Below are 55,261 nucleotides of genomic sequence, written 5' to 3' on the forward strand. Positions count from 1 at the left end.
CCTCCACCCCCACCGCCCGCCCTCCAGCCGCCCCGCCAGCGCCTCCAGCTCCCCCCGGGCCCGGGCCCCCAGGTCCAGCGCGAGCAGCCCGCCCGCGTCCACCGCGAGCCCCAGCTCCCCCAGCGCCTGCTCCAACTGCCGCCGCCGCGACGCCAGCGACGCCCCGCGCGCGGGCAGGGCGCGCAGCTGCTCCGCGTGGCCGGCGAAGGTGGCCAGCGCCGTTCGCAGGGCGTCGGCGCGCTCGCGCACGGGCCAGGGCGCGGCGTGCCGTTCCCTCGCCTCGTCGATGGGCGCCAGCCGCTCGTGCAGCTGCGCCTGCTGGGCCCGGTACGTCTTGCGCCGCTGGAGCACGTCCTCCAGCCGCGTCTCCCCGCCCGCGGGGAAGGCGTCCAGCGCCGGCAGCGTGGACAGCTCCGCCCGGTCGCGCGCGAGCACCGTCAGGTCGCCCAGCGCGGACTCCAGCCGCACCGCGCGGTCCAGCTCGCGCGCGGCGTCCTTCTGCGCCACCTCCAGCGCGTGGCCCTCCGCGATGCGCCCCGTCAGCCGCTCGCGCGTGGAGAAGTACAGCGCGGGCCGGTCCCCCGCCTCGCGCAGCGCCTGCTGCACGTCCTCCAGGTCCTTCATCACCCTGTTCAGCTCGGGCTTCTGCCCTCGCGGCGCGTACAGCCCTTCCGCGTCCTTGCGCAGGCGCTCCAGCGCCTCCGGCAGCCGCCGTGCGCCCTGCATGCCCGCGGCGAACAGCGCCTCGGACACGCCGCGCTGCTGCGCCAGCCGCTGGAAGGAGGACAGCTCGTCCAGGCGGAAGGCGAACACCTCGAAGAACAGGTCCCGGGGCACGTCCGCCAGCGCCTGCTCCAGCAGCGTGTGCGGCAGCTCCTGCCCCTCCGGCGTCCGCACCGTGAGCGTGCCCTCCGACGCGCGCTTGCCCACGCGGCGGCGCACCACCAGCGGGCCCGCGGCCGTGTCCAGCTCCAGCTCGCCGCCGAAGAGCGCGCCCTCGGGTTCGTAGCGCTCCGGCTGGCCGCGCTTCTCGAAGCCGAACAGCACGCCGCGCAGGAAGGCCAGCAGCGTGCTCTTGCCCGCTTCGTTCGGGCCGTACAGCAGCGTGAGCCCCGGGCCCGGCGCCCCGGAGTAGCCCAGGAAGTGCCCGAAGCCGTCCACCTGGAAGCGGTTGATGCGCAGTCCCGGCTTCATGACGTCTCCTCGTGGAGCTGCTCCACGCCGCGCTGCCCCGCCTGCGCCACCAGCTCCGGACGTGGCGCCTCCAGCGCGTCCACGCCCAGCCGCTTGAGGCGCTGGCCCAGCGTCGTCAGCTCCTCGTCGTCCCACAGCGCCGCGAGCGCCGCGTCGTCCTGGGACAGGGCCCGCGCCTCCTCCAGCAGCGTGCCCATGAAGCCGCCCCCGGCCCGCACCGCGTCCAGGTCCAGCTCCGGCCGGCTGCCGTCCCGCAGCGACTCCAGCAGCACCGGCGGGTGCGCGCGCGACAGCCGCTCCCGCAGGTCCGCCTCCAGCTGCGTCCGCGCCCCCGGCCTGGACAGCTCCCGGTGCAGCGGCCCGCGGCCGGCCAGCGTGAGGCGCACCGCGTGCCCGTCGAAGTCCTCCGCGCACCGCGCCTCCACCACCTCCGTGGCCAGCGCCTGGAGCGCGTCCAGCGACGCCACGCCCGCCAGCGGCACGTCCAGCCGGTGCCAGCGCACCCGGTCCACCGCCACGAACCGCCTGCGCGCGACGCCGTCCTCCACGTCCACCACCACGCAGCCGCGCTCGCCCGTCTCGTGGATGTGCCGCCCCTGCGGGTTGCCCGGGTACACGGCCACGCCGCCGCCGGGCAGCAGGTGCTCCGCGCGCGTGTGCACGTGGCCCAGGGCCCAGTAGTCCAGCCCGCGCGCCGCCAGGTCCGCCGCCGTGCAGGGGGCGTAGTTGGCGTGCCCCGCGTCGCCGCCCAGGTTCGCGTGCAGCAGGCCCACGCTGAAGTGCGCGCCGGTGCGGCGGTAGCGCGCGGACAGGTTCTCCCGCACCTCCACGTCCGGATAGGAGACGCCCTGCACGTGGCACAGGCGCCGGCCCTCGCGCAGCACCTCCACGTCCTCCCAGTCCGGACCGAACACCTTCACCGACGAGGGCAGCCCCAGCGTGCCGGTGTCCCCGCTGAGCGGGTCATGGTTGCCGTGGACGATGAACGTCTGGATGCCCGCGCGGTCCAGCCGGGACAGCTCCGCGCGCAAGGTCAGCCGCGCCCGCACGGAGCGGTCCTTCACGTCGAACAGGTCTCCGGCCAGCAGCAGGAACGTCACCTTCTCCCGCAGGCACACGTCCACGATGCGCGCGAGGGCCTGGAAGGTGGACTGCTGGAAGCGCTCCAGGAGGGGCCCGTGCGTGGCCACCCCCCGAAACGGTGTGTCCAGGTGCAGATCCGCGGCATGGACGAAGGAGAAGCGCATCGTGTGGGCAACGTACCCGAGTCTCCCCGCACGCCCACTTTCCCTCCCCGGAGGGTGATGCTCCGGTGGACACACGGGACGTCCTGGAGTGCCACGCAGCGTCCGACTTCGGAAACCCGCCACGTCTTCCCGGGCCCCGGGCCCCCACCGTCAAGCGTGGGAAGGGACGTGGGCCCGGCGGTCCTCCCCGCCGGCCCACGCCCCTCGTCCTTCAGGACGATGCGCTGTCGCTACCGCGTCGTCTCGTTGCCCGAGCCGCCCATGTCACCGCCCGTCCCGGTGGTGTTGTTGCCGCCGGACGTGTCCATGTCGTTGCCGGTGCCAGAGGTGCCGCCCGTGCCACTGCCGCCGGTGCTCCCGCCCGGGTCCATGCCGGTGTCGGTGCCGGTGCCGCCGGTGCTCCCGCCCGTGTCCATGCCGCTGCCGGAGCCGCCCGTGTCGTCCATCTGGCCGCCCGTGCTGCCGCCCGTGTCGTCCATCCCGGAGCCGCCGGTGCCCGCGTCCATCCCGGAGCCGCCGGTGCCCTCACCGCCAGTGCCTTCATCCATGACGGAGCCGGTGCCCGTGTCGGAGCCGGTGGCCGGCGTGGAGCCGGTGCCCTGGCTTTCGCCCGAGCCTCCCGTCCCCTCCTGGGGCGCCATGCCCTCCGAGGCCCTGTCGCGCTCCTTGCACCCGGTCAACGCCATCGTCCCCGCCACCGCGCCCACCGCCAGCCATCGCATGTAGTTCGTCATCTCAAACCTCCCTCGGATGTGACGAACCCAAGGCTGGGAGTGACGGGGCGCGGGAGCATCGTCCCGGCCGGCCGGGAGCTCCAGGTCGCTCTCCCTGGAGCCTGTCGGAGGGGGCCTCGCCGGGCCGTCCGCCACAGGGCAGGCGTCAGGCTTCGCGGCGGAGCACCAGCAGCGCGTACTCCAGGCCGCCATCCAGCAGCCCCTGCTGCAGCCACAGGTGGTCGCGCTGGGACTCCACCCGCACGGCGTTGAGCGCGGCGCGCAGGCTCCGCGCGTCCGCGGGGGCGTGCGCCATGTGCTCGTGGACGAGCAGCTCCGACGTCAGCGTCCAGAAGCCCACCGCGCGCGCGGACACGTCGTCGTGCACCTCCAGCTCCAGGCCCGCTTCCTGCGCGGCGGTGAGGAACCCGCTCACGCTGCCCAGGTGCGCGCGCCAGGCGTTCCGGGAGGGAGGCACCGCGCCGGGCCGCACCCAGAAGCAGTCCGCGAGCGCCAGCAGGCCGCCCGGCTTGAGCCAGCTTCGCGCGGCGCGCAGCCAGTCCGCGCGGGGGAGGGCGCAGGCGCTCTCCACGGCGATGATGGCGTCGAAGCACGCGCGGCCCCGCAGGTCCTCACGCGAGTACAGCCGGGCCCGCACGCGGTCGCCCATGCCCGCCTCGTGCGCGAAGGCGCGCACCTGCTCCTCGTGCGCGGGCACGTGCACCATCGCCGTCACCGACGCGCGGTGCTCCTGGGCCCAGTACAGCGCGCCGCCGCCCAGGCCGCCGCTCACGTCCATCACGTCGCCGCCGTCCGGGAAGCGGCCCATGGCGCGCGCCAGCTCCGCGAGCAGCGCCTCCTGCGAGGCCCGCAGCCGCTCGCGCAGCCCGGGCGCTGGCGTACCGGGCGGGGGCAGCCGGTCCACCAACCCCATGTGGCAGTGCACCCGGGGCCCCGGGCCGTAGCGGGCCAGTCCCCTGGCGGCCAGCGCTTCGTGATAGGCGCGCAGGTCGTTCGTGGGCACCCGCGTGCGCGCGCCGCCGCTGGCCGGAGGCGGTTCGCCGTCGTCGCTCCGGTCCGGTTCGAGCCCGGTGGCGGGCGTCTGGTGCAAGGCGCTCGAGGTCTTCATCGGTACTCCCGGGGCAGCAGGATGCGGAGCAGGGCGCCGCCGCCCGGTCCGTTGTGGCGGTGCAGCAGGCCCCCGCTGGCGCGCAGCAGGCACTCGCTGGTGTAGAGGCCCAGCCCCGTGCCCTGGGGCTTGGTCGTGTACAGCTCCTCCGCGGGCGCGGTGAGCCGCTCCGGAGGGAAGCCGGGGCCGTCGTCCTGGATTTCGACCTCCAGCCGTCCGCTGAGCCGCTCGGTGCGCGCGCGGATGAAGACCTGGGACGCCCCCTGTTCGCCATTGCCCTCGCAGGCGTTGACCACCAGGTTCTCCACCACCCGGCGCAGCGTGAGCGGCCCGCCGCGCAGGAGCGCGCGCTGGGGGCAAGGCGGCTCCAGCTCCAGCTCCACGTGGATGTCCACGTCCGGGAAGCGCAGCGCCACATGGGCCTGCACGGCCTCCAGCACGGGTCCCAGCTCCACGGCCTCCGGTTCGGTGCCCGCGAAGCGGCGGCCCTTGGCGCGCACCTCCTTCACCATCTCCTGGATCTGCCGCAGGCTGTCCTGGAGCTGGCGGGCCTGGTCCTCGAACTCGGAGCGAGCCAGGGCGCCGCGCTGCGCGGCGCCGAAGGCGGTCATCATGTCCGCCGCGCTGCCCGCGTGGAGCAGCGCCTGCTCCATGTCGTGGTGGTGGCGCAGCATCTCCGCCATGGCCTGGACGAGCTGGCCCACGTCGCGCTCCTGCTGCTCGATGAGCTGCGCGTGCACGGCGGCGCGGAGGCGCTCCGCGTCGGCGCGGGCCTGGTCGTAGCGCACGGCCAGCGCGCCCAGGTACAGCTGGGCGAAGAGGGCCGTGGGCAGCACGACGGCGAAGAGCACCGCGTGGTCGGGGCTGGCGCGCAGGGGCAGGGCACAGAGCACGCCCACGAGCGTGCCCACCGCGAGGAAGGGCTGGCGCCACGTGACGCGGTAGCGCCGGCCATGCGCCGCGGTGGTGAGGACGAGCAGCGCGCCGAACACGGTCGCCCCGGGCAGCGCCGAGAGCGCCATGAGGCTCGCGAGGAAGAAGTGGCGCAGGGCCATGGACGGCAGCCGCCACAGCCAGCCCCAGGTGGCCATCCGCTCCCTGCGCGCGTGCACCCCGGCGAAGGCCAGCCCGTTGATGACGGCGGGCAGGAAGCACGCGAACGCGGTGGAGAAGGGCACCGCGAAGAAGGTGCGCGCGCCGGGCGCCCACGCGATGACGGCGAGCAGCGCGGTGCCGGTGAGGGCGGCGCCCAGGCACACGCCCACGCGCTCGGAGGCGAGGATGCGGCCCGCGTCCTGGGCGTGCACCCAGCGGCGGAAGGCCCTGGCCAGCGCGGAGGTGGACGCGGGCGGGGTCCTCATGCGCGCGCATCCCCGGGCACACGGCCGCCGGCCCGCGACGCGGTGGCCCCTGCGCGGGGCCGGGCACGGACGTGCCCGGACGGATGGCTGCCTTCCCGATGCGGCCTCATGCTGGTCACCCCCCTGCACCAAGCACCGCCTGCTGCACCGTGAAGCAAAGGCGAACCGGACCTCCCGGTCAAACCGGAGGGCGGGGGACTGTTGCCCGGCCCGCGGCGTTACGCGCTTGGGCGCGCGTGCGGGGCGGGGTAGAGGGGGCGCCCATGCGTGACAGAATCCAGGCGGTGTTGCGGCAGCTGGCCCAGTCCTCCGAGCTGGAGGTGCGGTGGCTGCACACGTTGTCGCTGCTGGAGTTCATCGGGGCGCGGAAGATTTCGCGCACGGTGGCGGACCGGCACCCGACGCTGGAGGTGCTGGGGCACCTGGCGGACGAGACGCGCCACGCCTTCACCTTCAAGCGGCTGGCGTGTGAGGTGGCGGGCCGCGAGGACGTGACGGAGTTCCTGAGCGTGGGCGCGGCGTCCACGTGGTTCCAGTCGCTGGACCGAGAGCTGGCGACGTGGGCCATGCAGGCGACGGGACAGACGGACGTGCACCTGCACTACCTGCTCACCACGGCGGTGGTGGAGCGCCGGGCCATGGTGCTCTACCCGCTCTACAAGGCGGCGACGCGGCACGCGGTCGTGCGCGAGGAGCTGGGCCGCGTGGTGGTGGAGGAGCAGAACCACCGGCGCACCATCGAAGAGGCCTGCGAAGCGCGGCTGGCGACGGTGGGCGCGACGCTGGAGCCCGCGCTCGCGCTGGAGGCGCGCCTGTTCGAGGCGTTCCTGGGCGTGCTGGAGAAGGACGTGGCGGCGGCGCTCGAAGCGACCCGGGCGGCCTGAGGCCTCACGCGTCGTCCGGTGCGTCGTCCGGTGCGTCGTCCGGTGCGTCGTCCGGCGCCGGGCCCCCGCCCGCGCCGGGCAGCAGCACCAGCCGGGAGCCGTTCCACGAGGCCTGGAGGTTGCGGGCCCGGCGGGCGCGCTTGCGGCTCAACTCCACGCCCACCGCGTCCAGGCCCAGCGCGTTGGCCACCGCGAGCGCGGTGCCGTGGCCGCAGAAGGGATCCACCACCGTGCGCGTGCGCGTCTGCTCCAGGATGAAGCGGCACGCCACCAGGCACGCGGCCAGCCCCATGCCGCGCGTCCACGTCACCTCGCCGGCCTCCGGCAGCACGTCCGCGGTGGACTTCGCCGGGTCCGCCTTCAGCCCCCGGGAGAAGCACAGCAGGTGCGAGTACGCGGGCCGCCCGAACGTCACCGTGCCCGGCGTCCTGCGACACACCACCTTGTGCCAGAGCGTCTCGCAGCCCGCGGCCTCCGCCGCCCTGGACACCAGGTAGCCCTTGTCCACCCAGGCCCCGTCCTTCTTCACGTCGGACTGGTAGAACACCGCCACCCCGTCCTCCGGCACCCGCGACAGCACCCGCGCCGCCGCCCCCACGAACCAGTCCTTCCACTGGGGCAGCGTGAGGGAGGGGAACTCGGAGACGTCCGGCATGGACGCCACCACCGAGCACCCCTCCAGCACCGGGCGCGCGTCCAGCCACGCCAGCGCGTCCTCGCAGTACACCGTGCGCTTCGCTCCCGCCGTCCCCATCCGCGCGTCGTCCGTCATGACGCGGCGCAGTCTGCCAGAGCGCGCACCCGCTCCCACCCTTCATTCCGCCGAGCCCTACCCCCTGGGGAAGCCCGCTCCTTCCCGGAACAGGCAACCCCCGAGCATATGGACGCCCCTGCCTGGTCGTGGCTTGCTACAGTTTCCGTCTAACCCTGCTTGACCCACTCCCCCCGGAGTAAGGATTCCCCTCATGCCCACGACGATCGCGACGGATGGCACGCCACTGCATTACCGGGTGCTGGGAGATGGACCCCGCACCGTGGTGCTGGTGCATGGGTGGATGATGTCCGGCGCGGTGTGGGACGCGATGCTGGAGAAGCTGGACATGACGGGGCTCCGGATGGTGGTGCCGGACCACCGCGGCACCGGCGCGTCCGGGCGGCCCGCGTCCGGCTACTCGCTGGAGCAGTACGCGAAGGACGTGCTCGCGGTGGCGGACCACGCGGGGGCGAAGCGCTTCGCGCTGGTGGGCCACAGCATGGGCGGGCAGATCGCCAAGTGGGTGGCGTCCGAAGCGCCCGGGCGCGTGTCGGGGCTGGTGCTGCTCAACTCGGTGCCCGCGTCGGGGCTGCCGCTGCCTCCGGACGCGGCGGGCCTGTTCCGCACGTCCGCGGGAGACCGGCAGAAGCAGGCGACCATCCTGGGCCTGGCCTGCAAGCAGCTGTCGCCCGAGTCGCTGGAGGGGATGTTGAAGGACGCCGGGGGCGTGTCGAAGGAGGCCATCGAGCAGTGCTTCGACGCCTGGACGGCGGGAGGCTTCGCGGACCGGCTGGCGGCCATCACGGCGCCCACGCTGGTGGTGGCCACGGATGATCCGTTCCTGCCGCCCCTGTTCCTGAAGCAGGCGGTGGTGGCGCTCATCCAGAACGCGCGCCTGACGCACCTGCCGGGGCCGGGCCACTACCCCCAGGTGGAGCGCCCGGCGGAGACGGCGGCGTTGGTGGCGGCGTTCCTCGCGGGCAGCTCCGCCCAGGCTTGAAGCAGCATCCGCCAGTCGGTTGGAACGGGAAGCAGGAGCAAGCGTGATGGCCTGGAGCATGTCCTTCGTACACGACGCCGAGCACGACGTGGTCACGGCGAACTTCACCGACTGCATCCTCGCGTCGGACGAGGACGTGTACCGTTGGTGTCGCGAGGTGGAGGCCCAGTTCGCGAAGTTCAACGGCCGGGTGGACCTGCTCATCAACCTGGACGGGCTGGTGGTGCGCCACACCGCGGGGCGCACCTTCGGCAAGGAGCGCCGCGAGGTGCTGGAGCGCAACACGCACCGCTCGTTCCGCTACGGCGGCGATGAGATGACGCGCATGTTCATCTCCACCAGCGGCGTCATCAACGGCGCGGCGGTGAACCACTACGCCACGCGCGAGGAGGCCCTGGCCGCGCTGCTGGCGGAGCGGGACGCCCTGCGCCGGCGCGGCTTCACGCCCTTCATGTCCAACTACGGCAGCAGCAAGCTCTGAGCCTCCCGGCGCGCCTCACGCGGCGGGCCGGGGCCAGCGCTTCGTCTTGACGTATTCGCGCTTCAGCTCCGGCTTCGGGTCGGGCGCGTCCAGCGGCTCCTCCACGATTTCGAAGAGGCCGTGGTCGAAGGGCGTGCCGGGCGCGGGGGCCCTGGGCAGCAGCCGCTCCCGCACGCCTTCCGCGGCGCGGGCCTTCGCGCGGTAGTGGCAGTAGGGGTTGTTTCCCGGCCGGCCGAACAGGGCGTGCGCGGTGAAGCTGCACCCGGCCATGCACGTCTGGGCGAACGGGCACGTCCGGCAGAAGCCCCACAGGTCCTCCACCGTGCGCGTGCGCGTGAAGGCGAGCTGGGGCGCGTCGCTCCAGATGCGCTCCAGCGGCGCTTCGCGCAGGTTGCCTCCCACGTAGTGGGCGCTCTGGAGGGAGGGGCAGCCCTTCACGGCGCCGTTGGATTCGATGCCCAGCACGTACCTGCCCGCCTGACAGCCCTGCCAGTGGTCCCGCCCGTCCGCGTGCACGGAGCGCAGCCGCGCCTCCTCCGGCCCGAAGTAGCCCAGGTTGTTGCCCGGCATGACGGTGATGCGGTCCTGGCGGGCGTGCAGCTTCAGCCGGTCGATGCGCGGCATCAGGTCCACCAGGTCCCACGGTTGCAGCAGCAGGTCCGGGCGGTCCGCCGCGCGTCCCAGCGGCGCGGTGATCTGCACCTGCCACGCCCCGATGCCCTGCGTGCGCAGGTGCGCGTAGAGGCCCTCCAGGTCGCCCTGGTTGAGCCGGTTGAGGTTGGTGTTGGCGGCGGTGCGCACGCCCGCCGCCTTCAGGAAGCCGAGCGCCGCGGTCGCGGAAGCGAAGCTGCCCCGGGCCGCGCGCATGATGTCGTGCGTGGCCTCCAGCCCGTCGATGCTGACCGACGCCGCGTACAGCCCCGCCTCCGCCATCCGCGCGGCCAGCTCCGCGGTGATGCCGCGTCCCCCCGTCGTCAGGCCCGGCCGGATGCCCGCGGCCTTCAGCGCGCGGATGATGTCGAGGAAGCCGGGGTGCAGGTACGCCTCGCCGCCAATGAGCACCACCTCCCGGGAGCGCATCGCCGCCAGCTGCTTCACCACGTCCAGGGCCTCCTGCGTGCCCAGCTCCCCGGGCCGCGCGGTGCCCGCCCGCGAACCGCAGTGCGTGCAGGGTTGATCACACGCCAGCGTCAGCTCCCACACCACGTAGGCGGGGTGGTAGTCGGCACGGCCCACATCCAGGCGACGCTTCACCATGCGGCGCAGCCTAGCGGGACACCCCTGTCGGGTGCACCCGTGACATCCATGTCCTGACCGAGCGGCTTCCGGGACCGGTCTGCTGGGGACCCGCCATGGTAGGCCCTGGCACTTTGTTTGCTCTGAGCCGGCCGGCTTCAGCCCCCACTCCGACAAGGATGTCCTGCATGTCTTCGCTGTCCAGCTGCCCGTCCTGCCAGGGCTTCAATCCCGCCGCCGCCCGGGCGTGCCTCCACTGCCAGCGCCCGTTGGGCCCGGGGCGTCCTCCTCGGAGGGCTTCGTGGGTGGCCACGCTGTGGACGCTCACCGGGGCCAGCGCGACGGCGCTCACGCTCATGGCCTGCTACGGGATGCCGCCCTGCGAGGACGGGACCTTCGAGTGTGTCGAGCCGCCGGACGTGGGCAACTGCGACGTGCGGGCGGATGCGGATGGGGGTGACGCGGACGGGGGCGACGTGGACGCGGGGGACTGCGTGCCCGTGGAGACGGACGCTGGCGTGGAGATGGACGCTGGCGTGGAGGCCGACGCGGGGCCGTGAGCTACACCCCGGCGAACCACTCGTAGCCGCGGTCCTCCCAGGTGCCGCCGCTGGCCTCTGGGAGGAACCGCACGGTGGTGAGGTACTTCACCATCTTGTAGCCCAGCTTCACGGCCGAATAGAGCCGCAGGGGCGCGCCGTGGCCGGGCGTGAGCGGCTGGCCGTTCATGCCGTACGCGAGGAGCGTCTGGGCATGCAGGGCGCTGGGGGCGTCCCACGACGAGTAGTAGCCGCTGTCGAACGAGCGGAACTCCACGAAGCCCGCGCGAGGGTCGGCGCCCACGGCCCGCGCCAGGTCGCTCACGCGCACGCCGTGCCATGCCGCCACCGCGCTCCAGCCCTCCACGCAGTGGTGGCGGATCCGGTAGCCGGTGCGGGGCAGTCGCTGCAATTCCTCCAGCGAGAAGGAGCGCGGCCGGGACACGAGCCCGCCCACCTCCAGCCGCCAGCCCGCGGGGGCCACGGGCACGGTGTCGGAGATGAAGTAGTGGGGGAAGTCGCCGGGAGGCGTGAGCTGTTCGACGGGCTCTTCGGGCGCGAGCCGGGTGGGGCTGAAGAGGGCGGACTGCGCGCGCTGGTTGAAGCGCTCCATGACGCCGAGGAAGCCCTCGCGGGGGCGGCTGGAGTCACAGGCGCTGGTGGCGAGCGCGGCGGCGCCCAGCAGGACGCGACGTCGCGTGAGGACGCGGCGCCCGGACTCAGCCATGGGGCTTCCTCCCGCCGGTCACCATCGCCCCGAAGGTGCGCGGGTGCAGGGCGACGAGCACCACGTGGCCCACGGTGAAGACGGCGAGCAGCGCGAGCAGCAGCAGGTGCACCGCGCGCGCCGGGTCGTAGCCACCGAAGAGCGCGGTGAGCCAGCGGAGCTGCACGGGCTTGTAGAGGGCGAGGCCGGACAGGACGGACAGCGCGCCCAGGACGAGCGAGGACGTGTACGCCAGCCGCTGGAGCCCGTTGTAGAGGCCGACCTGCGCGGGCGCGGGGCGCAGCCGCAGGTAGTACGCGAGCGTGGCCACGGCATCGCGCGTGTCCCGGCGGGGGAGGAACAGGCGGCGGCGCCACTCGCCACTGAAGACGAGATAGAGCACGTACACGGCGCCGTTGAGGGCCAGGAACCAGCCGAAGGCGAAGTGCCAGTGCCGGGCGCCCGCGAGCCAGTCCCCCAGGCGCAGCCAGGACGGAGGCACGGCATCCTGGAAGGGATACAGCGCATACGGCCAGCCGCGAGGACCCAGGCGCGGATACGCGACGAGGATCTGCAAGCCACTGGCGGCGAGGATGGCGAGCAGCGGCACGTTGGCCCAGTGGGTGAGGCGGATGGGCCACGGCTGGGGACGGCGCTGCTCGGGCGGGCGCATGCGGTGGAGCACAGCACCGGGACGCGGTTCGCGGCGGTGCACGGCGTCAGGGGCTGCGGGGTGGAGAACGTCGTCGGCGTCCTTCGTCGGACAACGGATGGAGGGCTCGTTCGCGGGGGCGGGGCGATGGCGTCAGCGGTTCCCCCCCGCACCAGGGGATGGAAGCGAGCGAGCAGGCATGGACCGCGCCCACCCGAAGGTCGCGGACAAGTGGCGCACACTGGACGACATGCCACGCAAGCGTGCTCGGGGTCCCAGGTGAATTGGACCTGGGGGGCGACCCGGTATCGTCCCTTTCATCCCAACAGCCTTCCGAGGATGGTGCGACCATGCGACGACTCCATGCGGTGCATCTGGCGGGAGCCCTGCTGCTGACCACGTTCGGCTGCGTGCAGGAGGAGCCGGACTTCGAGGTGGCGCTGTCCGGCGGCGCGCGGCTGGTGGTCGCGCTGCCCCGCTCCCTGGCCGCGTCGAGCGTGGTGGAGGTGACGTCCACGGCGACGGCGGGTTCGGGGGCACAGGTGGCTTCGCCCCTGGTCCAGGATGAGGACCTGTGGGTCGGCTCGGTGGAGCCGGTGTCGGCGGTGGGCGAGGAGGTGGGCCTGCGCGTGGATGCCCGGGATGGTTCGGGCGCGGTGGTGGCCACGGTGACGGTGCCGACAGTGGAGCTGGCGAGCTACGGTGACGCGCTGGTGGTCGCGGTACCCCAGCCGGAGGTTGCTTCGGGAGGCGCCAGCGTGGCGCCGCGCATCGACGCGGTGGTGGCCTCCGCCGCCCAGGTGGTTCGGGGGCAGCGCGTGGAGCTGCGGGCGTGGGCGCGGGGCCAGGTGGAAGGGGAGGCGCTGCGCTACACCTGGAACTCCGCCCAAGACACGCTGGAGTGCCCGGAGGACGCCACGCTGCCCACCTGCGTCTGGACGGTCCCCGAGAACGCCACGGAGCCGGACGTGGTGCTGGGGGTGAGCGTCACGGATCCGCGAGGTGGCACCTCCGTGCTCACCTTCCGCTTCGCGTTGGACAGAAAGGGCGCCGTGGCCACACCCGAGGACGTCCGGTTCAACCGCGCCCCCGTGCTTGAGGCGGCCGTGGACGCCCAGACGGTGGGGGTGGGGGTGCCCATCCCGGTGGCGGCGAAGGCCACGGACGATGACGGGGATGCGCTGACGTACTCCTGGACCGCGACCTGCCAGGGCACCTTCGAGGGTGGCGACGCAGCCAGCGTGTCCTTCACCCCCACGGAGGAGCCCGCGGGGTGCGACTGCCAGGTGGAAGCCAGGGTGGAGGATTCCTTCGGTGGGTCGGACGCGGCGAGCATCGCGAAGCTGTGCGTGCGGCGAACCGAACCGCCGGTCATCGGGACCCCATCGCAGTCCGCCGTGAGCGCCCGTGCCGGTGAGCGCGTGACCTTCACCGCGACGGCGACGGACCCTCGGGGCGAGGCGCTGACCTTCACCTGGAAGACGAGCGCGGGCGCGGTGGGCACGGCGGTGCGGGACGGCGCGTCGAGCACGGTGGACTGGACGGAGCTGTCCTGCATGCCGACGGGCGTGACGCCCACGGTGGAGGTGACGGTGACGAACGTGTCAGGGGCGAGCGCCCGGCACACCTTCACGGTGGAGTGGGCGGACCGGCGCTGTGGCGCGCTGGCGGGCGCGTGCGCCTTCACCCTGGCGCCGGGGCAGGTGACGCTCTCCTCGGACTGCGTGACGCAGGGGCCCGTCTTCATCCCGGACGGCTTCACGTTCGACGGGGCGACGCACACGCTGACGGCGGTGGAGGACGCGGTGGCGGGTGAGCACTTCCAGGGCGCGGTGCTGCGCAACCGGGGGCCGGTGGCGAGCGTACGCAACGTGACGGTGACGGCGCGCGATTTGGCGGACGTGTGTGACGCGGACGCGGCCCGGCTGCGCGGCATCCTCCTGGAGGGCGCGAGCGGCGCGGTCGAGGACACGGTGGTTGCGGACCTGCACCAGGCGGACAATGCGAGTGGATGCCAGGAGGGCATCGCCATCGAGGTGCGCAATGACGCGAAAGGCGCTCCCTCCAGGACGATGGTGCTGCGGCGCAACCGGGTGACGGGCTACCAGAAGGGCGGCGTGGTGGTGGTGGGGAAGGTGGAGGCGACGGTGGAGGGCAACATCGTGCTGGGAGGCGGGACAGCGCCGCACATCGCGCGCAACGGCATCCAGCTCTCCTACGGCGTCTCGGGCCGGGTGGTGGACAACGCGGTGAAGGGCCACGCGTACACGGGCGGCGAAGACACCGGCGCCGGCATCCTGGTGGTGGGGGGCTCGTACTACGGCGCCGGGCGGGCGCTGTGCCACGACGTGCTCATCCAGGGCAACGAGGTGGAGGGGAACGACGTCGGCATCAACCTGATGCAGGCGGAAGGTGGCTTCAGCGCGCCCGCGACCCCCCAGAACCTCCAGGTGCTGGAGAACGAGGTGCACAATGGGGCGCTGACGAACCTGATCTACCAGGCGGGCATCTTCGACAACGGGCGTGCGAACCTCATCAGCCGAAACAAGATCAGCGGTAACGGGTACGACCCTGCCGCGCATCCGAACAAGGCATTCGATGTGAATGTGGCGACGGTGAGCGACGACCGACAGGTGGCCTTCGCCACGCCGGCACGGACGGTTGATGTGGGGACCTGCTCCGAAGCGCTGGTGGTGCAGGGGCAGGACGTCGCGGGCAACCTCGCCTCGCTGGTGGATCCGACGGTGGCGCTGGCGGCGTCGGAAGGCGGAGCGACGTTCCATCTGCAACCAGATTGCTCGGACGCGGCGGTGACGGCGGTGGGCCTCGTGGGCGCGCAGCGCGAAGCGGTCATCTACCTCAAGGCCGCGGCCCCAGGCGTGCTGACGGTCACGGTGACGGGGGATGGCGTGAGCGCGACGCAGGAGCAGACCGTCCACTGAACCAGGATGCGGACACGGGACGCCAGGTCCCGCGCCGTGCGGATCCGCCCCATGCTCCGGGTGTGCGTCGCTCGCTTCGGTGAGCGACCGGCGGTCCGGGTGCGCAGTGAGACCGCGCCGCATTTTCGCCTCGGAAGGCACGGTGCGGTACACGGGGCGCGTGCACGGACGGGCGGTCATCACCTGGGTGGGGCTCTGCCTCCTTCTTCTGCTTCCCTCCTGTTCACCGCGCGTCGTGAAGAAGGGCGCGCCCGGTGGACCGGAGGAGGTGGCCCTCGCGTACCTGGACGCGTGGGCACGCAATGATTTGGTGGCCCAGCGGCAGCTGCTCGTGCAGGTGCCCGCGGACTTCGACGCGCAGCACGCGCGGTGGAGACAGGGCCTGGGCGTCGCGGCCTCGCGCTTCGAGGGGCTCGACCTGGAGGCCCAGGACAACGGGACCGCCGTGGTCGTCTTTCGCGGCGTGCACACGCTGCGGGGGCTGGGGGACTGGGAGGTGGAGTCCCGGCTGCGCTTCGAGCGCCAGGGCTCGCGCTGGCGCCTGCGCTGGACGCCGGAGGTGTTCCATCCGGAGGCCCTCGCTGGAGACGGCTTCGGGCGCCTGCGGGCCTGGGGTCCGCGCGCCGCGCTGCTCGACGCGAGCGGAGCGCCGCTCACCGAGCCCGGAGAGGTCATCACCGTCGGGGCGTACCCGGGCCGCGTGAGGGACGGCGCCGCCGTGGCCAGCGCGCTCCAGTCGCAGCTCGGCCTGGATCCACTCCGGGTCCAGGCCGCGCTGAGGGCCGCGAACGCGCAGCCCGAGCAGTTCCTCGCGTTCATCGACGTGCGCCCGGAGCGCTACCAGCAGGTGCGCCCCGCGCTGGCGCCCGTGCCCGGCATCTTCTTCCGCAAGAAGACCGCGCGCCTCACCCCGGCGGAGGGCTTCGCCGCGCACACGCTGGGGCGGGTGGGCGAGGTGACGGCGGAGGCGCTCAAGGCGCTGGGCCATCCCTACCAGGCCGGCGACGTCGTGGGCCTGTCGGGCCTGGAGCGTGCGCAGGAGAGGACGCTGGCCGGGAGCCCGTCGGGAGAGGTGCGGCTGCTGCCCCGCTCCGGAGAGGCCGTGGTGCTGCACCGCTTCGAAGGCGCGCCAGGGACGCCCGTGCGCACCACGCTGCGAAGGGACGTGCAGGCCGCGGCGGAGGCGGCGCTCGCGGACGTCACGAGGCCGGCCGCGCTGGTCGCGGTGAACTCGGCCACGGGTGAGGTGCTGGCGGTGGCCAGCCGTCCGCTGGGTGAGGCGCTGCACCGGGCGCTGACGGGGCGCTACCCGCCGGGGTCCACGTTCAAGGTCGTGACCGCCGAAGCGCTGCTCGCCCATGGGCTCAAGCCTGACAGCCGGGTCGACTGTCCTCCGGAGGCGATCGCGGGCCGCAGGCGCTTCCGCAACTTCGAGGCGGAGGCCTTCGGTCAGACGACCTTCCGGCAGGTGTTCGCGCTGTCGTGCAACACCGCGTTCATCCAGCTCTCCGCGCGGCTGGGCCGCGACGCGCTGGAGGACGCGGCCCGGCGCTTCGGCTTCGGGGTGCGCTACGACGTGGGCCTGCCCTCGCCAGGAGCCTCCTTTCCGGCGCCTGGGGGCGCCGAGGACCGGGCTGCGGCCTCCATGGGCCAGGGGCGTGTGCTGGCCACCCCGCTGCACATGGCCACCGTCGCGGCGGCGGTGGACACCGGCGTCTGGCACGCACCGCGCCTGCTGGCGGACGCGGACGCAGGCCCGGAGGCCCGGTTGAGCGCGGGCACGCCGGAGGCGCTCCGGAGCCTCATGCGCGCGGTGGTGACGGAGGGCTCCGCGAAGTCCGCCGCGAGCTTCCAGGGGCTCATGGGCAAGACGGGGACCGCGGAGTTCGGCACGGCGCTGCCGCCGGAGACCCACGCCTGGTTCATCGGCCTGCGCGGGGGCATGGGCTTCGTGGTGTTCGTGGAGGGCGGCGGCGTGGGGGGCCGCGTCGCCGTCCCCATCGCCGCGCGCTTCCTCCAGACACTGGACGCGTCGGCGCGGTAGGCGCGGAGTCGGACGAAGGGGCCGGCCGAGCTGTATTCGGAAGTCAGCACAACCCTGGCGCCGAAATGACTCCACGGGCCTGGTGTTGGACAGCGGTTCAATGGCCGTGCTGGAGATGGTCGCTCCTACAGCCGAAGCAGCGTGCCGGACCCCTGGAGCGGGTCAAGGCGCTGCACGTCCACCGATCTCCGGGAACCGCTCATAGGCCCGCAGCAGCGCGTCCAGGTGGGCTGGGTTGTCCAGGTCGAGCGGCGCGTCGGTGAGCTGCACGACCCACCCGCCCGTCGCCGTGCGCCGTGTCCGTGAAAGAAGCTCGGCGTCACGGGCTGGGTCCGGGAACCCGATGGCCTGCGCGGCAGCGGTCGACCAGTAGTTCAGCCACCCCAGGCGATGTGGGATCTCCGGCGAGCGGATCTTCTCCGGGAGCTTCAGCGATGGCAGCCCTCGGGGCGGAGGTTGCGGATTCGCCGCCCAGTTCTTTGTCTGACGCGCGATGTCCACCCCCGCGCTCGACGGCGTCGCGTGCCCCCACGATGCGCGTGCGCTCTCCGCCACGGCCTCCAACACATCCGCTGCCACCGCGACTCCTGCTGCGTCAGGTGGCAGCTGCGCATGGACCTCGAATTGTGCCTGACCACCGGGCGAACTGTCCGCTGGTAGCTCCAAGCCGGAAATCATCACGGGGTAGCTCTCGTCACCATTGCACACGAGAGGGAACCCACCGTCCTGGGGCCCTTCCGCGAGCCACGCGTCACGTTGTGGCAATGCGATGGGACGCCCGTCTTCGGCGACCCTCCAATCCAGGCGCAGGCCAGGGAACGCACGCTCCATTCCATGAACCACCGCCACAGGGCGGCTGTCGTCGCCCACGAGCGCAGGGGCGTATACGATGAGGGTCACTTTTCGCTTGGCTGTCATCTCAGCACCAGTCCATGACAACGATGAGATCCCTGAGGTCCGGGGCTTCTTCTCCCAGCGCTTCCTGATGCGCTTCGCTGCGCACACCGACCCGGAAATCAAATCCACAGGCCCGCGCGAGCGCGCGCTCGCTTCGCAGCTTCGCCACCTGATCCCTGATCACCCGACCCTTGAGAAAGTCACTGTACGTATCAAAGTTGTCGGTCTTGACCTCCCACAGCGTGCGTGTGGCCAGTTGCAGCGCGTCGAAGTTCTTCCCGTTCACGAACACATCCCATCCGGGGAAACTGTTGTTCGGAACCTTGTCGGCACAAATGTTGTGCGGGTCATTGCCACCACGGTGATTCACCCGTTGAGGCTTGCACTCTGGACGGCGCTCTCGCTCCAGCGGCTCGGTCGGCACAGGAGGGAACCAATCCTGTCCTGAGGGCTCCGGCTTCAGCTCGGGCTTGCGTTGCGCGTCAGCTTCCCGGGATGACACCTTCGTTCCTTGTAGGGACCCTGCTTCCTCAGGGGAGGCGTGGCGGAGTTCAGATGCATCCAGCGCGCCCTTGATGGCTACGCCCACCACCACCACGCCAACGACAACCACCGCGCCCACGATGATCTCCGGCGCCGCCAAAGCACAGAGGCCGACTCCCAAGGCCGCCGCGCCCGCCGACGCAACGGCACATCGTCCCGTCCGGTCGTTGAACCGGACCCGATCATGGTCGAGGGCCGCGATGCAGCGCTCCGCTAGCACGGGCCAAGGCTGGGAAGCTTCACGGACAGCGCAGCGTCCCCCGTCCTTCCAAGGCAGCGTCGCCGCCCGCTCCAGGTTGGCGATCCTCGGACTCCGGGGCACGCGCTCTCCTGGGTTCGGTGCCGACGTAGCGCACGCGGCGAGGATGAGCAGGAGCGCGGCGCAGGCGCGGAGTCGCATGGTCACGTCTTTTCAGTCGCTCCAGCGAGCGATGGGAACAGGGCTGGCCGCTTGTGGAGTATGCCAGCAACCCCTTGAGACGGGTCACGGATGCCATTGAAGTCTTCAAGCTGAACGTGGAGGTGTTCCCGAAGAGCGGGAACCTCTACGACAGCCTGGGCGAGGCGTACCTGGCCCACGGGGACACGGAGCAGGCCCGGGTGAGCTACCGCAAGGCGCTGGAGCTGGAGCCGAATATGCCGAGCGCGGTGGAGGCGCTCAAGAAGCTGGGAGCGCCCGCGACGAAGGTCGTTCCCTGAACGACAGCGGGAAGGGGAGGGCTCCGCGCCTCGCGGCGTTCTGCTAGGTGAAGGCCGGCTGTCCCCTCCTTCCCGAGGTCCAGAATGAAGCTCTATTTCAATCCGCAAAGCCGCGCGGTGATCGCCAAGTGGATGCTCGACGAGGCCGGTGCCGAGTACGAGCTGGTCCTCATCGACTTCGAGAAGAAGGAGAACAAGGCGCCGGACTTCCTGAAGATCAACCCGGCCGGCAAGCTGCCCGCGCTGGTGGACGGACCTGCCCGCCTGTTCGAGAACGCCGCCATCTGCCTGTACGTGGCGGACAAGTACCCGCAGGCGAAGCTCGCGCCGAAGCTGGATGCGCCGGAGCGGGGCCGCTACCTGTCACTGGTGGTGTACTCGACGTCCCAGCTCGAGCCGTCGATGGCCGACCACATGACGAAGACCCCGACGCTGCCGGCGCGCGGCTGGACGTCCTACCCGGAGACCCTGGACGCCATGGAGCGGGAGCTGGGTGACGGGCCCTACCTGTTCGGCGACTGGTTCACCGCCGCCGACGTGATGATCGGCTCCATGTTCTGCTACCAGCGCATGTTCGGGGGCAAGACGGACCGCCCGAAGCTCGACGCCTACGTGGACCGGCTCCTGGCCCGTCCCAAGGGCATGAAGCTGCGCTGAACCCGCGGCAGGCCTTGAGGCTTTTTTCCCGGAGGGGTGAGGGGAAAAAAGGGGTCACTCCGTTGGGAAGGGACAGGCGCGAAACCGCGCCCCCCTTTCCAAGGAGCAGCACCCATGTCCCGACGCCTCCGCTCCGTCGCCCGCCTCACCACAGCGGCCCTCGCCACCGTCAGCGACGCGCGGGTGATCGCCTGGGACGCGAACCTTCCGTAGGCGCGGGAAGTCCCCCTGGAGCACTGCCTCCGGGGGAGGGAACGCCTGCTCCCGCCTTGCTGCCCGGGATGGTTTCAACGACCATCGACGCCCTTTCTTTCCCGAGGGGAGGCATCTTGGAGCTGCGACACGGCCACGCCGCGGGTGCCTCGCCGGACGCCGGACTCGAAACGCTGCGGCGCGACCTGGAGAAGGCCCTGGCCAGCGTCTGCCCACCGTCCCTCGCGGACCGGCGGGATGACCTGCTGCAGGTGGCGATGATGCGGGTGGTGGAGCTGCGCAAGCGGGACCCGGGACACGCGGCCCTCTCGGCCGCGTACCTGTACCGGGTGGCCTACACGGCGCTCATCGACGAGCTGCGCCGGGTGAATGCACGCAAGGAGGTGGCGCTGGAGGAGCTGGAGCTGGCGCCCGCGCAGCCGGTGGCGCCGGGAGACCCGGAGCGCTCGGCCGGCGCCGCGCAGATTGCCCGGGCCGTGCGCGACTGCCTCCAGGGCTTGGTGCAGGACCGCCGCCTCGCGGTGACGCTGCACCTGCAAGGACACACCCTCTCCGAGGCCGCGGAGCTGCTGGGCTGGGAGAGCAAGCGCACCGAAAACCTCATCTACCGCGGACTCAGCGCCCTGCGCGCCTGCCTCTCCATGAAGGGAATCGCGCCGTGAGTGAACGCCGCCCCGAGGATGACTCCATCGACGCCGCGGGAGTGGAGCGGCTGCGGACGGCGCTGCGCGACGACGACGCGCGGGCCGGGGAGCCGGTGGACGCGGACCTCGTCTGGCGCGCGGTGACGCAGGAGCTTCCGGCGGAGGAGCGCCGGGCGGTCATCGAACGGGTCGCGGCGGATCCCGCGTGGGCCCAGGCCTGGCGCCTGGCGAAGGCGATGTCGCAGGCGGCGTCGCAGGCGGACGCCCCGGCGAAGGTGGTGTCGCTGAAGGACCGGCGCGAGCAGGGCCAGCGCTTCTGGCAGGGCCGCCCCGCGTGGGGCGCGCTGGCGGCGATGGTGGTGGTGCTGGCGGGCACGGTGGTGGTGCTGCGGCAGCAACAGCGGACGGGGGACCCGGAGCGGATCCGGGGCGGCGCCACGGAGGCCATCACGTCGGAGGTGCCGGAGGCCGCCGCGCTTCCCCGCGAGCGCTTCGTGCTGCGTTGGGGTGGGGTGCCCCAGGCGACGCTCTGGAGCGTGCAGGTGTCGTCGGAGGACCTGAAGCTGTTCCACCGCGCGGAGCGGCTGGAGCAGCGGGAGTACACCGTGCCGGCGTCGGTGCTGGCGGAGCTGCCCTCGGGAACGCGGGTGCTCTGGCAGGTCGAGGCGCGGTTGCCGGATGGAAGCGTCCGGCGTGGCAGCACGTTCGTGAACCTGTTGCAGTGAGCGCGCTGCAGGGGCCGCGCGCGTTGGGGTGGGGCATGCAAGGACAGACAAAGGGGGATGTGATGACGGCATTCAATGCAGGCAGGGGATGGGTGCGCGCGCTGGCGGTCACGGCGCTGCTCTGGGGTGTCACGGCGGCGGCGCAGGCCACGCCCCAGGTCACGGTGATGACGACGGTGCCGGTGACGGGGACGGCCATGGACCAGGTGGTGGCCTCGGTCGTGGACACGGGCGTGCACCGGGGCGGCACGTTGACGGTGACGTTGCGCATCCTGGCGGCGAGTGGCGCCGTGCTCGCGCAGGTCACCGGCCCGGTGTCGGAGGGTGCCCCCCTTCGCCTGAGCGCGCGGGCCCCCTCGGCCGCGGGGGTTCGCGCCCAGCTCGTCCTGCCCATGAACAGGGATCCGCTGGGCGTTGGCTTCCTCGTGCTCGAACGGTGGGACCCGCCCTCGCCGCCCGTGGAGCCCCCCATCGCCTGCAGGATTCCAAGGACCGGAGACCCCATTGGAGGCACGAGTGAGCCCACCACCGGGGAACCGTTCAAGTGCGTGATGGAGATCCGGGCCCCCTGACGTGTCCGGAGGCCGGCGACAGCGCGCGGGGCGCCTGGGGTCCATCCTCCTCGCGGTGGGGCTGACCCTGCACGCCCTGGTGGCCGCCGCCGGGCCGCCGGAGCCCTCCGCGCTCGCCGGGTGCGAGGAGGGCTTCGTCGCCCACCCAGGGCGGTCGGACGCGGCGATGTGCTTCTTTCGCGAGGCCCAGGCTCCGGAGCGTCGCGACGAGGCCCGGCGCAGGCTGCGGGGCCTCATCGCGCGCCACCCGGAGCGGCCCTGGCTGCTGCTGGTGCTGGGGCACGTGGAGATGCTCTCCGAGCCGCGCCTGGCGGAGGTCTCCTACCGGCAGGCGGCCCTCGCGTTCCGGAGCCAGGGGGACGCGGAGGGCGAGGTGCTGGCCGGCATCAACCTGCGCAACGTGCTGGTCCTGCAGGGCCGGACGGAGGAGGCGCACGTCTGGGTGCTGCGGGTGGGGGAGGTGGCCCGGGCCTCCGGTGACGCCCAGCTCCAGGTGCGCGCGCTCATCCTGGAGGCCGCGGAGCTCTCCGACCTGGGGCAGGACCTGGGCCGCGCCTATCGCCTCCTCAAGCGCGCGGAGGTGCTCGCCTTCCCTGGAGGCAGCGACGGCGTGAAGAAGCAGCTGCTGAACCCCCTGGCCGCCGTGAGCGCGTCCCTGGGGCACTTCGACGAAGCGCTGGAGGCGTACGCGCGGCTCGCGGAGCTGGCGCGGCGCACCCGCGACGTGGGCACGGAGGCCCGGGTGCGCCTCTCCTTCGCGCACCTCGCGTACCTGCGCAGCGAGGAGCGCCCTGAACCGGGGGGCCGGCCGGAGCTGCTGCGTCTGGCGAGGGAAGCGCTCGCGGCGGCGAGGAGCGCGGACAGCAAGGCCCTGGAGGCCCAGTGCCTGCGCCTCGTGGCGGAGCTGCTGGGGGACGGCCCGGAGGAGCGGCGCGAGGCGGACGAACACCTGCGGCGCTGTCTGGAGCTGGCCCTGGAGGCGGGGCTGCCCGAGCGGCGCATCGCCTGCCTGTGGACGCGCGCGGAGCGGCTCGCGGGGGTGGACGCCGCTGGCGCGGAGCGCGACGCGGACGCGGCCCTGGCGCTGGCCGCCGAGCACGACAACCCGCGCTACCTCGCCTCCGCGTGGCGCGCGCGCTCGATGGTGGCCTTCCGCACCCGGCCCCTGCCGGAGGCCCTCCTCCAGGCGGAGCGCGCGCTGGACGCGGTGGAGGTGCTGCGCCAGCTCCAGAAGGACGCGTCCAGCCAGGCGGAGCTGTTCTCCAGCTGGGCCCAGGACTACCACCGGCTCGCTGGCCGCACGCTGGAGGCCGGGGAGAGCGCCGCCCTGCCGTCCCGCGAGGCCCTGGAGCGCGCCTTCGCGGTGAGCGAGCGGCTGCGGGCGCGGACGTTGTTTGAAGCGCTCGTGGCCTCCCGGGCGCTCGCCCCGGAAGACGCCGCGCCGGAGCGCCAGGCGGCCCGGGCCGGCGTGCTGCGGCAGCTGTCCGCCACCCAGCGGCGGCTGCTGGAGCCCTCGCTGTCCGGGGCCGAGCGCACGCGCCTGCTGGGCGAACTCCAGGAGCTGGAGCGGCGGGACGGCGAGCTGCGGCCGGCGCCCCGTCACGCCGAGGTCCGGTTCGCGTCACTGGCCCAGACCGAGCAGCGCCTGGGTGACGACGAGGCGCTGCTCGTCTTCCTCGTGGGCGCGGACGCGGACCACCTGGGCGCACCCGCCGGAGGCGCCTGGGTGCTGGCCGTGACCCGGGGCGGCACGCACGCGTACCGCATCCCCGAACGCGCGCGGCTGCGTCCCGCCGTGGCGCTCCTGTCGGGCCTCATTGAACGGCGTGACGGCTCGGAGGCGGGGGCCGCCGCCGCGCTGTATGCGCAGCTGCTCGCCCCCGCGCTGCGAAGGCTTCCCCCGCGCGTGTCCCGCCTGCTGCTCGTGCCGGATGGGCCGCTGCACGACCTGGTCTTCGCCGCGCTGCGGGAGCGCGCGGACGGCCCTCCGCTGATGGCCCGCCATGAGCTGGCGCTGGTGCCCTCCGCCAGCCTGCTGCACCACTGGCGCGAGCGGGCCGTGCGCCCCCCGGGAGGCGAGGCCCTGGTCCTGGCGGATCCCGACCGCGCCGGCGCGCCCACGACGGTGGCCACCGCGCGGGGCGGCGTGTTCGGTGAGACCGCGAACCTGGGCGCGCTCCCCGACGCGAGGCGCGAAGGGCACACGTTGGAGGCGACCCTGGAGGACACCGCCGTGAGGCCCCGGCTGCTCGTGGGCGCCGCCGCGTCCGAGCAGGCCCTCAAGGCGTCCGCGCTGGACGACGTGCGCATCCTCCACTTCGCCGCGCACGCCGTCGTGGACGAGGAGGCCCCCGAGCGCTCCGCGCTGGTGCTGGCCCCGGGCGCGGAGCAGGAGGACGGCCTGCTCCAGCCCCGGGAGATCGCCGCGCTGGGGCTCGGGGACGCGCTGGTGGTGCTCTCCAGTTGCCAGGGCGCGTCCGGCGCGCTGCTCGCGGGGGAAGGGGTGCTGAGCCTGGCGAGGGCCTTCTTCGAAGCGGGGGCGCGCTCCGTGGTGGCCAGCCTGTGGCCCCTGCGCGACGCCGAGGCCGCGTGGCTGCTGGAGCGCTACTACCGGCACCTGGCGGCGGGGCAGGGCGTGTCCCAGGCCCTGGCGTCCGCCCAGCGCGAGGCCTGGGAGGACGGTCAGCCCGCCGCCGCCTGGGCGGGGCTCGCGGTGATGGGGGACGCGGCGCTGGTCCCTGTTCCGGCCCCGGCCGGGGAGGCCGCGCACGTCCTGGCCCCGGGCTCCGGCTGGACCTGGGGCCTGGCCGCGCTGGCGGGTTCCGTCCTCCTGGCCGCTGTCGGTCTCTGGTGGTGGCGAGGGGGCCGGGCGAAGGCTGCTCGGCTGCCCGAGGTCCGGGAAGCGGGACGACTTCGCGGGTAGCCCCTGGACGAGGAGATCCCCAACTTCGCTCCGTGAGCGACCGACCGGAGGAGGCGAAGACGGATGCGCGGCTCCAGGCGCTGGAGGGCCTGCTGGCCCTTCCCGCCGCGGAGCTCCGACCCACGCTGAACACGGTGGGCCAGCTCATCTCGGAGCTGTTGAAGGCCGACAAGGTGGACATCTTCCTCATCGACATGAGCACCCAGTGCCTGGTCGCCGCCGGGACGAGCGACACGCCGATGGCGCGCCTGCAGAAGGCGCTGGGGCTGGACCGGCTGCAGCTCGCCAACGGGGGCCGCGCCGTCCAGGTGTACGAGACGGAGGAGCCCTTCATGACGGGCCGTCAGGAGGAGGATCCGCAGGAGCTTCCCGGCATCAAGCACCGGCTGGGGGTCCGCTCCTCGCTGATGGTGCCCCTGCCCATCGGCATGGAGACCCGCGGCGTGGTGGGCGTGTCGTCGGCCAGGAATGACTTCTTCACCGAGAGCGACCTGCACTTCCTCCGGGCCGTCGCGCATTGGGTGGGCCTGGTGGCCCACCGGGTGGAGCTGGTGCAGGAGCTGACGAACCTGGCGGTGAAGCAGGCCCGCCGGGCGGCGGCGGAGGAGCTCATCACGGTGCTGGCCCACGACATGGCCAACTACCTGCTGCCGCTCCAGGCCCGCATCCAGCTCATCCAGAGGAGGGCCGCGCGCAACCAGAGCGCGGAGGACCTGCGGGACGCCGACGGGGCGGCCTCCTCGCTGCGCTCCCTCACCCGGCTCATCCAGGACCTGCTGGACGTGGGGCGTCTGGACCAGGGGCTCTTCACCCTGCGCCCCCAGCCGGTGGACGTGGCGGGGCTGGCGCGCGAGGTGGGCTCCACCGCCAACACGCCCGCGCACCCGGTGCACTACCGGGGCCCCGAGGAGCTGGTGATGGTCGTGGACCCCGAACGCCTGCGCCAGGCGCTGGAGAACCTGGTGGCGAACGCGCTGAAGCACTCCCCGCCGGGCCTCCCCGTGGGCGTCGACGTGCAGATGCAGCAGCGCCCGGAGGGGCCGTGGACGCGCCTCGCGGTGACCGACCAGGGGCCGGGGATTCCGCCCGAACGGTTCTCCACGCTCTTCGAGCGCTTCGCGCGGGGGCCCGGCTCCACGGGGCTGGGAATCGGCCTGTTCCTCGCGCGGCGCATCGCGGAGGCCCACGGCGGCACCCTGGAGGTGACGTCGAAGCCGGGGGAGGGCACGCGCTTCGAGCTGGCGCTGCCGGAAGCCCCGACGGCCTCCGGGTAGGCAGGCAGCCCTCGCGTGTCCGGGGGCCGCGCACTAGGGTGCCGGGGCGATGAGTGACGCGAGCCGTGAGTCGACGCCCAGGCTGACCATCGAGGTGAAGGACCTCCACAAGTCCTTCGGAGGCCAGCCCGCGCTCCGGGGCGTGGACCTGGTGGTGCCGGAGGGCACGACCTGCGTGCTGATGGGGGTCTCCGGCTCCGGCAAGACGGTGCTGATGAAGCACATCATGGGCCTCATCCGTCCCGACAAGGGCGTGGTCCTGGTGGAGGGGGAAGAGGTGGCGCGGATGAACGAGCCTGCCCTCAACCAGATGCGCCGCAAGCTGGGCATCCTCTTCCAGGCCAACGCGCTCTTCGACTCGCTCAACGTCTTCGACAACGTGGCGTTCCCGCTGCGCGAGCGCACCGGGATGCCGGAGCCGGAGATCGCGAAGACGGTGAACCAGACGCTGGAGAAGGTGGGCCTGTCGCACGCGGCCACGCGCTTCCCGGGCGAGCTGTCCGGCGGCATGCAGAAGCGCGTGGGCTTCGCGCGCGCCACCATCCTCCAGCCGAAGATACTGCTCTACGACGACCCCACGGCCGGCCTGGATCCGCTCACCACGGCGGCGGTCAACGAGATCATCACCACGGGCAAGCAGCAGTTGGGGGCCACGTCGCTGGTGATTACGCCGGACGTGGCGTCCGCCTTCGGCACCGCGGACCACCTGGCCCTGATGCACGAGGGCAGGGTGGTGGAGTACGGCCCCCCGGACCACTTCAAGCAGTCGCAGCACCCGGAGGTGAAGGCCTTCCTGCGCAACTGGCTCCGGCGCCGCTCCGAACAGCGCCCGGCCAAGGCCTGAGCCCCATGCCCTCCCGCGCGAGCAGTCCCCGGGCAGCGCGTGTGCGTCCACCCCGGCTGTCGCGGGACGCCGTGGTGGAGGCCGCCGTCGCGCTCGTCCGGGAAGAGGGGCTGCGACAGCTCTCCATGCGGACGCTGGCCAACCGGCTCCGGGTGACGCCCATGGCCGTGTACAAGCACGTCGAGAACCGGGACGCGCTCGTGCACCTGTGCGCCGAGTCCATCCTCCAGACCCTGGTGTTGCCGGAGGAGCGGCTGGAGCCGGTGGCGTGGCTGCGGCGGCTCGCGGGCCGCCTGCGCGCCGTGGGGCTGGCGCACCGGGGGCTGATGGAGTTCCTGCTGGAGCAGGGCCCCGTCGTCCACCCCGCGCTCGTCATCCTCGACCGGACGGTGCTCAAGCTGCACGCCGCCGGCATCCCATGGAAGGAGGCGGGGGCACTGCACAACACGTTCTTCTCCTGGCTGGCCGGGGCCATCCGCCGGCAGGAGCCGTGGGACGTGGGGCCTCCGGGGACGCCCCCGCCGTTCGAGCGGTTCTTCGCGGCGGCCCGGGCGCTTCCCGCCAGGGACTACCCGGGGCTTGCCCACGGCGTTCCGCACATGCGGGCCACCGACGTAGGGCGTGAGTTCGAGGCCAGCCTCGACTTCATGCTGGAAGGAATCCAGCGGCGCATCGACGCACGGCGGGCCCCTGCGCGGAAGCGTCCCCTGCGCCGCCAGCGCTGAGCCGGCTTCGCGTCACGGGTCCTTCGGGCCTCCCGCGCTCCCCATGTCCCAGTGCGCGCCCAGGGCCTCCCGTTCGCCCAGGAGCGCGGCCGCTCCTCCCACGCGGGCGAGCACCGCGTCGCGGGCCTCGACGACCCGGCGGCGGACGGTGTCCAGGTCCACGTCCACCAGGGCGCCCTGGAACTTCGCCCACCGTCCGCGCACCATCACCGACTCGACGTTGCCCGCGTGCGCCTGGAGCACCACCGCGTCGCGGGGGCGGTTGAGCGGCGTCAGGTTCAGCGCCTTCGCGTCGAGGACGATGAGGTCCGCGTCCTTCCCCGGCCGCAGCGAGCCCGTCACGCGCCCCAGTCCCAGCGCCTCCGCGGCGTCGAGCGTCACCATGGGCAGCATCCGCGCGGCCTTGAGCGCCAGGACCTTGGACAGCCCGTCGCGTTCATGGGCCCGGCCCCGCTCCACCTGGAGGGCCAGTCGCATCGCGGTGAACAGGTCCCCGCCGTTGCTGGAGACGACGTCGCACCCGAGCGCCGTCCGCACCCCCGCGCGCAGCGCGCGTCCGGTGACGGGGAAGCCCATGCCCATCTGCAGCTCCGTCTCCGGCGTCACCGCGATGGCGCCGCCGCTGTCGGCGATGCGTCGCAGGTCCTCGTCGGGGCTCCAGGTGCAATGGACGAAGAGCACGTCCGGGCCGAGCAGCCCTTCGGCGGCCATCCGCTGCACTTCGCTGGGGCCTGACATGGGCCACGCGGAGCAGTGGGCGGTGATGGGGACGCCCAGCTCGCGAGCGGAGCGCAGCTCCGCGCGGCTCTGCTCCCAGGGGACCTGCATCTCCGTCAGGGCGATGCCCATGCGCACGAGTCCGCTGTCGGAGGACAGCCGGGTGGTGCGCAGGCGCCGGGCATCCAGGAGCCGGCTCGCGGGCGTCGGCAGCGCGGCGCTCGCCTGGGGCCCCGCCGCGTAGCCGTAGGCGAAGAGGGCGCGGATGCCGGAGTCCTGGAGCGCCGTGAGCGCGGCGTCCGCGTGCGCGGGGGACTCCACGCAGTGCGAATAGTCCACGAGCGTGGTGATGCCCGCGTCCAGGGCCTCCAGCGCCCCGGCCAGGTTCGCGGCGTGCAAATCATCCGGCTGGAACGCGGGCGACAGCTTCACGCGCACCGCCGCCAGGTAGTCCATCACCGTCCAGTCCGCCCCCAGGGCGCGCAGCGGCGTCTGCCAGGTGTGCCGGTGCGCATCGATGAGGCCGGGCAGGAGCAGCTTCCCGCGCAGGTCCACGGGCCGGCAGTCCCCGGCGTGCAGTTGGGGACCCATCGCGAGGATGCGTCCGTCCTCCACCAGGACGTCACCTCGCGGCAGGTCCGTCTGTTCGGGGTCGCAGGTGATGATCTCCGCCCCACGCAGCAGCCATCGGTCGCCCATCCGGTGCTCCTCCTGTCAGGCCCAGCAGGTATACAGTGTATACCCGCTGGGCCCGGAGGGACGCCTCAGGGGCGCGACGGTGCCGGGTTACTGGCAGGTGATGCCGGGGAGGCCCCGGTAGGCGCCCTGCGCGGTCCAGCGCGTGTAGGGCGTTCCGCAGGAGCCCGCGTACGGATCATCCGTGCCGTAGCCTGGGACCCAGTACTCGAAGTGCAGGTGGGGGCCGGTGGAGGCGCCGGACGAACCCACCCGGGCGATCCAGTTGCCGCACGCGAGGGTGGTGCCCCGCGCGAACTGCTGGGTGTAGGCCTTCAGGTGCCAGTACTTGGTCTGCGTGTTGTCCGGGTGCCGCATGATGATGTAGTTCGCCGTGTACAGGCCGCAGGCCGCGTAGGGGTTGGCCTGGTTCCAGTAGTTGCAGCGGTCGAAGTAGCCATCCACGGACGCTTCGACGTAGCCCCGGGCGGCGTTCATGGCCCAGACGCCGTAGTCCATCTTGCTGAACCCGCCGACCAGGGCGTAGTCGATGCCGGTGTGGCCGCTGTAGCGAACGCCACCGCAGGCATAGTCCCGGCCGCCGTAGTCCTTGTAGGCGCTCACCACGCAGCCGCCGTTGCCACACTGGTCAGCGAGCTGCGAGGCGGGAAAGCGGAACATCGTCTGGGCGGAGGACGCCGCCGGGAGGGTCAGCAGCGCGAAGGCGAGCGCCAGGATGAGGGACTTCACGGTTCACCTCCCACGTCCGGAGCCGCGTGGCCCGTGCGCACGTTGATCTTCCAGAATGCGCCGCCGCCGGCGTTGTAGCGAAGCACGTCCGCGTCCATCCACTCCATGTGGTGGGAGGAGACGGGCGGGGGTACGAACTCCTTGGGCGGGCCTCCGAAGAGCATGTAGTTCTCCAGGCCGACGTTGGTGAGCTGCCGCGCTGGCGCGCCCTCCACGTCCGTCACGTAGAACGACGCCACGCTGGTCCGGCCGGACACGAACACCACGGTCTTGCCGTCGGGGGAGATGCTGGGCGTCGCGTCCACGCCGGGTCCGTCCGCGAGCACCTTCACGCGGCCCTGGAGGTCGATGATGCCCACGGCGGTCTCATGCGGCCCCTCGTTGTTCATCAGGAGCGTGGCCACCAGCGCGTCGCCCTTGGCCGAGGGGAACAGGTCGCCGCCCACGCTCCGCGCGAGCAGCCGGTCCTTGCCGTTGGCGTCGCGCAGGCGAAGGGTGCCCTCGCCATCCAGCAGCGCGACCTCCGAACCCAGCGTGCGGGCTTCGCGGTACTTGAACTCGCGGTCCACCACGCGCACCGCGCCGGTGGACTCGTCGTACCGGACGATGGCGAGCAGGGGCAGCTCGTCCGTGCCCAGCGGATCCGCGGGGATCTCCGCGACGATGCCCGCGAGCATTCCCCGGCCCTGGCCGAAGAGGTGGATGAACCGGGCCTTGGGCCCGAACTCCTTCGCGACGGCCGGCACCAGGGATTCACGGGCCTTGGTGACCCGGCGCAGGTCGGCCGGGTTCAGGCGCTCCGACGCCAGGGCGCTGGTGCCCGCCAGCGTCAACAAGGTGAGGGTCAGGAATGGCTTGCGCATCTCGCTCCAGAAGAGGGGGGGAACAACGTTGGAGGATGTGACGACAGGGTTTTCTCGCGACGCGTGAATGAGTTGCTTGGAAAGTGGTTATTCATGCAATCCTTGAAAATTACATGTTTGTCATCTGCCTCCATGTGTCAGGGGGCTGTCGGGGGCGCGGTGCGGCGTGGCAGGCTCGGGGCGCCGGGCCGGCGGCAGTGAGACTGAAAAAGGGTGTCCTGATGTCCCGCCAGAAGCTCCGCCGTGCCTTCTCCCGCCTGTGGCTGCTCGCGCCCGTCACCACGTTGGGGGTGGGGTGTTCATCGACCTTTGGCTGTGACCCGAAGCCGCGTTCGGAGACGTTCCGCATCGCCGCCATCTCGCTGCCGGATGGGGGGGCGCCCACGGCGGACACCTCCTGCGAGGCGTTGTGTCAGGCCGTGGGGGGCACCACGCCCTGTGAGCTCACGCGCTCCTCGGAGGACGTTCCGGAGCCCGACGAGGTGCGCTGCCAGGTGACGTTCCTGTGCGAGGGCCGGCGTCCCGAGGGCCTGTGCAGCGATGGCGCGCTGGAGGACCGGGTGCCCGCGCTGGGAGCGCTCTTCGCCAGGATGGCGCACCTGGAGGCCGCGTCGGTTCCGGCGTTCGAAAGGCTCGCGGACGAGCTGGCCCGTCATGGTGCACCGGAGCGGTGGGTGCGGGCCGCGCGCCGTGCGGCGGGCGAGGAGGTGCGTCACGCGCGAGCGATGGCGTCGCTGGCGGTGCGTCACGGGGCCGCGATGCCGGAGGTGACGGTGGCGCCGTTCGGGGACCGGTCGCTGGAGGCGCTCGCCATCGAGAACGCGGTGGAGGGCTGCGTGCGGGAGACCTTCGGCGCGTTGCTCGCGGGCTGGCAGGCGCGGTGCGCGGAGGACGTGACGGTGCGCGAAGCGCTGGGCGCCATCGCGCCGGACGAGCTGCGGCACGCGGAGCTGGCCTGGGCGATTGATGCGTGGGCGCGGACGCGGCTGTCGGAGGATGCGCGGGCGCGGGTGGAAGCGGCCCGGCATGAGGCCTGGCTCGTGCTGGAGCGCGACGCCGCGGACAGCCTGATGCCGGAGGACGTGGCCCGCCGGTCGGGCCTGCCTTCGCCGGAGGTGGCCCGGGGCCTGGTGCGGGAGCTGGCGAAGTCGCTGCGCCTCCCAAGCTGACCTGGCTGGGGTGGGAGCCCGTGGCCCGCCTCCTGCTCAGGGGGTAAGTGGGAATCAATCTATTGGTGTTTGTATGGGCTGAGCATCAATAGATTGATTCTGGGAGAAGGCCGGCGGCATCATCGCGGAGCATGCCTCGACAGAACCTGACGAACGAGACGCTGCCCTTCGCGGTGGGCCGGGCCATCACGGCCCTGGGGCAGAACATCGCGCGGGCCCGCATCCGGCGTGGGCTCCGTCAGGTGGATCTCGCGAAGAAGACGGGGCTGGCGCTCGGGACGCTCAGGCGCATCGAGGAGGGGAGCCCCACCACCGCGCTCAGTGCCTATTTCACCGTCCTGTGGGCGCTGGGGATGGAGCGGGAGTTCGACGACCTCGCCTCGCCTGACCGTGACGAGGAGGGAAAGACGCTTGAGCGGGCTCGCCAACCGGAGCGCGTGGTCCCCAAGCGCAAGGATGAGCTCGATGCCGACTTCTGATGCGTCCAGCTGCTACGTGTACATCCAGCTTCCAGACTCGCTCGACGTCGTGACGTGCGGGCGCTACGTCCAGCAGGACGGCATCGGGCAGTTCGTCTACGGCAGGAGCTATCTGGAGAATCCCCGTGCCGTTGAGCTGGAGTTGTTCGAGCTTCCGCTGCGGCCGGGCACCTTCAGGACGACCCGACTGGGAGGCATCTTCGGGGCATTGAGAGACGCTTCACCTGACGCCTGGGGACGCAGGGTCATCGAACGCCAGTTGGGGCGCGGGGACCTGACGGAGGTTGGCTTCCTCCTCAACTCCCCGGAGGATCGGGCGGGCGCGCTGTCCTTTGGCACGAGCACCACGCCGCCTGCTCCCGTTCATCACTTCAACAGGGTGCTGTCGCTTCCCCTGTTGCTGGAGGAAGCCCGTCGGTTCGAGGAGGGACTGCCCCCGTCCCCACAGATTGACGACTTGGTGAACCCAGGAAGCTCCATGGGAGGGGCGCGTCCCAAGAACGTCGTCGAGGATGATGAGGGTTTGTGGATCGCCAAGTTCCCGTCGCGAGGGGACCGGTGGAACAACGCCGTGGTCGAACTCGCGATGCTGAGGCTCGCGCACGAATGCGGCCTTCGTGCTGCCTCCGGCAAGGTCGTGAACATCGCCGGGCAGGACGTGCTCCTGGTCCAGCGGTTCGACCGGAAGCGCACCGAGCAGGGCTACTTGCGACACCGGATGGTCAGTGCGTTGACGGTGCTCCGGGCTGACGAGAACCCGCGCGTGGGCCCGAATGAACGCAAGACCTGGTCCTACCTCCTGTTGGCGGATGAGTTGAAACGCTGGGTCCGCGACCCGGGAGAGGACTTGCGGGAGCTGTTCCGCCGGATGGTGTTCAACGCCCTCATCTCGAACATCGACGACCACCCCAGGAACCACGCCCTCATCGCGCCTGGCGCTCACTGGAGCCTGTCACCTGCCTACGACCTGACCCCGGCACCGCAGGCCAGCACCGAGCGCGACCTGGCGATGGAGGTGGGAAGCGCCCAGCACCGCCGGGCCAACCGCCGCAACCTCCTGAGTGAGTGCGCGCGCTTCCGCGTGCCGAAGGAGGAGGCCACCCGCCTCATCGACACGATGAAGCATCAGGTGTCGATTCGCTGGCGTGACGTCGTCAAGAGTTGCGGTGGATCCGGGGCGGACCTGGATGCCATTGCGCGGGCCTTCGACTACGAAGGCTTCGAGTACGGCGTCGACCCTCGGATTTGAAGGCCGTCCACGGCTATGGTCCCGGGTTCCCCTTTCCCCAGGTCCCCATGGTCCTCCGGCAATTGCTTCCCCTGGTGGTGTTCGCCACGACTTCACTCCTGGCGAACACGGCCCAGGCCAACACCGTGTATGGCGTCTGGCAGGGTTCGGGCGGACAGGCTCCGTCCAGCCCGGGCAACCGGGTGTTCCTGCTGGATTCGCAGACGGCCGGCGCCCCTGTCACCGTCACGCTGACGTCGTCGGCGGATGCGTGGCTGTACCTGCTGGATGGGAATGGCACCATCCTCGCGCAGGATGACAACGGTGGTGGCGGCACGAACTCGCGGCTGGCCGTCACGCTGTCACCGGGCAGCTACAAGCTGGTCGCGGCGACCGCGCTCGCGGGTCAGAGCGCGGAGTTTACCCTGAGCGCGGACACGGCGGTGCTGCGCCAGCCGAAGGCCCTGGAGGTCCGACCCTCGCGCCGGTTCACCTGGGTCTACGACGATCACGGCACCGGCGCGACGAATGACATTTCCGTCTGGCGTCCCGACCTCTCCCAGTCTCCTGGCTTCTATTCGCTGGGGGACGTCGCCATGTCCAACCGGGGGCAGGTCCCCGCGACGACGTTCCTGGTGCGGGGCGAGGGCGACGTGCTGGCGCGTCCGTCCAACTACACCTGGACCTGGAGTGACTCCGGCTCCGGTGGCACGCACGACGTCTCCTTCTGGGAGCCGGTGGCGCCCGCGGGCTACACCTGCCTGGGCCACGTCGCGGTGCTGGGCTACTCCAAGCCCTCCACGGACCTCATCCGCTGCGTGCGGAGCGAATACGTGCTGCCCGCCAACCCCGCGTGGGTCTGGGACGACAGGGGCTCCGGCGCGAACGACGACATCGGCGTGTGGCAGGCGGTGGCGCGCGACCACCGGGGCCTGCCCGCGTCCACCTTCGTCTCCCGGCCCAGCCACGGGGACACGGGCGGCAACCGCTACTGGGTCCTCAACAAGAGCGCCACGTCCAACCCGGAGCTGCGCGGCCTGCCGGTGGACGCGCAGGTCGTGGCCACGTTCGCGCCGCGCGTGTGGCTGCACCCGGACGAGGCCCACTTCCCTTCCTCCACCCAGTTCCACCTGGCCAACGTCCACGAGGAGAACGGCCACCTGGTGACGAACCAGGCGCTGGGCTGTGACTCCTGCACGGATCCGCAGTTCCTGGATGGCCAGCGGCCGAACCAGACGTCGGTGCCCGTCTATGCGCAAATCATCCCGCGCACCCAGGGGGGCCGGCCGACGAACGTGACGGACGTGCTGTATTGGAATTTCTATCCCTACAACAATGGCAAGCGGGTGTGCATTGGCTGGTATTCGCCCTGGGGCTGCGTGGGTGGCTACTCCACCTTCGGCAACCACGTGGGGGACTGGGAGCACCTCACGGTGCGCTTCATCGACGGGCGTCCGGCGCAGGTCTACCTGAGCCAGCACGCGAGCGGGCAGGCCTTCCCCTTCGGTGACAAGGCGCTCTTCCTCACGGGCTGGCACCCGGAGGTCTTCTCCGCCAATGGCTCGCATGGGCTCTACCCGGACGCGGCGCGCCACATCTACGAAACCATCTTCAATGGCGACTTCCTGGCCGACGACACCGGGGCCGGGCTCGCGTGGGACACCTGGAACCACGTGGTGTCCATCCCGTGGCAGCCGGCCGGGACGTACGCGGGTTCGCTCGCGTGGATGAACCTCACGGCGTACTGGGGCAACCCGGAGGGCGGCTGCGACAACCCGACGGGCTACTGCGTGAACAGCGGCGGCCCGTCGCCGTTGCGGAATCGGTCGGTGTACCAGCCGGAGTACATGACCCTGGAATAGCGACCTGCCCCACTTCCCATCCGACAAGACTGGCGCGGTCGCGTCAGTCCAGGTCCTTCAACTCCATCTCCGCCAGTTCGCGGTAGAGCGGCACCACCTCCACGGCGAGCAGGTCCTCCAGCAGCTTCCGCGCGCCGGCCTTGTCGCCGGCGCGAGCCAGGTCCCGTGCCCTCATCTCCGTGAGCGACAGGCGGATGGAGCCGTCTCGGATGCGGGCCCAGGCGCCACGCAGCAGGGCAGTCGCTGCCCCCGCGTCCTTGATGGCTGCCTGTGCATCGGGGGCAGGTATCCCCACCTCACGAGCTGTGCGCAGCAGCACCCCGCGCACCTGCGGAGTCAGCGTCAACGCCTCGCCCGCGTCCACGCGCGCGACCAGCGCTCGCACCGGATCCCAGTCGATGTCCTCGGACATGGTCAGTCGCCTCCTGTTTTTCGACGGCACTTGTCACGCGGCCAGTTTCCATTCTGCCCCTCGCAGTACCGGAAGCAGTCGTAGCAGTGTCCCCGCCACTCCTCTTCCTTGCATCTGACGTAGGTCTCCATGCAGGAGCGCTTCCACTCCGGCAGGTCTGTCCGAGCCAGCTCCGAGGCCACTTTGGCGGTGAAGAGGATTTCCTCCGCTTCCAGCTTCGTGGCGCCACAGCGCTCCGGCGCGCCCGGGTGCGTCTTCACGCAGCAGCTCACCGTGGAGTCCCTCGGGGTGCACTGCGCCTGCGCCAGGGACACCGGAGCGCTGCCGGCCTGGGCGTGCGCTGTCCTGCTACGGCCCGCTGCCGCCAGGACGAACGCGAAGACCACCAGCATGCCCCATGAGGGGGTGTTCCATGTGCTCATGCATGGCGGTCTATCCGGCTTTGTGTGTGCGGCGCCTCCTTCTTGGGAGGGAAGCCCAGGGTCGCACGGGCAGGCCGGCTCCAAGGGCGACTGCTACGCGATGAAGGCGGGGAGCTTGTCGCCCGGCTTCGGCACCAGCTCCAGCACGTTTCCGGCCTTCGGAGTGGCGCTTGGAGTGCGCGGATGCGGAGCAGGGCAGGTGTCCCCGCCTCAAGGGGGTGAGGTGCCGATACGGCGCTGCGGTGGCTCCGCGCCAGGGGCACCCTTCACGCGGAAGGCGACATTGTGCGGTGTGCTTCCGGAAGCAGTGACGGCATCATCCGCTGGGAGCCGGTGGACGGTGGCGGTCCCCTGGAATCGCCACCTGTGGGGCCGTGCGCAGGAGCAGTTCGCGGACGTCTGTCGTGAGTGCCAACGCCTCGCCTGCCTCAACGCGAGCGAAGAGTGCTCGCACGTCGTCCCAGTCGGTGTCCTCGGACATGCTCAGCCGCCCTTCTTCGGCCGTCGGCACTTGTTCGCCTGCTCTTGCCCCCATGTCGTGATCATCCCGGCCCGCTCGGTGGAGGCGGTCACTTTCCTGACGCCGGGGGATCCAGGGAGCGCTCTTTGCGTGCAACCCCCTCCCCATTCGCGCAAGTGCCGGTGGTGCGGTGACGCACGTCGGTCCGGCGCCGGAGGCACTGGCGACCGCCCGACAAGACAGGCAAGCCATCCAGCCTCGCCCCTGCCACGGGGGCGAGGCCGACGCTCTCTGCGCGGTCGCAAACCTCATGCGTCGGCGTGCCGTCACTGACACCGCGAGATGCAATGGGCAAGACGAGTTGGAGGCCGTAGGAGTGTGCTGGCATGATGGCGGGCTGCGAGAAGGATGAGGAGTCGTCGATGCTGCCGGTGCAGATGAAGAGTCGTCAGGAGCGCCTGTTGGGCGCCATCCATCTCTCAACGATGGAAGGGGTGGAGATAGGGCCGCTCGCCAGTCCGATCGTCACGCGTGACGCCGGGCGGATTCTCTATGCCGACCACGCGAGCACCGAGGTGCTCCGGCGCAAGTACGTGGGGCACGGTTGGGACACCGCGGCCATCGTGGACGTGGACGTGGACCTCTCGTCGCGAACGCTGTCCCGTGCGCTGGGCGACCGGCGGGTGGACTTCGTGCTCGCGAGCCACGTCATCGAGCACGTGCCGGACCCCGTGAGCTGGCTGGGGGACCTGCGCGAGGCGCTGCGTCCCGGTGGCATCGTCTCGCTGGCCATCCCGGACAAGCGCTTCTGCTTCGATGCGAAGCGTCCGGAGAGCACCCCCGGAGAGCTGGTGGACGCCTTCCTGTCGCGCCGCGCCGCGCCCACCGTGAAGCAGGTCTTCGACTTCTGGGCCTGCTATTGCCAGGTGGACGCGCAGGCGATGTGGAGCGGCGCCATCGACGCGGAGCGCCTTTCATGCTCCGGCACGCTCCAGAATGCGCTGCAGAAGTCTCAGGAAGCCGTGAAGGCAACCGGCTACACGGACGTGCACTGCTGGGTCTTCACGCCGCGCTCCTTCCTGGAGGCCGCTGTCACGCTGGCGGAGCTGGGGATGTTCCCATTCCAGCTCGCGGACTTCGCGTCGACCCCTCCAGGGGACATCGAGTTCTTCGTCAGCCTGAGGCGCGTCGAGAGCGATGAGAGCGAGAGCGAGCGGGCCCTCCGCGTGCAGTCGCTGCGCGCCGCGGCGCTCGAAGCGGCGTCGGCGCCCGGCCCCGCGCGGCCCCCGGAGCCCTCTGCTTCCCGCCCTCCGGAGCCCCCGGCCTCCAGACCCCCGGAATTGGCGGAGGCCACGCTCCGGCTCGGACGGCCGCTCTACCACGCGCTGGCGCAGGCATGGCCTGGGGTGCGCACGCTGCGGGAGCGGCTGAGGCCCTGGCTCTAAAAAGAGACGCGGGGCCGCGCGTGCAGGCCGGCCCCAAGGGCGACTGCACGTGATTGCGTGAGCAGTGGAGGCCCATCGCCGTTGAGGCGCCGGTCGGTGTCCCGGCCGGAGTCCATGACCCTGGAGCAGGGCTCCGTCACATCGGCGGCAGCTTGTCCAGGAGGCCTGATTTCGACAGCCACATCACCAGCGCGAAGCTGATGGTGTTGAAGGCCGCGTGCGCGACAATCAATGGCAACAGCCGTCCCCGGAACCAGAAGACGAACCCGAACCAGGCCCCCAGCACGAAGGTCTGGAAGACGGCGAGGATGCCTTCGTAGAAGTGGCCCACGCAGAAGAGCAGCGCCGCGACCAGCACCGCGGGCACCCAGCGGCCCAGCACCACGCGCAGGCGGGGCACGAGGAAGCCCCGGAAGACGAACTCCTCGAAGCCCGTCACCAGCACCATGATGGCCGCGAACGCGGGCACGCTCAGGCCCGTGTCCATCAGCGCGGCGGCCACGCCCTTGCGCGCCAGCATCTCCTGCCCCGCGAGCTTCAGCGCCACGGCGACGGCCGCCATGGGCACCGACGCGGCGATGTGCACCACGTAGGTGCCGACGAGCACCGGCACCCCCAGCAGCAGCTCCTTCGCCCAGCCCTCGCGCACCAGCCCCACCTGCGCGGGGCCCTGTCCGTCGCGCCACACCAGCACCGCCACCAGCAGGCACATCCCGAACGCGCGGATGCACAGCGGGGCCATGGACAGCGAGAAGCCCTTCTCCACCTCCGCCGCTGAAGCCACCCAGGCGCCCGCGCCCGTGCCGCCCAGCGCCACCAGGAGCCCCAGGATGCCCAGCCAGGCGCCCCCTCGTGACGGCTCCCAGGGACGCAGGAGGGCCAGCCCCCAGGCCAGCAGCACGACCGCGATGACGGCCAGGACGACCCGCCCCGCCGGGCCCGCGGTGGACGGCCCCAGGACGGCGAGGAACACGAACGCCGCCTCGGACAGCGCCCGGCGCCTCGATGGGGCGTTCTCCAGCAACACGGCGACGTCACGACGCACGGGGTGTTCCTCCGGTCCAGGTCCACGGGGCAGGGGCCTCGCGGGATTCCGGACACGCTAGCGGCTTCGCCCTCAGGTTTCTGATCCCTCCTCGGATTTCCACGCGTGCGACGCGCGCTTTCCAACGGCAGCGCCCCGGGCCGCGGGGGTGGCATCCGCATTGCTCCTGCGTCCGGGGCACCCGAAGCCTGCGGGAGTCGTCCCATGCAAGCACACCGACTGCGACACCTCTTCTCGCGGGCCCTCCGGGCTTCGCTCGCCACACCGCTGGTGCTGGCGGGCTGTGGCACCAATGCCGTGAGCCTGGAGGGCTATGAGCCCATCGCCTGTGACGGCCATGTCCCCTCGGTCAGCGACCTGAGCATCTCCCCGGAGCCGGACTATCTCCAACTGGGCCGCGCCCAGCCCTACTCCTCGCAGCCCGGCGATGGATACACGTCCACCTTCGGAGAGGCGTGCGCGACGGCCTCGGACGTTCCGGCGTGCCAGGAGGCGCTGGGCGCGGCCCAACCGGGCCAGGGCTTCCATCACAACTGCTTCCAGCTCTGCGAGGACTACTTCCTGGCGACGACGCGGGGCGACGAGGTGAAGACCTATTCGACGCTGGAGGCCCTCAAGGGGCTGCTGGGCACCATCGACACCGCGCAGGAGGCCACGCTGGTGGCCTTCGCCGCAGGCTACCAGGTGAACTGCGAGCAACTGGACCGGGGCGCGGTGAAGCAGAACCCGTGGGGCACCTTCAACGTCATCGCGACCCGGGGATTCGTCTGTGGCGAGGGCAGCCAGCTCGTCCAGCACGAGCTGGAGGTGTCCGCCTCCGGCGAGCTTCGCGAACTGGGGCAGCACGTCCTGGAGAAGGGCAGTGGGAGCTGTGCGATTGGACGGAGGCCCGTGGGGCTCCAGGTCGCGGGGGCCTGCGACGGCACGGAGGTGCTGGGACGCTACTTCGCGGAGGCCGCGCACCTGGAGGCAGCGTCCATCCAGGCCTTCCTGCGGCTGCGGGAGGAGCTGGCCCTGCACCGTGCGGGTCCGGACCTCCAGGCCGCCGCGCTCGCGAGCGCCGTGGATGAGGTGCTGCACGCGGACGTGACGGGGCGGCTCGCGCGTCGCTTCGGCGCCACGCCCCCGCCGCCCGCGGTGACCCCGTTGCCGCCGCGTCCGCTCGCGGAGGTGGCCCTGGACAACGCGGTGGAGGGCTGCGTGCGGGAGACGTACGGCGCGCTGGTGGCCCATCATCAGGCACTGCACGCGCGCGCCGCGGACGTGCGTGAGGCCATGGTCCGCATCGCCCGGGATGAGACGCGGCACGCGGAGCTGTCCTGGGACATCGACCGGTGGGCCGGTCCGCGCCTCTCCGCCCAGGAGCGGGATGCGCTGCGTGAGGCCCAACGGAACGCGGTGGCCCTGCTGCGCGCGGAGGTCGCGGTGCCGCTCGACGCGAGGCTCATCACCGAGGCGGGACTGCCCACGCCCGAGGTCGCCCTGGTCCTGCTGGACACGCTGGAGCAGGAGCTGTGGGCCTGAGTGACGAGCGTGGGGCCGGAGTCGCTGGCGCCGTGATGCCAATGCGCTACGGCTTGCGCTTCGGGGGCCGCGCGGCGGCAGCGGCGGCGGCTTCGCGCAGCTTGTCCTTCTTGCTCTTGCGCCGGCCCTTCACTCCGCCGTTCGGATCCAACGGCGGCGCGGAGGGGCTCACCGTCTCCGTCGGCTCGAACCCCGGGAGCTGCTCGCGCGGGATGTCCAGCCCGTGGCGCTTCTCGATGAGGCGGAAGTGGGCTTCGCTGTCCGCGGTGACGAAGCTGATGGCCACGCCCTTGTCGCCCGCGCGCCCCGTGCGACCGATGCGGTGCACGTAGTCCACGGTCGAACGGGGCAGGTCGTAGTTCACGACCGCGGGCAGCTGCGCGATGTCCAGGCCGCGAGCCGCGACGTCCGTGGCGACGAGCACCCGCACGCGCTTCGCCTTGAAGTCCGCGAGCGCCTGGGTGCGCGCCCCCTGGCTGAGCTCCCCGTGCAGCGACGACGCGGCGATGCCGGCCCGGTTCAGCTTCAGCGCGACATGATCCGCCGCGTAGCGGCTGGCCACGAACGTGAGGACGTGGGACCACGCGTGGGTCTCCAGCAACTGCCGCAGCAGCATCGTGCGCCGGGGTTCATCCACCTGGAGGGCCCGCTGGACGATGAGGTCCGCCGTGGGCAGCTCCCCGTCGCCTGCGTCGATGCGCGTGGGCTCATGCAGCAGCCGCTCCGCGAACAGGTGCACGGAGGGCGGGAACGTGGCGGAGAACAGCAGGTTCTGCCGGCGCGCGGGCAGCAGCGCGAGCAGCCGGTTGAGTTCGTCCGCGAAGCCCAGGGAGAACAGCCGGTCGGCCTCGTCGAGCACCAGCGTCTCCACCCCACCCAGCCGGAGCGCGTTCTGCTCCACCAGGTCCAGCGCGCGGCCGGGCGTGGCCACGACGACGTCCGCGCCGCCCCGGAGCGCCAGCATCTGCGGGTTCGCGGACAGGCCGCCCACCGCGAGGCAGGTCTTCAGCGGCTTCTTCAGATAGCGGCCGTACTGCTGCACGGACTCGACGATCTGCGCGGCCAGCTCCCGCGTGGGCACCAGGATGAAGGCCCGCACCGGCCGGACGGACCCCGTCGGGCGCGCGCGCAGGGCCTCCAGGATGGGGAGCAGGAACGCGGCGGTCTTCCCCGAGCCCGTCTTCGCCGAAACCCAGACGTCGCCGCCGCGCAGCACCACGGGGATGGTCTCGCGCTGCACCGGCGTGGGGTCGTCGTATCCGAGTTCGGCCACCGCGCGGGTGAGCGCATCCGACAGGCCGAGCGAAGCGAAGGTCATGGGAGGGAAGCCTTGGGGTGGCGCGAGGGCCGGCGAGCCTACCCCGGCCGGGCCCCATCCCCCCGGGCATTCCTGCCCCCCCACCACCCAGGCGAGGAGCCGCCCGGGCGCGGGGAGTGCCGTCCGGGGTGGACTCGCCCCGTCACGGGACGGCCTGACGTGTTACGAGCATCCGCATGGCGATCTCCACCCTCCCCGAACGTCCGCGTGCCGTCCTCGTCGGTGTCCAGCTTCCGGGCGTCTCGGACGAAGAGCACGCCGCGGACTTCGCGGAGCTGCGCCGGCTGGTGCACACGCTGGGGTACGACTCGGTGGCGACCATCTCCCAGAAGCGGGAGCGGCTGGCCACGGGCACGGTGCTCGGGACGGGCAAGCTCAAGGAGCTGGCCGCCCTCACCGGAGGCCCGGGCGTGATTGCGTCCGGGGCGCAGGACCGGACGTCGAAGGCCCGCGAGAAGTGGGAGGCCGCCGCCGAGACCGAACCCGAGGACACGGACGCGGACACGGACGGCGACGAGGACGCCGACGACCTGGAGTCCGAGGACGCCGTGCCGCCGCCTTCGGAGGAGGACGACAAGGCGGAGCCCCGGCCCACCGTGGTGGTCGTGGACCACGAGCTGTCGCCGGGCCAGCTGCGCAACCTGGAGAAGGCCACCGGGGCGATGGTGCTGGACCGCGCGGGCGTGATTGTCGACATCTTCCACCGGCACGCGAAGAGCCACGAAGCGCGGATGCAGGTGGAGATCGCCCGGCTCAACTACCTGGCCCCCCGCCTGCGGGAGTCGTCGGGAGGCCGCGAGCGGCAGCAGGGACGTGGCTCGGGTGACTCGGCGGTGGAGCTGGACCGCCGCAAGATTCGCGACCGGCTGGCGGAGCTGCGCGAGGGCCTGGCGGCCATCCAGAAGGACCAGGACCACCGCCGCTACGCGCGCAGGGACCAGCTCCGGGTGGCGCTGGTGGGCTACACGAACGCGGGCAAGTCGTCGCTGATGCGCGCGCTGACGGGCAGCACGGTGCTGGTGGCCGACCAGCTCTTCGCGACGCTCGACACCACGGTGCGCGCGATGCAGCCGGAGACCCGTCCGCGCATCCTCGTCTCCGACACGGTGGGCTTCATCCAGAAGCTGCCGCACGACCTGGTCGCGTCCTTCCGCTCCACGCTGGACGAGGCGCTGGAGGCGTCGCTGCTGCTCTACGTGGTGGACGCGTCGGACCCTACCTGGGCGGCGCAACTGGAGGTCACCCGCACGGTGCTCCGGGACATTGGCGCGGACGCGGTGCCCAGCAAGCTGCTGCTCAACAAGGCGGACCGGCTGGACGCGGCGGCGAAGGAAGCGCTGCTGGCGAAGCACCCGGACGCCATCATGCTCTCCGCGCACCAGCCGGACGACGTGACGATGCTGCGCAAGCACATCATCGCCTTCTTCGAGGCCTCCATGGTGGAGGCGGACCTGGTGATTCCCTACGCCCGCCAGGGGCGCATCAGCGAGGTGTACGAGCACACCACGGTGGTGTCCCAGGCCTACGACGAGACCGGCAGCCGGCTGCGCGTGCGGGGCCTGCCGGGGGCCATCGCGAAGCTCACCCAGTCCTTCCAGGAGTGACCCTGGCCCCAGGGCTCCGGTGTCGCACCGCGACCGGGCGGCCCGCGCGCAAGCCCCGCGCCCCCGTCAGGTGCGCCCCGTCCGCTCCCCAGCAGCCGGCCAGGCGCTGACGCCCCGCGCGGAGCAGGGAGACGGCGCCCGTCGTCCCTAGCTTCAGGGCCATGACGCCTCCGACCCCCGTCGCCGTCCCCTGGTCCCAGCTTGAGCAGGAGGCGCGCGAGCGCTTCGGCGTGGAGCAGTTCCGCCCCGGGCAGCGGGAGATCATCGAGGCGGTCATCGCCGGGCATGACGTGCTGGGCGTGCTGCCCACGGGCGCGGGCAAGAGCCTCACCTTCCAACTGCCGGCCCTCTTCGTGCCGGGCGCCACGGTGGTGGTCAGTCCGCTCATCGCGCTGATGCACGACCAGCGCGAGCACCTCACGGAGCGCTTCGCCCTGGACGCCGCGAAGCTGGACTCCACGCTGAGCGCGAGCGCCCTCAAGGACCTGCAACGGGAGATCCGCCGGGGCGAGCACGAGTTCATCTACGTGACGCCGGAGCAGTTGGAGAACCCGGAGCGGCTGGAGCTGCTCAAGCGCGCGAACGTGAGCCTCTTCGTGGTGGACGAGGCCCACTGCGTCTCGCAGTGGGGCCATGACTTCCGGCCCGCGTACCTGGCGCTGGGGGATGCCATCCGCGCGCTGGGGCGCCCGCGCGTGCTGGCGCTCACGGCGACCGCCACGCGTCAGGTGCGCGAGGACATCCGCGCCCAACTGGGCTTGAAGGACCCGGTGGTGGTGAGCACCGGCATCCAGCGCGACAACCTCACGCTGGAGGTCCTGCGCACGGTGAACCCGGAGCTCAAGCGCCAGAAGCTGCTGGAGCTGCTGCGCGGCTGTGGCGGCAGCGCCATCGTCTACACGGCCACCGTGCGGCGCGCGGACGAGCTGTGGCGGTGGCTGCGCGCGGAGGGCGTGGAGGCGGAGCGCTACCACGGCAAGCTCAAGGCGAGTGAGCGTGAGGAGAACCAGCGCCGCTTCATGGAGGGCACCACGCCGGTGGTGGTGGCGACGAAGGCCTTCGGGCTGGGCATCGACAAGCAGGACCTGCGGCTCGTGGTGCACTACCACTTCCCCGACTCACTGGAGAGCTACTACCAGGAGGCGGGACGCGCGGGCCGGGACGGGCTGCCCGCGCGCGCGGCGCTGCTGTACCGGCTGGAGGACAAGCGCATCCAGGGCTTCTTCCTGGGAGGCAAGTACCCGCGCCGGGAGGAGAGCCGGCAGCTCTACGCGGCCGTCAGCCGCCTGTGCGCGGAAGGCAAACGCGTGGCGCTCAGGCAGCTCGCGGAGGGCAGCGGACTGGGCGACAAGCGCGCCCGGGTGCTGGTGGCGCAGCTGGTGGCGGCGGGCGTGGTGGAGCGGGGCGCCCGGGGGGTGAAGCAGCTCCGGGCCTTCGAGCACCCCGACGAGCTGGATGCGTACCTGACGGCCTACGAGTCCCGCCACCAGAGCGACCGCGAGCGCCTGGAGGCGATGATGCGCTACGGCAGCACCACTGCGTGCCGCTGGCGGACGCTGGGGGACTACTTCGAGGAGCCGCGCGAGGACGACTGCGCGCACTGCGACAACTGCCAGGCGCGGGCGGAGGGCCGCTTCGAGCATCAGCCCCCTGGCAGGCGGCGGACCCCCGCGCCGCTCATCGACGTCCACGGCGTGGCGCCAGCGGCCTGAGCCGCGACGCTCAGCGCAGCACGGGCACCGTGACGGGGTCCTTGTCATCCACGGTGATCTCCGCCTTGCCCACGCGCCACAGCACGGGCTGGAAGTGGATCTTCAGGGTGCGCCCCTCCGACGTCTCCAGCAGGGCGGTGCCTTCCTTGGGGAGGTAGTTGCCCACCTCGTACTCCAGCGCGGTGAAGGTGATGCGGTCGGTGCCCGAGGGGCCCGTCAGCTCGCCCGGACCGTCGAACACCAGCGACGTGCCGCCGATGATGGGCAGGCCCTCGCGCTTGCCCACGTTGCTGACGACGTGGAAGGAGTGGCCCGCGCGGCCCGGCACGTTGCCCTCCACGTCCGCGAACAGGCGCGTCTCGTCGCTGCACGTGCCGTAGCCCACCTTCGCCTGGAGGGGCTGACCGTCCACGGTCATGTCGCGCAGGTCCGCGTGCATCTCCATCAGGTCCTCGCCGCCCCGGTACTCCAGCACGGCTTGCCCGGTGAGGCGCAGGCCGTGCACGGAACAGCCGCCGTCCGCGAACTTCACCACCACCGCGTCGGTGACGTCGTCCACCGGGGACACGGTGGCCGTCGCGCACGACACGGTGGCGGAGAGTCCTTCCACGGCGCGATTCAGGAACGAGCGCCGCGGCTCACCGCACGAATACACGGGCATCAGGCCCAGCACCTCCAGCGCACCGCGCACCACGTGGGCGGAAGCCGCCACCCGCTCCACGCGCGCCGTCGCGTCGTTGATCTCCCCCTGGGTGAGCGAGTTGTCGCCACAGGCGGTGGCGAGGACGGCGAGGGCAAGGCAGGTGGCGCGGCGCATGAAGGTCTCCGGAAGAAGGGTGGCGTTCCTCCGCTGCCTCTCAGCAATGCCCATGCCCTCACCCAACCCCGCGAATCCCAAGGGAAAGGGCAGCCATGACCCCACCGGGCGTGTGCAGCGCGCTGCGCACCCACGGGCGGGGCGGTCAGGGCGTGTGCGCCAGGGGAGGAGGGCTGGAGGCGTCATCGGGTGCGAGAGGAGGGAGGTCTCACGGAGGGCAGACCCCGCCCCCCACGCTTCGGCCACACGCGGGCCCGGTCCCGCCGAGCGCCTGCCCAAGTGCGCGGGACGGTGGGGCAAACGCTGCCCCAGGGCACGCGCGTCGTGCATCGCTTCAATCCGGGCGGAGGCCCGTCCATGCGCGGCACGAAGGCGGGGTCCCAGCCTCAAGGCCCCGCGGTGGCTCCGTGCTTCAGGGCTCGGAGCCCTCCTCCTCGTCGTGCGGTGCCTCGGGCCCGGCCTCCTCGGCGTCGTCCGGGAGCTCCTCGTCGATGGGCTCGGGCTCGGAGGTCTCCGCCACGCCCGCGCCCGCCGGGTAGATGACCAGGTGTCGCCGGGGCTCGCTGCCCAGGCTCACCGCCTCCAGGTGGTTCCGGATGACCAGCGTTTGCTGCACCCGTCGCAGGCGGGACGGACGGGGCGCCAGCGGGACGGGCTGCCCTTCGGCGAGCACGCGCCGGATGCCTTCCTGCGCGTCCGCGACGGCGGCGCGGACCTCCTCTGGGTCCACGCCGTCCAGGAGGTTGAGCTCGGAGCGCAGCACCCGGCGCATCTCCGTGGCGCTGTTGCGCTTGATGATCAGCACGCGCGCGCCCCCGCGTTCAGCGGCCCGGCGCAGGCGGGGGGAGTTCGCGCGGCTGCGCGGGGTGAGCACCAGCTCGGCGTTCTCCGGACGGCCCACCACGACGGCCTCCACGGGCAGGTCGCGCAGCACGCGCTCCAGCAGCTCACGGCTCACCGCGTGCACCGCGATGCGCAGGGGGCCGGCCCGGGGCGCGCCCAGGGCCGGCGTGCCCGGGGGCACGTGCCCGCCCGGCGGCGTGGCCTCCACGACCTCCGGCGCCGCGTCCACCAGCACCGTGTCGCCCTGCTGCCGGCGGCGCTCGCCACCGACTTCCGTTCCCGCGAACAGCCGGTCCACCGCGCTGGCCGTGTCGCGGTGCACGCGCACCTCCTCGCGGTTCACCATCTCCACCACGATGTCGAAGGTGGGCGTCCCCTTGCGCTCGGTCACCGTCTTCTGGGTGTGCCGGCGCCGCGCCTCCTCGTCGCTCAGCGTGACGGTGTGCACGCCGCCCACGAGGTCGGAGAGCGTGGGGTTCAGCACCAGGTTCTCCAGCGTGTTGCCGTGCGCGGTCGCCACCAGTTGCACGCCGCGCTCGGCGATGGTGCGCGCCGCGGCGGCCTCCGCCGAGGTGCCAATCTCATCCACGACGATGGCCTCCGGCATGTGGTTCTCCACCGCTTCGATCATCACGTCGTGCTGGCGGTCCGGCCGGCTCACCTGCATGCGCCGCGCGCCACCGATGCCCGGATGCGGGATGTCCCCGTCACCGCCAATCTCGTTGGAGGTGTCCACCACCATCACCCGCTTGCCCAGCGCGTCCGCGAGCACGCGCGCCACCTCGCGAAGCTTCGTCGTCTTGCCCACCCCGGGCCGCCCCAGCAGCAGCAGGTTCTTCCCCGAGTCCACCAGGTCGCGGAGCATGTCGATGGTGCCCACGATGGCGCGCCCCACGCGCAGGGTGAGCCCCACCACGCGGCCCTGGCGGTTGCGGATGGCCGACACGCGGTGCAGCGTCCGCTCGATGCCAGCGCGGTTGTCCCCGCCCGGCTCCCCCACCCGCGAGAGCACCGCCTGCAACGCGTCCTGCTCCACGGGCGCGTCGGCCAGGCGCACCACCCGGCTCACCAGCCGCGCCTCGGGCGGACGCCCCAGGTCCATCACCACCTCCAGCAGCTCCGCCTCCGGCAGCCGTCGCACCGCCTCCTGGAGCGGCGGAGGAAGGACCGCGACCAGCAGGGCGAAGTCGTCCGGAAGGGTGGGGGGCACGGCGGTGTCGGGGTCGGTGCGGTCCATGGGCAGGAGGGTGTCTTAGCCATCTCCAGCGTCACCCGCCCCCTTCCACGTCTCCGGAGCGTGTCCCGGGCTACGGAGCGACCCTCCAAGTTGACCGGTGCGGGATGACCTCTCACCCCCTGGACTGTCAGACCGCCGTGAGAAGCTCCGTCACTCCAGGTGTAGGTCCCTGCAAACCCCGAGTCTCGGGTAATTGTGGACAGTACAGTTATCATGTATAATCACATGGTGCCTGGATGAACCGTGGTTCCGGGCATTCCCCCCCTCGGCAGTGCGTTGGAAGGCAGGAGATGAGCATGGCGGACGGCAAGCTGAAGGCTCTTGTGGTGGATGACGACCCGCTCGTGCTCGAGCTGGTGGAGCGCTCCATCACCCGCTACGGCTTCGAGGTCACGACGACGCGCGCGGCGCTGGGCGTGGCGAACCTCATCCGGGTTCACCAGCCGGACATCGTGTTGTTGGACGTGAACATCCCGGCGTTGAGCGGCGACCGCATCCTGGGCGTGGTGCGCCAGTTCGCGGGGCCGGACACGCTGTTCATCCTGTACTCGTCCATGGACGAGTCGAAGCTGCGCGAGCTGATGCGGACGGCGGGCGCGGACGGCTACATCCCCAAGAGCGTCAGCGGCCCGGAGCTGGCCCTGAAGCTGTCGGGCCTTCACCGCAAGTGGATGGCGACCCGTCCCGTGGGCGCGGTCCAGTCCCAGAGCACCACCGCCCAGGTGTCGGTGACGTCCGGGTAGGTGTGGACGGTCTGGAAGCCGACCCGCTCATGCGCGCGCAGTGAGCGGGTGTTGTGCACGGAGACCTCGGTGATGACGCAGTCGAACCGGTCCCGGAGCTGTTCGTGGTGTTGTTGGTAGAGCGCGTCGAACAGGCCCATCCCCCGGTGGGCCTTGTCGATGCAGATCTGCCCCATCACGTAGAAGCGCTGTTCCTTCAGGGGGCGCCCCTGGAAGTCGAGCCCGTCGATGAGCGCGAACATCGGCTCCAGGACGGGGACGAGCGCTCTGCACTCGCGCGGCATGACCAGGGCATAGGCGACGACCTGGGAGCCCTGCAGGGCGATGATGCTGGGCGCCAGCGCATGCATGGCCTCCAGCGTGGGCAGGTCATGCGCCACGGTGACGAAGCCCTGCGAGTGCATCTCCTCCGGGGACAGGACCTGCTTGAGGTTCCTGCGTTGCAGGGTCAGGACCTGCTCAAGCTCCGAGCGGGACTGGACGGCCCTCACGCGGTAGGGACTGGACATGGCGCGGGAGCATAGGCCGTCCGTCTTCGGAGGCGAGCGTCAGCTATCTCGAAGGGGAGAACAGGCTCGCTGCTCATCATTCCCTCCATCGGGTGCCGTCACACGCTCGAACGACACGCCCAGGTTCCCGACCCCTTCGAGTGCGTTCTTGACCTCCTCCGAGACAATGAACGCCGTCTTGAACTTCTTCGGCCTCAAGACGTGCGCCCCTTCGGTCTTCGAGGGGGCAATGCGCAGGCCATAGATCCAACGGTACTCGCCTGCATCTTCGAGAAAGGGGTCCTCTTCAGCGTAGTGATGGACTTCCCGGCACCTCGCATCATCAATGCAATCAATCACTTTGTTTGCATTGACGACGAAGTACCGCTCGGACTCTCCCTCTACCGATACCGGAAACAGTTGGACATCATTAGAGGCAAGGGTTCTGAAGACGTTCGCGACCTCTTCGCTGACGACGGGAGCTTTCTCTATCACGGAGAATACAAACGTTCGCTTCTCGCCAGGATGTGAAACCTGGGCCTTCATATGGCCTGGATCCTCAAGCAGGCGTCCATCCGAGAACATCCAAGGTTCGTCAAGCGAATCACCGGACGCCAACGTTGGTGTCGAAATGAGCCATTGAGGCACGTCAGCCATGCCTACCCAATAAAATTGACGTTCCACCCCATGCCTCCTACTTCACGATAAGGCTGCGCAGCTCGGAGCCCGGCGTAAGAAGCTCGTTGGCGATTTTTGCAAGCTCACCCATCAAGCGTGCCCGACAGGTCTCTGTTGTTCTGCATCGACTGACAGCATCTTGCAGTCTGCCGACTACTTTGTCGTGGTACGGGCCAGGATGTGGACCCTCGTGTCCATTGAGCCGCACCTTGTTTGCAATGTCTTCAAGGGTCATCCCTGCCTTCTTGAAGATCCTCTCGCACAGCGGCGTCCAGGGACCGCCTGTCGCGGCCGAAACCAGGTTCTTGCTCGTGCAGATGTGGTGCACCGGGCCCTCCTCATCGCCTGGAACCTGCCCCTGCGAGTACATCGCGAGAGCCGCAACCGCACCCGGAGCGAGCGTGACGTTCAGCACCCCCGCGGCGGGCAGCGCGATGGACGTCACTCCGCCGTTCAGCGCCTCTCCGAGTTGGAAGCCCGCTTCGGCCTGTCCTCGAAGTGCAGCCTGCGAGAAGCCCGGCAGCTTGGGCCCCTGGGCCGCCATCGCTCTTTTTCCGCCCAATGCCGCCGTTATGAGGAGCACCAGGACGCGCGTGCCGTTCGTCCCCAACACCCGCCCGAACCGGTGCCCGATGTCCTGCAACGCGATGACGCTCGTGGCCCTCTGCGCGTCGTCCCACAGCCTCACGAAGCCGCGACCCATCTCCCAGACCGGTACGACACCCAGGTACGCCACCAGCGCTGCCGTCAGGGCCACCGCGAGGACCTTGGTGACCGGCTCGGGAATGGCCATCGTGAGAAGCACGGTCAGCGCCGCCGACGTCACCATGGCTTTCAGAGCAACCGGGTTCAGCAGCTTCCCGACCTCCGCCTCGACACTCCCCCACACGGTATCGAGCGCGAAGGACAGCGCCATGAGCGTCCGGTCCTTCCGCGAGAACGTCAGCCCCGGCCCGCCTACCAGGCTCAGGCAGTCATCGGGTTCGGGGCAGATGCGCGCGTAAAACGACTCGGGGGTTCCATCCGCCTCCGAATTCGCGATGCCCTTCGATGATGCAAGCAGCGTCCTGGACCGGACCTGGCCTCGTGGGTCCGCCGCATCCGCCTCGCGAAAGGTAACGTCCATGCGCATGTCCAGGATGAGTCCCGTGAGGGCCGACTTGAACTCGTCCTCGCTCACCTGGACCGGGTCAACATCCACGGGCTTGTGGATTGCCTGCCTGCCGTCTCCAGCATCGATATGGACGACGCGAGCGGTCGCACACCCTCCTGCCAACAGTAACAACGCGACAACTCCGACCAGACGCACTGAAACCCCAAAGCCGGCTCCCCCTGGGAATCAGGAGGCGCGGCATCCTGACTATCGGGCTCTCCACCTTCAAGGATTTCCGTAACCATTCACCGGCTGGCGCCTGCGTGAATGAAGCGACGCTTTGAACGGGGCGGGTCTCTTGTCGGAGTAGCCCGGTTCTGAGTTTGCCCCGGCTCCGTGGTCCCCCGCGCTTTGTGTGGAGCTTGGACTTGGAGGGGACACTCTAGAAACCGGGTCCATGAGGGCGCCCCGTCAGCGGCTGCTCGCCAGAACCTGTCCGACTGTCGGATAGGTTCGCGTCATGCGCCCCCAGCGGGGAGCATCATCCAGCTCCTCATTCTCCAAAGACCTTCTTGCAAAGAGTCCACACCAAGCGCGGGAGAGCCACGGAACTGGGGGCTGCGCACCAATCTCTCCGTTTCACTGTCTCATTCACGTTGACAGGCTCCGCGGGGCATAGGCGACGACCTCGGAGCCATGCGGGGCGATGATGCTGGGCGCCAGCGCATGCATGGCCTCCAGCGTGGGCAGGTCATGCGCCACGGTGACGAAGCCCTGCGAGTGCATCTCCTCCGGGGACAGGACCTGCTTGAGGTTCCTGCGTTGCAGGGTCAGGACCTGCTCAAGCTCCGAGCGGGACTGGACGGCCCTCACGCTGTAGGGACTGGACATGGCGCGGGAGCATAGGCCGTCCGTCTTCGGAGGCGTCATGCGCTGGGACGTCAGGCGCTCGCCTGCTTCCGGGGCTGCTCCGCCATGCCTCGCAGCCGCTCCCGCAGGCGGAAGCGGGCCTGGAAGAGCCAGGTGCCCACCGTGCCCTCCGGCGCTCCGAGCTGGCGGCCAATCTCCGCGTGATGCAGCCCCTGGGAGTGCAGCTCGAAGGTCCGGCGAAGGGGGTAGGGGAGCGTGGCGATGGCCTCCCGCAGGTCGGCTTCGGTGATGTGCTCCCATAGCCCTGGGGCTGGCGCGTCGGGTTCCGCGAGGAGCGCGTGGGCGTTGGCCAGGGTGATGGGAGGTGGGGCCGCGGGCTGCTGGCTGCGGCACTGGTCCATGAAGACGGTGTGCAGCACCCGCACCAGCCAGGCGCGCCGTTCAGGCTCCGACCACGACTGGAGCATGTCCCACTTCAGCAGGGCCCGGAGCAGCACGTCGTGGACGAGGCCCTCGCAATCGCTGGCATTCCGACCGCAAAGGTTTCGAGCGACGGCGAGCAGGGTGGGCTGATGACGGACGGCGAAGACGGCGTACTCCATGTCTGAACTGTCAATCTCCTCGGACATTGTGAAACCCCCATTCCGTGACGAACAGGAAACGTGATGGGTGTCATTTCATTTCGGAATCACGGGGCGTGAGGGGTTGGCGAACCGCCTTCGCTCGGAGGAAGGCACGCGCGGCCACGCGCTGCGCGCGGGGGACCCGTCAGGGCAGGGTGTAGTCGCGGGGAGCGGATCCTGGTTTATGGTCCAGGTCTTATGTGGATGCCACTACCCATGAAGTCGGTGCTGCTCGGCACCCTCCTCGCAGGAGCTGCGATGGCGGAGGGGCGGGAGCAGCTCGCCATCCGGACGCTCTTTCTCTCCGAGCATCCGGATGCCTCGCCCCAGCGGGTCTACGTGAGGGGGCAGGTGGTGACGGCCCTCCGCTTCGATGCGCGCGTGAAGCCTGTCCGCGCGCGGTTGGTGGGCGGCGACGGACGGTTCGAGCCGGTGGGCATCGTGGGGCGGACGGTCGTTCTGGAGCCCAGACGCGACCTGGATCCGGACGAAGCATTCTCCCTGCTGGTGACCCTGGCGGACGACAGGGAGGTCCCGTTCCTCCTCAGGCCTCCGGGACGGCAAGCACGAGGGAGCGCGGACCAGCAGCTCAACGTCTTCGAGGACCGTGGAAGCCAGGATGCCGTGGCCTCGGCGCTGGTGGATTCGGAGAAGGAGAACAAGGCCCTCCGTGCGGAGAACGAGCGCCTGCACAAGGAAGAGGTTTCAGAGGATCATGCGCTGGCGGCCTTGCTGACGGCGGGCGCCGTAGCTCAGACGCCTTTCGGGGTCGCGGCGCACTTTTCCGGCCAGGACGACGGTGCCTCGCTGGATGCCACCGTCTTTCGAGGCACCGGAAAGGCAGCCGTTGTATTCAAGGTGAAGAATCATCACCCCGTGCACTCCTGGAGCATGAAGTCCGTGCGGCTGGTGGGCACGTCGGATGCGCGGGACCGGGCCATCGCTGTTCGGTCTTCAGCGGCTGTGCTCGTACCGGGAACATCCGGAGTGATTGGACTTGTCGTGGACGGAAGCGCGTTCCTGGACAGCGGGACGTTGACCTCCTTGTCCCTGGAGCTGTACCGGCAGGATGGACGCTTGCAGGCCATCGTTCAGTTGGATCCAGCCTTGATCGCGAAGTAGGAACGACCGCATGGCTTCACACAAATACATGCTCGTGGGGTGGGCGGTCCTGGTGGGGGTCCCACTGGCGTGTGCCACGCCGCCACCGCGGAAACCGGGGGATGTCGGCCTCCATGCCGACGGCGTGCCGATGTTCGAGCCGTGTCCGGAGAAGGCCTTGGAGATCATGCGTTACCTCCAGCTTTTCGTGGGAGAGGCCGCATGGATCCAGCTTGACGCGAACCAGAGCAGTGCGCAGTCCATCACGCTCCATGACGGACCGATTGAGAGCGTGCTGGAGGAGGACATCGGGACGCTGGAGGCCCCGCTCCGTCTCTATGGACGCGTATGGACTGGCGGTGAGCAGCCGGTCATCCGCTATTACGAAGCCCAGTTCTTGAAGGGAAGAGACAGGATCCCCATCTGCGCGGTGGCAAGGCTCGGGTTCGGCCAATTGCGCAAGCGGCCAGAGTCCAAGCCGGGCACTGCAATCCTCAATTCACCGCGCGCCGGCTTCTACATCGTGGATGCGTTCCGGTAGGGCGCGAGCCTCCACAGGGATCCGTGGCCCCATCAGATTTCTGGGGGACACGTTGGCTGCCCCGCACGGCAAGGCTGCGGAATCCCTGCGATGTGCCGGCTGGTGCGCTCCTTGCTGTGCGTCGTGCGCGGTCACTCTTCGGATGAAGGAGCCACGATGCGCTGGATGCGAATGCTGGGATGCTGCCTGACGGTCATGACCCTGGCGGCCTGTGGGTCGGACGGCGCGGGCGGCAAGCAGGGACGACTGGCCCTGCGGGATGGGCAGTCACTGGACCTCGCGCAGGAGTGCGGCGTGGACCTGCCCCAGTGCCCCCAGGGACTCGGGTGCATCGCCATCAAGCTGGAAGGGAAGACCCAGGCGCGCTGCGTGAACGAAGCAACGCTCTGCACGGAGCTGGTCTCCTGTAGCGGCGGCACCGAGTGCGCCGTCCTGGCCTCGTATCCCGGTCAGGTCGTCTGCTCCGGCAAGTGCACGGGGTCGGACTGCGACAACTCCGTGTCCAACCAGCCGTGACGTCGCGTAAACCGCCAGCGCTGGATTCAGCCCGAGGTGGGGATGAGGTGATGGTCAACGACATAGGTCCAGATCTCCGTCGCGATCTGCTGGGCGGAGACTCCGATGTCGACATCGTAGTCCGGTGGGGCGGGTCTATCGCTCAGCGCTCGGCCATTTCGCCGCTCTTGCTGGATGTACTCCGCAGTGGCGGCCGTCCCTCTCAAGACACGGAAGAGATGCCCCGTGGGAACAGCCTCGATGAACCGGCGTGGAGGCTCTGCTGCTGCTATGGGACTCTGCAAATGGATGACGGGCGGATGGACCTTCCATCCAGGAAGAGCCCCCATGTGCACTTCGGACTGCAACTCCAGGCGGGTCGTGGCGCGCCCGACGTCTGCTTGTAGTGCGAAGAGTGGGAATCGCTTGCGGTTGATGGTTGCCCAGTC

General features: G+C 71.1%; 54 protein-coding genes (1 of these 54 cut by a window edge). 27 read left to right on the forward strand and 27 right to left on the reverse strand.

Features of this window, described 5'->3' with window-relative positions:
* The 5 genes from OV207_RS34955 to OV207_RS34975 all read right to left on the reverse strand — a co-directional run.
* On the reverse strand, positions 1-1,194 hold a 1,194-nt coding region (locus OV207_RS34955), incomplete at its 3' end, for an ATP-binding protein (protein WP_267559449.1).
* Positions 1,191-2,441 carry a metallophosphoesterase family protein gene (locus OV207_RS34960; protein WP_193429522.1) on the reverse strand — a complete coding sequence of 417 codons (1,251 nt, stop codon included), beginning with the start codon at positions 2,439-2,441 and terminating at the stop codon, positions 1,191-1,193. The genes OV207_RS34955 and OV207_RS34960, both read right to left, overlap by 4 nt.
* A 230-nt stretch (positions 2,442-2,671) precedes the next feature.
* On the reverse strand, positions 2,672-3,175 hold the full coding sequence (locus OV207_RS34965) for a hypothetical protein (protein WP_267559450.1): 504 nt from the start codon (positions 3,173-3,175) through the stop codon (positions 2,672-2,674).
* A 145-nt stretch (positions 3,176-3,320) separates the two neighbouring features.
* Positions 3,321-4,283, reverse strand: a complete 963-nt coding sequence (locus tag OV207_RS34970) for an SAM-dependent methyltransferase (RefSeq protein ID WP_267559451.1) — start codon at positions 4,281-4,283, stop codon at positions 3,321-3,323.
* Positions 4,280-5,644, reverse strand: a complete 1,365-nt coding sequence (locus OV207_RS34975; protein WP_267559452.1) for a sensor histidine kinase — start codon at positions 5,642-5,644, stop codon at positions 4,280-4,282. The genes OV207_RS34970 and OV207_RS34975 overlap by 4 nt, the downstream gene beginning before the upstream one ends.
* 263 nt (positions 5,645-5,907) lie before the next feature.
* Between OV207_RS34975 and OV207_RS34980 the strand changes: the two genes are divergently transcribed.
* Positions 5,908-6,528 carry a hypothetical protein gene (locus tag OV207_RS34980; RefSeq protein ID WP_267559454.1) on the forward strand — a complete coding sequence of 207 codons (621 nt, stop codon included), beginning with the start codon at positions 5,908-5,910 and terminating at the stop codon, positions 6,526-6,528.
* Between the two features lie 4 nt (positions 6,529-6,532).
* Here OV207_RS34980 and OV207_RS34985 read toward each other — a convergent pair whose 3' ends face one another.
* Positions 6,533-7,300: an SAM-dependent methyltransferase gene (locus OV207_RS34985; RefSeq protein WP_267559456.1), complete on the reverse strand. Its 768-nt coding sequence runs from the start codon at positions 7,298-7,300 to the stop codon at positions 6,533-6,535.
* Between the two features lie 193 nt (positions 7,301-7,493).
* On the opposite strand from OV207_RS34985, the gene OV207_RS34990 reads away from it, so the two are divergent.
* Both OV207_RS34990 and OV207_RS34995 read left to right on the forward strand, forming a co-directional pair.
* Positions 7,494-8,282 carry an alpha/beta fold hydrolase gene (locus tag OV207_RS34990; protein WP_267559457.1) on the forward strand — a complete coding sequence of 263 codons (789 nt, stop codon included), beginning with the start codon at positions 7,494-7,496 and terminating at the stop codon, positions 8,280-8,282.
* 58 nt (positions 8,283-8,340) lie between these two features.
* Positions 8,341-8,763 carry a hypothetical protein gene (locus tag OV207_RS34995; RefSeq protein WP_267559458.1) on the forward strand — a complete coding sequence of 141 codons (423 nt, stop codon included), beginning with the start codon at positions 8,341-8,343 and terminating at the stop codon, positions 8,761-8,763.
* Positions 8,764-8,778: 15 nt separating this feature from the next.
* On the opposite strand, the gene OV207_RS35000 is transcribed toward OV207_RS34995, so the two are convergent.
* Positions 8,779-10,020, reverse strand: coding sequence for a radical SAM/SPASM domain-containing protein (locus OV207_RS35000; RefSeq protein WP_267559460.1), 1,242 nt, complete (start codon positions 10,018-10,020; stop codon positions 8,779-8,781).
* A gap of 167 nt (positions 10,021-10,187) precedes the next feature.
* Between OV207_RS35000 and OV207_RS35005 the strand changes: the two genes are divergently transcribed.
* The gene (locus tag OV207_RS35005; protein WP_267559461.1) at positions 10,188-10,559 is read left to right on the forward strand and encodes a hypothetical protein; all 372 of its coding nucleotides are present in this window, start codon (positions 10,188-10,190) and stop codon (positions 10,557-10,559) included.
* Position 10,560: 1 nt separating this feature from the next.
* Here the strand turns inward: OV207_RS35005 and OV207_RS35010 are convergent, their stop codons facing one another.
* The gene (locus OV207_RS35010) at positions 10,561-11,265 is read right to left on the reverse strand and encodes a molybdopterin-dependent oxidoreductase (protein ID WP_267559463.1); all 705 of its coding nucleotides are present in this window, start codon (positions 11,263-11,265) and stop codon (positions 10,561-10,563) included.
* Positions 11,258-11,917, reverse strand: a complete 660-nt coding sequence (locus OV207_RS35015) for a cytochrome b/b6 domain-containing protein (RefSeq protein ID WP_267559464.1) — start codon at positions 11,915-11,917, stop codon at positions 11,258-11,260. The genes OV207_RS35010 and OV207_RS35015 overlap by 8 nt, the downstream gene beginning before the upstream one ends.
* A gap of 329 nt (positions 11,918-12,246) precedes the next feature.
* Between OV207_RS35015 and OV207_RS35020 the strand changes: the two genes are divergently transcribed.
* Both OV207_RS35020 and OV207_RS35025 read left to right on the forward strand, forming a co-directional pair.
* Positions 12,247-14,838 (forward strand): Ig-like domain-containing protein, encoded by a 2,592-nt coding sequence (locus tag OV207_RS35020; RefSeq protein WP_267559465.1) that lies wholly within the window; start codon positions 12,247-12,249, stop codon positions 14,836-14,838.
* Positions 14,839-14,980: 142 nt separating this feature from the next.
* Positions 14,981-16,882 (forward strand): penicillin-binding transpeptidase domain-containing protein, encoded by a 1,902-nt coding sequence (locus OV207_RS35025; protein WP_267559466.1) that lies wholly within the window; start codon positions 14,981-14,983, stop codon positions 16,880-16,882.
* Positions 16,883-17,044: 162 nt separating this feature from the next.
* Here the strand turns inward: OV207_RS35025 and OV207_RS35030 are convergent, their stop codons facing one another.
* Complete coding sequence (locus tag OV207_RS35030; protein ID WP_267559467.1) at positions 17,045-17,800, reverse strand: DUF5953 family protein; 756 nt, start codon at positions 17,798-17,800, stop codon at positions 17,045-17,047.
* Between the two features lies 1 nt (position 17,801).
* Positions 17,802-18,542, reverse strand: coding sequence for a DUF6310 domain-containing protein (locus OV207_RS35035; protein ID WP_420715286.1), 741 nt, complete (start codon positions 18,540-18,542; stop codon positions 17,802-17,804).
* Between the two features lie 254 nt (positions 18,543-18,796).
* On the opposite strand from OV207_RS35035, the gene OV207_RS35040 reads away from it, so the two are divergent.
* The 9 genes from OV207_RS35040 (at position 18,797) to OV207_RS35080 (ending at position 27,598) form a co-directional block, all read left to right on the forward strand.
* Positions 18,797-19,021, forward strand: a complete 225-nt coding sequence (locus tag OV207_RS35040; protein ID WP_324291594.1) for a tetratricopeptide repeat protein — start codon at positions 18,797-18,799, stop codon at positions 19,019-19,021.
* Positions 19,022-19,105: 84 nt separating this feature from the next.
* Positions 19,106-19,678 carry a glutathione S-transferase family protein gene (locus tag OV207_RS35045; RefSeq protein ID WP_193349997.1) on the forward strand — a complete coding sequence of 191 codons (573 nt, stop codon included), beginning with the start codon at positions 19,106-19,108 and terminating at the stop codon, positions 19,676-19,678.
* Between the two features lie 329 nt (positions 19,679-20,007).
* Positions 20,008-20,553, forward strand: a complete 546-nt coding sequence (locus tag OV207_RS35050) for an RNA polymerase sigma factor (RefSeq protein WP_227027452.1) — start codon at positions 20,008-20,010, stop codon at positions 20,551-20,553.
* The gene (locus OV207_RS35055; protein ID WP_267559469.1) at positions 20,550-21,260 is read left to right on the forward strand and encodes a hypothetical protein; all 711 of its coding nucleotides are present in this window, start codon (positions 20,550-20,552) and stop codon (positions 21,258-21,260) included. Before OV207_RS35050 ends, OV207_RS35055 begins: the two co-directional genes overlap by 4 nt.
* Before the next feature lie 62 nt (positions 21,261-21,322).
* On the forward strand, positions 21,323-21,832 hold the full coding sequence (locus tag OV207_RS35060) for a hypothetical protein (RefSeq protein WP_267559470.1): 510 nt from the start codon (positions 21,323-21,325) through the stop codon (positions 21,830-21,832).
* A 1-nt stretch (position 21,833) separates the two neighbouring features.
* On the forward strand, positions 21,834-24,755 hold the full coding sequence (locus OV207_RS35065; RefSeq protein ID WP_267559471.1) for a CHAT domain-containing protein: 2,922 nt from the start codon (positions 21,834-21,836) through the stop codon (positions 24,753-24,755).
* A 32-nt stretch (positions 24,756-24,787) separates the two neighbouring features.
* Positions 24,788-26,029: a GAF domain-containing sensor histidine kinase gene (locus tag OV207_RS35070; protein WP_267559472.1), complete on the forward strand. Its 1,242-nt coding sequence runs from the start codon at positions 24,788-24,790 to the stop codon at positions 26,027-26,029.
* Positions 26,030-26,078: 49 nt separating this feature from the next.
* Positions 26,079-26,873, forward strand: coding sequence for an ABC transporter ATP-binding protein (locus OV207_RS35075; protein WP_267559473.1), 795 nt, complete (start codon positions 26,079-26,081; stop codon positions 26,871-26,873).
* A 41-nt stretch (positions 26,874-26,914) separates the two neighbouring features.
* On the forward strand, positions 26,915-27,598 hold the full coding sequence (locus OV207_RS35080) for a TetR/AcrR family transcriptional regulator (protein ID WP_267559474.1): 684 nt from the start codon (positions 26,915-26,917) through the stop codon (positions 27,596-27,598).
* A gap of 12 nt (positions 27,599-27,610) precedes the next feature.
* Here the strand turns inward: OV207_RS35080 and OV207_RS35085 are convergent, their stop codons facing one another.
* The 3 genes from OV207_RS35085 to OV207_RS35095 form a co-directional block, all read right to left on the reverse strand.
* Positions 27,611-29,014, reverse strand: coding sequence for an amidohydrolase family protein (locus tag OV207_RS35085; RefSeq protein ID WP_267559475.1), 1,404 nt, complete (start codon positions 29,012-29,014; stop codon positions 27,611-27,613).
* A gap of 87 nt (positions 29,015-29,101) precedes the next feature.
* Positions 29,102-29,740 (reverse strand): M23 family metallopeptidase, encoded by a 639-nt coding sequence (locus OV207_RS35090; RefSeq protein WP_267559476.1) that lies wholly within the window; start codon positions 29,738-29,740, stop codon positions 29,102-29,104.
* Positions 29,737-30,603 (reverse strand): TolB family protein, encoded by an 867-nt coding sequence (locus OV207_RS35095; protein ID WP_193349989.1) that lies wholly within the window; start codon positions 30,601-30,603, stop codon positions 29,737-29,739. Before OV207_RS35095 ends, OV207_RS35090 begins: the two co-directional genes overlap by 4 nt.
* Positions 30,604-30,824: 221 nt before the next feature.
* Here OV207_RS35095 and OV207_RS35100 point away from each other — a divergent pair, with 221 nt between their 5' ends.
* The 4 genes from OV207_RS35100 (at position 30,825) to OV207_RS35115 (ending at position 35,341) form a co-directional block, all read left to right on the forward strand.
* Positions 30,825-31,772 carry a hypothetical protein gene (locus tag OV207_RS35100; protein ID WP_267559478.1) on the forward strand — a complete coding sequence of 316 codons (948 nt, stop codon included), beginning with the start codon at positions 30,825-30,827 and terminating at the stop codon, positions 31,770-31,772.
* Positions 31,773-31,903: 131 nt separating this feature from the next.
* Positions 31,904-32,251: a helix-turn-helix domain-containing protein gene (locus OV207_RS35105; RefSeq protein WP_267559479.1), complete on the forward strand. Its 348-nt coding sequence runs from the start codon at positions 31,904-31,906 to the stop codon at positions 32,249-32,251.
* Positions 32,238-33,500: a type II toxin-antitoxin system HipA family toxin gene (locus OV207_RS35110; protein ID WP_267559480.1), complete on the forward strand. Its 1,263-nt coding sequence runs from the start codon at positions 32,238-32,240 to the stop codon at positions 33,498-33,500. Before OV207_RS35105 ends, OV207_RS35110 begins: the two co-directional genes overlap by 14 nt.
* Before the next feature lie 47 nt (positions 33,501-33,547).
* Positions 33,548-35,341 (forward strand): Vps62-related protein, encoded by a 1,794-nt coding sequence (locus tag OV207_RS35115; RefSeq protein WP_267559481.1) that lies wholly within the window; start codon positions 33,548-33,550, stop codon positions 35,339-35,341.
* A gap of 43 nt (positions 35,342-35,384) precedes the next feature.
* On the opposite strand, the gene OV207_RS35120 is transcribed toward OV207_RS35115, so the two are convergent.
* The 3 genes from OV207_RS35120 to OV207_RS37700 form a co-directional block, all read right to left on the reverse strand.
* Positions 35,385-35,753 (reverse strand): DUSAM domain-containing protein, encoded by a 369-nt coding sequence (locus OV207_RS35120; protein ID WP_267559482.1) that lies wholly within the window; start codon positions 35,751-35,753, stop codon positions 35,385-35,387.
* A gap of 2 nt (positions 35,754-35,755) precedes the next feature.
* On the reverse strand, positions 35,756-36,175 hold the full coding sequence (locus OV207_RS35125) for a hypothetical protein (RefSeq protein WP_267559483.1): 420 nt from the start codon (positions 36,173-36,175) through the stop codon (positions 35,756-35,758).
* A 316-nt stretch (positions 36,176-36,491) separates the two neighbouring features.
* Positions 36,492-36,947, reverse strand: a complete 456-nt coding sequence (locus OV207_RS37700) for a DUF2379 family protein (RefSeq protein ID WP_324291595.1) — start codon at positions 36,945-36,947, stop codon at positions 36,492-36,494.
* A 74-nt stretch (positions 36,948-37,021) separates the two neighbouring features.
* On the opposite strand from OV207_RS37700, the gene OV207_RS35135 reads away from it, so the two are divergent.
* Complete coding sequence (locus tag OV207_RS35135; protein ID WP_267559485.1) at positions 37,022-38,080, forward strand: methyltransferase domain-containing protein; 1,059 nt, start codon at positions 37,022-37,024, stop codon at positions 38,078-38,080.
* Between the two features lie 136 nt (positions 38,081-38,216).
* On the opposite strand, the gene OV207_RS35140 is transcribed toward OV207_RS35135, so the two are convergent.
* Positions 38,217-39,125 (reverse strand): CPBP family intramembrane glutamic endopeptidase, encoded by a 909-nt coding sequence (locus OV207_RS35140; protein ID WP_267559486.1) that lies wholly within the window; start codon positions 39,123-39,125, stop codon positions 38,217-38,219.
* A 204-nt stretch (positions 39,126-39,329) separates the two neighbouring features.
* Here OV207_RS35140 and OV207_RS35145 point away from each other — a divergent pair, with 204 nt between their 5' ends.
* Positions 39,330-40,649 (forward strand): ferritin-like domain-containing protein, encoded by a 1,320-nt coding sequence (locus OV207_RS35145; protein ID WP_267559487.1) that lies wholly within the window; start codon positions 39,330-39,332, stop codon positions 40,647-40,649.
* A gap of 46 nt (positions 40,650-40,695) precedes the next feature.
* Here OV207_RS35145 and OV207_RS35150 read toward each other — a convergent pair whose 3' ends face one another.
* Positions 40,696-41,967 (reverse strand): DEAD/DEAH box helicase, encoded by a 1,272-nt coding sequence (locus OV207_RS35150; protein WP_267559488.1) that lies wholly within the window; start codon positions 41,965-41,967, stop codon positions 40,696-40,698.
* Positions 41,968-42,143: 176 nt separating this feature from the next.
* On the opposite strand from OV207_RS35150, the gene hflX reads away from it, so the two are divergent.
* Positions 42,144-43,571 carry a GTPase HflX gene (gene hflX, locus OV207_RS35155; RefSeq protein ID WP_193349979.1) on the forward strand — a complete coding sequence of 476 codons (1,428 nt, stop codon included), beginning with the start codon at positions 42,144-42,146 and terminating at the stop codon, positions 43,569-43,571.
* A gap of 161 nt (positions 43,572-43,732) precedes the next feature.
* A complete protein-coding gene (locus tag OV207_RS35160) occupies positions 43,733-45,283 on the forward strand; it encodes a RecQ family ATP-dependent DNA helicase (RefSeq protein ID WP_267559489.1) in 1,551 nt (516 codons plus the stop codon).
* Positions 45,284-45,293: 10 nt separating this feature from the next.
* On the opposite strand, the gene OV207_RS35165 is transcribed toward OV207_RS35160, so the two are convergent.
* Together OV207_RS35165 and OV207_RS35170 are read right to left on the reverse strand one after the other, a co-directional pair.
* Positions 45,294-46,100, reverse strand: a complete 807-nt coding sequence (locus tag OV207_RS35165) for a hypothetical protein (protein ID WP_267559490.1) — start codon at positions 46,098-46,100, stop codon at positions 45,294-45,296.
* Positions 46,101-46,512: 412 nt separating this feature from the next.
* Positions 46,513-48,180: a R3H domain-containing nucleic acid-binding protein gene (locus tag OV207_RS35170; protein ID WP_267559491.1), complete on the reverse strand. Its 1,668-nt coding sequence runs from the start codon at positions 48,178-48,180 to the stop codon at positions 46,513-46,515.
* A 296-nt stretch (positions 48,181-48,476) separates the two neighbouring features.
* On the opposite strand from OV207_RS35170, the gene OV207_RS35175 reads away from it, so the two are divergent.
* A complete protein-coding gene (locus tag OV207_RS35175; protein ID WP_193349975.1) occupies positions 48,477-48,923 on the forward strand; it encodes a response regulator in 447 nt (148 codons plus the stop codon).
* Here OV207_RS35175 and OV207_RS35180 read toward each other — a convergent pair.
* The 5 genes from OV207_RS35180 to OV207_RS35200 form a co-directional block, all read right to left on the reverse strand.
* Positions 48,839-49,432, reverse strand: coding sequence for a GNAT family N-acetyltransferase (locus OV207_RS35180; protein WP_267559493.1), 594 nt, complete (start codon positions 49,430-49,432; stop codon positions 48,839-48,841). The two genes, OV207_RS35175 and OV207_RS35180, sit on opposite strands and share 85 nt — an antisense overlap.
* A 39-nt stretch (positions 49,433-49,471) precedes the next feature.
* A complete protein-coding gene (locus tag OV207_RS35185) occupies positions 49,472-50,068 on the reverse strand; it encodes an imm11 family protein (RefSeq protein ID WP_267559494.1) in 597 nt (198 codons plus the stop codon).
* Between the two features lie 37 nt (positions 50,069-50,105).
* A complete protein-coding gene (locus tag OV207_RS35190; protein WP_267559495.1) occupies positions 50,106-51,398 on the reverse strand; it encodes an AHH domain-containing protein in 1,293 nt (430 codons plus the stop codon).
* A 435-nt stretch (positions 51,399-51,833) separates the two neighbouring features.
* Positions 51,834-52,073 carry a hypothetical protein gene (locus OV207_RS35195; RefSeq protein ID WP_267559496.1) on the reverse strand — a complete coding sequence of 80 codons (240 nt, stop codon included), beginning with the start codon at positions 52,071-52,073 and terminating at the stop codon, positions 51,834-51,836.
* A gap of 50 nt (positions 52,074-52,123) precedes the next feature.
* A complete protein-coding gene (locus OV207_RS35200) occupies positions 52,124-52,654 on the reverse strand; it encodes an RNA polymerase sigma factor (RefSeq protein ID WP_267559497.1) in 531 nt (176 codons plus the stop codon).
* A gap of 237 nt (positions 52,655-52,891) precedes the next feature.
* Between OV207_RS35200 and OV207_RS35205 the strand changes: the two genes are divergently transcribed.
* From OV207_RS35205 to OV207_RS35215, 3 genes are all read left to right on the forward strand, one after another.
* On the forward strand, positions 52,892-53,797 hold the full coding sequence (locus OV207_RS35205) for a DUF2381 family protein (protein WP_267559498.1): 906 nt from the start codon (positions 52,892-52,894) through the stop codon (positions 53,795-53,797).
* Positions 53,798-53,807: 10 nt separating this feature from the next.
* A complete protein-coding gene (locus OV207_RS35210) occupies positions 53,808-54,317 on the forward strand; it encodes a hypothetical protein (protein ID WP_267559499.1) in 510 nt (169 codons plus the stop codon).
* Between the two features lie 156 nt (positions 54,318-54,473).
* On the forward strand, positions 54,474-54,833 hold the full coding sequence (locus tag OV207_RS35215) for a hypothetical protein (RefSeq protein ID WP_267559500.1): 360 nt from the start codon (positions 54,474-54,476) through the stop codon (positions 54,831-54,833).
* Positions 54,834-54,859: 26 nt separating this feature from the next.
* Here OV207_RS35215 and OV207_RS35220 read toward each other — a convergent pair whose 3' ends face one another.
* Positions 54,860-55,261, reverse strand: the final stretch of a protein-coding gene (locus OV207_RS35220) for a Fic family protein (RefSeq protein ID WP_267559501.1). The gene runs 969 nt beyond the window's last position; 402 of the gene's 1,371 nt are visible here — the last part of the coding sequence; its start codon lies beyond the right edge, outside the window; it ends in the stop codon at positions 54,860-54,862.

The sequence above is a fragment of the Corallococcus sp. BB11-1 genome, assembly GCF_026626625.1.
In the GTDB taxonomy this organism is placed as follows: domain Bacteria; phylum Myxococcota; class Myxococcia; order Myxococcales; family Myxococcaceae; genus Corallococcus; species Corallococcus soli.

What these genes read in the sequence shown, in the direction of transcription:
- OV207_RS34960 (WP_193429522.1), bottom strand. Translation starts at nt 2,441, where the DNA reads ATGCGCTTCTCCTTCGTCCATGCCGCGGATCTGCACCTGGACACACCG.
- OV207_RS34965 (WP_267559450.1), bottom strand. Translation starts at nt 3,175, where the DNA reads ATGACGAACTACATGCGATGGCTGGCGGTGGGCGCGGTGGCGGGGACG.
- OV207_RS34970 (WP_267559451.1), bottom strand. Translation starts at nt 4,283, where the DNA reads ATGAAGACCTCGAGCGCCTTGCACCAGACGCCCGCCACCGGGCTCGAA.
- OV207_RS34975 (WP_267559452.1), bottom strand. Translation starts at nt 5,644, where the DNA reads ATGAGGACCCCGCCCGCGTCCACCTCCGCGCTGGCCAGGGCCTTCCGC.
- OV207_RS34980 (WP_267559454.1), top strand. Translation starts at nt 5,908, where the DNA reads ATGCGTGACAGAATCCAGGCGGTGTTGCGGCAGCTGGCCCAGTCCTCC.
- OV207_RS34985 (WP_267559456.1), bottom strand. Translation starts at nt 7,300, where the DNA reads ATGACGGACGACGCGCGGATGGGGACGGCGGGAGCGAAGCGCACGGTG.
- OV207_RS34990 (WP_267559457.1), top strand. Translation starts at nt 7,494, where the DNA reads ATGCCCACGACGATCGCGACGGATGGCACGCCACTGCATTACCGGGTG.
- OV207_RS34995 (WP_267559458.1), top strand. Translation starts at nt 8,341, where the DNA reads ATGTCCTTCGTACACGACGCCGAGCACGACGTGGTCACGGCGAACTTC.
- OV207_RS35000 (WP_267559460.1), bottom strand. Translation starts at nt 10,020, where the DNA reads ATGGTGAAGCGTCGCCTGGATGTGGGCCGTGCCGACTACCACCCCGCC.
- OV207_RS35005 (WP_267559461.1), top strand. Translation starts at nt 10,188, where the DNA reads ATGTCTTCGCTGTCCAGCTGCCCGTCCTGCCAGGGCTTCAATCCCGCC.
- OV207_RS35010 (WP_267559463.1), bottom strand. Translation starts at nt 11,265, where the DNA reads ATGGCTGAGTCCGGGCGCCGCGTCCTCACGCGACGTCGCGTCCTGCTG.
- OV207_RS35015 (WP_267559464.1), bottom strand. Translation starts at nt 11,917, where the DNA reads ATGCGCCCGCCCGAGCAGCGCCGTCCCCAGCCGTGGCCCATCCGCCTC.
- OV207_RS35020 (WP_267559465.1), top strand. Translation starts at nt 12,247, where the DNA reads ATGCGACGACTCCATGCGGTGCATCTGGCGGGAGCCCTGCTGCTGACC.
- OV207_RS35030 (WP_267559467.1), bottom strand. Translation starts at nt 17,800, where the DNA reads ATGACAGCCAAGCGAAAAGTGACCCTCATCGTATACGCCCCTGCGCTC.
- OV207_RS35045 (WP_193349997.1), top strand. Translation starts at nt 19,106, where the DNA reads ATGAAGCTCTATTTCAATCCGCAAAGCCGCGCGGTGATCGCCAAGTGG.
- OV207_RS35060 (WP_267559470.1), top strand. Translation starts at nt 21,323, where the DNA reads ATGACGGCATTCAATGCAGGCAGGGGATGGGTGCGCGCGCTGGCGGTC.
- OV207_RS35075 (WP_267559473.1), top strand. Translation starts at nt 26,079, where the DNA reads ATGAGTGACGCGAGCCGTGAGTCGACGCCCAGGCTGACCATCGAGGTG.
- OV207_RS35085 (WP_267559475.1), bottom strand. Translation starts at nt 29,014, where the DNA reads ATGGGCGACCGATGGCTGCTGCGTGGGGCGGAGATCATCACCTGCGAC.
- OV207_RS35095 (WP_193349989.1), bottom strand. Translation starts at nt 30,603, where the DNA reads ATGCGCAAGCCATTCCTGACCCTCACCTTGTTGACGCTGGCGGGCACC.
- OV207_RS35100 (WP_267559478.1), top strand. Translation starts at nt 30,825, where the DNA reads ATGTCCCGCCAGAAGCTCCGCCGTGCCTTCTCCCGCCTGTGGCTGCTC.
- OV207_RS35105 (WP_267559479.1), top strand. Translation starts at nt 31,904, where the DNA reads ATGCCTCGACAGAACCTGACGAACGAGACGCTGCCCTTCGCGGTGGGC.
- OV207_RS35110 (WP_267559480.1), top strand. Translation starts at nt 32,238, where the DNA reads ATGCCGACTTCTGATGCGTCCAGCTGCTACGTGTACATCCAGCTTCCA.
- OV207_RS35115 (WP_267559481.1), top strand. Translation starts at nt 33,548, where the DNA reads ATGGTCCTCCGGCAATTGCTTCCCCTGGTGGTGTTCGCCACGACTTCA.
- OV207_RS35120 (WP_267559482.1), bottom strand. Translation starts at nt 35,753, where the DNA reads ATGTCCGAGGACATCGACTGGGATCCGGTGCGAGCGCTGGTCGCGCGC.
- OV207_RS35125 (WP_267559483.1), bottom strand. Translation starts at nt 36,175, where the DNA reads ATGAGCACATGGAACACCCCCTCATGGGGCATGCTGGTGGTCTTCGCG.
- OV207_RS37700 (WP_324291595.1), bottom strand. Translation starts at nt 36,947, where the DNA reads ATGAGGTTTGCGACCGCGCAGAGAGCGTCGGCCTCGCCCCCGTGGCAG.
- OV207_RS35135 (WP_267559485.1), top strand. Translation starts at nt 37,022, where the DNA reads ATGATGGCGGGCTGCGAGAAGGATGAGGAGTCGTCGATGCTGCCGGTG.
- OV207_RS35145 (WP_267559487.1), top strand. Translation starts at nt 39,330, where the DNA reads ATGCAAGCACACCGACTGCGACACCTCTTCTCGCGGGCCCTCCGGGCT.
- OV207_RS35150 (WP_267559488.1), bottom strand. Translation starts at nt 41,967, where the DNA reads ATGACCTTCGCTTCGCTCGGCCTGTCGGATGCGCTCACCCGCGCGGTG.
- hflX (WP_193349979.1), top strand. Translation starts at nt 42,144, where the DNA reads ATGGCGATCTCCACCCTCCCCGAACGTCCGCGTGCCGTCCTCGTCGGT.
- OV207_RS35160 (WP_267559489.1), top strand. Translation starts at nt 43,733, where the DNA reads ATGACGCCTCCGACCCCCGTCGCCGTCCCCTGGTCCCAGCTTGAGCAG.
- OV207_RS35165 (WP_267559490.1), bottom strand. Translation starts at nt 46,100, where the DNA reads ATGCGCCGCGCCACCTGCCTTGCCCTCGCCGTCCTCGCCACCGCCTGT.
- OV207_RS35170 (WP_267559491.1), bottom strand. Translation starts at nt 48,180, where the DNA reads ATGGACCGCACCGACCCCGACACCGCCGTGCCCCCCACCCTTCCGGAC.
- OV207_RS35175 (WP_193349975.1), top strand. Translation starts at nt 48,477, where the DNA reads ATGGCGGACGGCAAGCTGAAGGCTCTTGTGGTGGATGACGACCCGCTC.
- OV207_RS35180 (WP_267559493.1), bottom strand. Translation starts at nt 49,432, where the DNA reads ATGTCCAGTCCCTACCGCGTGAGGGCCGTCCAGTCCCGCTCGGAGCTT.
- OV207_RS35185 (WP_267559494.1), bottom strand. Translation starts at nt 50,068, where the DNA reads ATGGCTGACGTGCCTCAATGGCTCATTTCGACACCAACGTTGGCGTCC.
- OV207_RS35195 (WP_267559496.1), bottom strand. Translation starts at nt 52,073, where the DNA reads ATGTCCAGTCCCTACAGCGTGAGGGCCGTCCAGTCCCGCTCGGAGCTT.
- OV207_RS35200 (WP_267559497.1), bottom strand. Translation starts at nt 52,654, where the DNA reads ATGGAGTACGCCGTCTTCGCCGTCCGTCATCAGCCCACCCTGCTCGCC.
- OV207_RS35205 (WP_267559498.1), top strand. Translation starts at nt 52,892, where the DNA reads ATGAAGTCGGTGCTGCTCGGCACCCTCCTCGCAGGAGCTGCGATGGCG.
- OV207_RS35210 (WP_267559499.1), top strand. Translation starts at nt 53,808, where the DNA reads ATGGCTTCACACAAATACATGCTCGTGGGGTGGGCGGTCCTGGTGGGG.
- OV207_RS35215 (WP_267559500.1), top strand. Translation starts at nt 54,474, where the DNA reads ATGCGCTGGATGCGAATGCTGGGATGCTGCCTGACGGTCATGACCCTG.